Here is a 53,918-nt window from a genome sequence, read left to right on the forward strand (position 1 = left end):
CGCCAAACCTAGTAAAATCCAAAACCTCTCTTGAACGATACAAAACACCTGACGCGGGATGGAGCAGCCAGGTAGCTCGTCAGGCTCATAACCTGAAGGTCGCAGGTTCAAATCCTGCTCCCGCAACCATCGTTTCCGACCAAGCCCTCGCAAACAGCGGGGGCTTTTTCGATTCAAGGCCCCCCAAAGCCATGATCCCGGCCAGTTCGCCAACAAGTTCAAGCTGATGGCCCCCGGGGCATCAGCATCCGGAGCCATCCGTACCTGCGAAATCAGAGTCCGTAGATCGGTTGTCTCACCCTGAGGGCTGTCAGTACGGCATCGGGGACAGGTTCCAAACTCGGGCAAAACCTGTATGTACGAGTATTTTCAAGCCTGTACTGCGTGAGCTGACAGCTTTCGCCTCCGAGGCGGCCGCCGCTTGATGCACCGAAAAAACACAGCGCGGCAGTAACTTCGTCGCGGTGGGCGTCAACATACCACGCGGCTGCATTCTATCCCTGAGCGCGCGCCTGATGTATCGGTATAGATCGGACCGTTTGAAACAAGGAAGAAAGCCACGACATGAAACTGCTTCGCTTTGGGGCGCCTGGCGCCGAGAAACCGGGTCTTCTGCACACGGATGGCAGCATCCGGGATCTTTCTGGTTTGATCGACGACCTGTCCGGCAGGCACCTCTATCCCGACAGTCTGAAACGGTTGGCAGACGTGGACATCGATGCGTTGCCCGCGGTTGAAGGTAACCCGCGCCTTGGGCCGCCGATTGCCGGAACCGGAAAATTCATCTGCATCGGGCTCAATTACGCTGACCACGCGGCCGAAAGCGGGCTTGCGGTGCCGTCGGAGCCGGTGGTCTTCATGAAGGCGACCTCGGCCATCTGCGGCGCGAATGATCCCATCATCATCCCCCGAGGTTCTCAAAAGACCGACTGGGAGGTGGAACTGGCGGTGGTGATCGGCAAACCGGCCAAATATGTCAGCGAGGCCGAGGCTATGGATCATGTCGCTGGCTACGCGGTGGCCAATGATGTCTCGGAACGCGCCTTCCAGATCGAACGGGAAGGCCAGTGGACCAAGGGCAAGAGCTGCGACAATTTTGGCCAGATCGGGCCTTGGCTGGTGACACGGGACGAGGTTGCCGATCCGCAGAACCTGCCCATGTGGCTGAAGGTGAATGGCGAGACCATGCAGGATGGCTCCACGTCGACGATGGTCTACGGAGTTGCCTACCTGGTTCACTACCTGAGCCAATTCATGACCCTGCACCCCGGTGACGTGATCTCAACCGGGACCCCGCCGGGTGTTGGCATGGGCATGAAGCCTCCGCGCTATCTGAAGGCGGGCGATGTCGTGGAACTGGGCATTGAAGGGCTGGGCCAGCAGCGTCAGGACGTGATCGCCGACTAGGGCGCTGTTCAGATCGGCCCGTCGCGCGGCCCACGTGTTGTCAGTCACGTTGCGGCGACGTGAGCGGAACGGTCTCAATGCCGGGCGGTTCGGCCCTTCGGGCCGTCTTATGGCATAGGTATCGGGCCGCTGTGCCCTAGCGGCACTGGTCTGGATGTGCCGCGGCAAAAGCCGGGTGCTGGGCGCAGACTGCTTCGGCGGCGCAAATACGGGGCAGGTCGGCGAAATCGACCTCCCAGCGCCGGGCGTTGTAGAGTTGCGGCATGAGACAGATGTCGGCGAGGCCCGGTGTGTCGCCCGTGCAGTAGGGCGTTTGTTCGAAACCAGCGAGCAAACGTTCAAACGCCGCCAGGCCGGGGCGGATGAAGTGCTGCATCCAGGCTTTCGGCATGTCTTCGGCGTTGCAGCTGAGGCCGGTTGCGTGTTTGGCAACTTGCAGGTTGCAGACCGGGTGGACGTCCACGGCCACGGAATGCGCGAGCGCGCGCGCTCGCGCACGGTTTCCGGGATCAGCGGGCAAGAGCCCGAGTTGGCGGGTCTCGTCCAGATAGTCCAGTATGGCGAGTGATTGCGTGAGACGCAGCCCGTCGATGTCCAGTACGGGCACCAGACCTTGTGGATTGCGTTCCAGGTGCGCCGTGGTCCTGTGTTCGCCCTTCACCAGATCGATCGGTACGCTCTCAAACGCGATCCCTGCCAGGTTAAGAGCGATCCGCACTCGGTAGCTGGCGGAGGACCGCCAGTAGTCAAACAAAACTGTCTTGCCCATTCGTATCTCCCCGTTGCGATGCAAGCTTGCGGTCGCAGCCCTATTGCGGGTGGCGTGCCGCGGCCTTCAGCGCCTGTTTCAGAATGCTGCGGTCGCCGATGTGATTGGCCAGCACCAGCACCAACCGTGCGTTCAGCGCATCGCTTTCGGCCTTGCTCAGCCCTTCGTGCGCCGCCAGGAGATCGGCGTAGAAATCATCTGCGTCATCGATATTGGGCGTGAGGATCAGGTGATCTGTGTCTTCCATCGCGATTACTCCTTGCCAGTGGCGCGTCGAATGGCCTGGCGGATGAGGTTGTCGTCATAGCTGGGGCGACGGGCCGCGACGTGTTGGTCGGGCCGGATCAGGTATACGGCGCTGGCGTGTTCTCCCAGATAGCGATCTTTCAGCGCGCTGTGGGTGTTGGCCTGCGTGGACAGCGCCAACCTGCGCACGCTGATGCCTGCTTCCTGGATCAGGTCGGGGGCGTCGGCGTTGATGGTCAGCAGGATGAACTCTCCGCCCAGGTGGTCCAACAGAAAACCGTCGTCCAGCGGCGCATCGGGGCAGGGGGCGCCGGGGCGGCTGCGGGTGGGGCCATCCAGCGCGTCCGCTGAATTCAACGGGGACCCGTCGTGGATGCAGGGCACCGACAGGCGCCCCGAGTTCACCAACGGTCGGGCAAAGGGATGATGTTCCGACAGATCCAGCACGGCGTCGCGCAAGATGCGGCTCATTTCGGACTTCGGCGTGATGAAATCGGTCGACCGCGAGGAATTCAGGATGTTCTCGTCCGCGCCCTGGATGCGCTCGGCGTCGTAGCTGTCCAGCAGGCTTTCGGGCGCCTTGCCGTCCAGCACCAGCGCCAGTTTCCAGCACAGGTTGTCGCTGTCCTGCAGGCCGGAGTTGGCACCTCGGGCGCCGAAGGGTGAAACCTGATGCGCGGAATCGCCGGCAAAGATCACCCTGCCATGGCGGAACTTCTCCATCCGGCGGCATTGGAACGTGTAGATCGATACCCACTCCAGCTGGAATTCGACCTCTTCGCCCAGCATTGCCTTTAGCCGCGGGATGACGTTTTCGGGGCGTTTCTCGCGTTCCTTGTCGATGTCCCAGCCCAGCTGCAGGTCAATCCGCCAGACCCCGTCCGGCTGCTTGTGCAACAGCGCCGACTGGCCCCGGTTGAAGGGCGGATCGAACCAGAACCAGCGCTCGGTCGGAAAATCCGCCTCCATCACCACGTCGGCAATCAGGAAATTATCCTCGAAAACCCGGCCGACAAAATCCAGTCCCAGCATGCGCCGGGTTGGGGAGCTCGCGCCGTCGCAGGCAATCAGCCAATCGGCCTCCAGGCCGTAAGGCCCATCGGGGGTGTCGATCTCGAGCGCCACGTGATCTGGCTGCGCGTCAATCGCGGTCACCTTGTTGCGGCCCCGGATCTCGATTTGCGCGCCTTGTTGTTGCAGCTCGCGGATCCGCTCCACCAGCTGCGCTTCCAGATAGTATTGCTGCAGGTTGATGAAAGCGGGGCGCTTGTGTCCGTCTTCGGGCAGCAGGTTGAACTCATAGACCTGGCGCTCGTCGAAGAACACCTTGCCGACGTTCCACTGCACGCCCTTGTCGACCATCGGCTGGCCACAGCCCAGCCGGTCGAGGATCTCCAGCGGGCGCTTGGCAAAGCAGATCGCGCGCGAGCCGGTGCTGACCCTGTCGTTGTCATCCAGCACCACCACGGCGACGCCTTGTTGCGCCAGATCCACGGCGGCCGCCAGCCCCACGGGGCCGGCCCCGATCATCACAACCTTGTGGCGGACGGGGCGGGCCGCGCCCTGATCCGCGTGGCGCGAATAGGGGTACATGGGCTCCTCAAAGATCTTGTTCATCCGCTTTCCTCCCGGGTTGAGGCCGCCTTTAGACACAGCATCCCCGCGTTCCGGCAGGCGGCTGCCGGAAGGATGCTCCAACCTCTCATGCCTGTGCACGGGGCGGCAGGATCTTGGTCACTGCGCCCCGGCCGTGATGTCTGCGCGCCTAGCCTTGCAGGGCCTCCCACATTTCCAGATCGCGCTGCGCGGTCCAGATGCGGGGCGTGTCGATGCCGCGGGCCTCGTCAAAGGCGCGGGCGACGTTGAAGGGCAGGCAGTGTTCGTAGATCGCGTAGTCGGCGAACTTGGGATCGCATTCGGCACGCACCGCGTCCCAGGCCTCTTTCAGGGTGCCATTGCGGGCGGCAACTTTGGCTGCCGGGCGGTAGGTGCTTTCGACGAAGTCGCGGGTGTTCTCGATGGCGGCGTTGACCATCTCCTGACCGACCAGTGCATCGCCCCGGCCCGGTGCGATGGCGTCCAGCTCATAGGCCTTGATGTTGTCGAGCGTCCGGCCCCAGTCGCTGAAATGCCCGTCGCCGCAGTAGCAGGCCGAGTGGTATTCCACGATGTCGCCGGTGAACATCACGTTCTGGTCCGGCACATGGATCACCGCATCACCGGCGGTATGGGCGCGGCCCAGATGCTTGATGTCGACCCGGCGGTTGCCGAGGTAGACGGTCATGCCTTCGGAGAAGGTGGTAGTGGGCCAGGTCAGGCCGGGGATGCTTTCATGGCCTTCGAACAGCCGCGGGAAGCGCTGGAATTCGCTGTCCCAGTCCTCCTGCCCGCGTTCCACCACCATGGCGCGCGCCTTGTCCGACATGATGATGTTCTGCGCGCCAAAGGCCGAGGCGCCGAGCACGCGCACGGCGTGATAGTGGGTCAGCACCACGTGGGTGATCGGTTTGTCGGTGACAGAGCGCACGCACTCGATGACCTTGTTGGCCAGCCGCGGGGTGGCTTGCGCTTCGACGATCATCACGGAGTCGTCCCCGATGATGACGCCGGAGTTCGGGTCACCTTCGGCGGTGAAGGCATAAAGCCCGTCGCCGATCTCATCAAAGGTGATCTTCTTCTCGGTCAGGTCCCCTTGGGACGCAAATGCTTTTGCCATTTCGGTCTTCCTTATCTTGCGAAGGGGTCTTCAAGCGCGGGCAGGACGGTTCCCGTGCAATCTCCGAACCCGATCGTATAGCCATCGCCCCTGGCCGCGCCTTTCAGCGTCAGCGTATCGCCGTCCTCGATGAAGGAGCGTTCCTCGCCGCTGTCCAGCGTCAGGGGCTCCTTGCCGCCCCAGCTGAGTTCCAGCAGGGAGCCGCGGCTTTCCTTGGTGGCACCGGAGATGGTACCGGAACCAAGAAGATCGCCGGCGTTCATCGGGCAGCCCGAGGTGGTGTGATGCGCCAGTTGCTGCGCGGCGGAGTAGTACATTTCCCGGTAGTTGGTCCGGGCGATGGTGGACGCCGCCTTGCCTGCGGGGGCCATGGTGACCTCGAGATCGATGTCATAAAGCATCGGCCCATAGTCCTTCAGATGGTCCAGCAGTTCGACCTCGCGCTCGGGCGTGTCGCAGCGGAACGGCTCCAGCGCCGGTTTGGTGACAATCCAGGGGGAGATCGAGGTCGCGGTTGCCTTGGCCTGGAACGGCCCCAGCGGCTGGTATTCCCAGGCCTGGATGTCGCGCGCCGACCAGTCGTTCAGCAGCACGTAGCCGAAGATGTGATCGTCTGCCTCCTGCACGGTGATCGGGCCATCGGAGGGGGTGCCGACAATTGCGCCCATCTCCAGCTCGATGTCGAAGCGCGCACAGGGCGCCCACCGCGGCTTGTCGTCATTCGGCCCTTTCAGCTGGCCCCAGGGGCGGCGTATGTTGGTGCCCGAGACAACGACCGAAGAGGCCCGCCCGTTATAGCCGATCGGGATGTGCAGCCAGTTCGGCGGCAGCGCATTTTCCGGGCCACGGAACATGGTGCCGACGTTGAAGGCGTGGTTCTTGCCCGCATAGAAATCGGTGTATTCGCTCACTGCAAAGGGCATGTGCAGCTCGGCGTCGGCTTGCGCCACCAGATGCGGCTTGACCTTGTCCTTCTCCGGCGACCCTTCGGCCAGCAAGGCGGTCAACCGCTCGCGCAGCGCCGCCCAGACTGCCGGGCCTTGCTCCATCAGGTCATTCCAATAGGGCACATCGAACAGCGGCGTGTCGACCAGCTGCACCAGTCCGGCCTCTTCGGCGGACTGCATGTCGAGGATCAGGTCGCCGATCGCCACGCCGCAGCGCGGATCATCGCCGTCGATGGAAAAGACGCCATAGGGCAGGTTGTTCAGCGGGAACGGGTGGGCCGCATCATTGGCCGAGGCCACCCAGGATTTCAGCAGAGGCATGGTGTCTCCAGTTTCCGGATCCGCGGATCCTTTTCATCTTTCCGGAAATACTCCGGGGGTGAATGGACCCCTTGGGGTCCAGAGGGGGCAGCGCCCCCGCACCAAGATCATTTCAGGCCGGGCGTGCCGTCGAATTTCTTCTCGATGTCGCTCCAGCAGTCGATGTAATCATCCTGCAACGGCGCTTCCTTGGCTGCAAATGCCGTGAGATGCTGCGGGAAGCGGGTCTCAAACATGAAGGACATGGTGTTTTCCAGCTTCTCGGGGCCGAGGTTGGAGTTCGACGCGCCCTCGAAGGCGTTCTTGTCCGGACCATGCGGCAGCATCATGTTGTGCAAGCTCATGCCGCCCGGCACGAACCCTTGGGGTTTGGCATCATACTGGCCATAGATATTGCCCATCAGCTCCGACATGATGTTCTTGTGATACCATGGCGGGCGGAAGGTGTTTTCGGCCACCATCCAGCGATCGCGGAACAGTACGAAATCGATGTTCGCGGTGCCCGGCACGCCCGACGGTGCCGTCAGCACGGTAAAGATCGACGGATCCGGGTGGTCGAACAGAATCGCCCCGACCGGGCAATAGGTGGTCAGGTCGTATTTGTAGGGCGCATAGTTGCCATGCCAGGCGACCACGTCCAGCGGCGAGTGGCCGATCCGGGTCTGGTGGAACTGGCCGCACCACTTGATGGTCACGGTCGAGGGCACCTCGCGGTCCTCGAAGGCCGCCACCGGCGCCTTGAAATCGCGCGGGTTGGCGAGGCAGTTGGCACCGATCGGACCGCGAGCCGGCAGTTCGAACTTCTGGCCGTAGTTCTCGCAGACAAAGCCGCGGCAGGGGCCTTCGAGCACCTCGACCCGGTAGACCAGCCCGCGCGGGATGATTGCGATCTCCTGCGGGGCGAGGTCGATGATCCCCAGTTCGGTCGCAAAGCGCAGGCGACCTTCCTGCGGGACAACCAGCAGCTCGGAATCGGCCGAGTAAAAGTAGCTGTCGACCATCGACTCGGTCACCAGGTAGATGTGGCTCGCCATGCCGATCTGGGTGTTCACATCCCCCGCGGTCGTCATCGTCCGCATGCCGGTGAGCCAGGTCAGACCCTCATCGGAATGCGCTACCGGATCCCAGCGGTATTGGCCCAGGGAGACCACGTCCGGGTCCACGCAGGGGGCCGATTTCCAATAGGGCAGGTCAATCTTCTCGTAGCGGTGCGAATGTTTGACCGAGGGGCGAATCCGGTAGGTCCAGGTGCGTTCCGGCGGATCGGCGGTAAAGGCGGTGCCGCTCAGCTGTTCGCCATAAAGGCCGTAGTTGCATTTCTGCGGGCTGTTCATGCCCTGCGGCAGCGCACCGGGCAGCGCCTCGGTTTCAAAGTCATTGCCAAAGCCGGGCATGTAGCCCGCGTTCGGCCCTTCCAGCGAAGGCGCCTGGGTCATCTGATGGGAATCTGCGGTCCGGGTCATTTGCGCGTTCCTCCTGTCTCTGCTTGCGGGATATTAGTTGATTTTGTAACTAACAAGGGAAGGGAGACCGCAATGAGTGAAAAAGATGATTTCGACCTGCAGGATTTTCTGCCCTTCCTGCTGAATCGCGCCGCGGAAGAGAGCTCGCTGGGGTTTCAGCGCCATTACAAGGATCGTTACGGAATGCTGCGCACCGAATGGCGGGTGCTGTTCCATCTTGGCAACTACGGCCAGATGACGGCCAAGGACATCGGCACGCGGGCCAAGATCCACAAGACCAAGATCAGTCGCGCCGTGTCCAAGCTGGCAGAGAAGCGTTTCGTGACCCGCACCCGCGATGAACAGGACCGCCGCGCAGAGCATCTCGCGCTGACTGCGGCGGGGCAGGCGGCCTATCGTGATTTGCGCAAGGTCGCGGTGGCCTATGACGCGAAGCTGTGCCAGCAGTTCAGCGCGGGCGAGGTTGCAATTTTGCGAAACATGTTGCGCAAATTAGCAGACATCGCCCCATAGACTTTTGGCCCGGCAAGACCCAGATTAGGGGCCGGTACAAAAGGTGAATGTATGATTCAGATCGATGTCAATTCCGGGCCGCTGATCGCCTGGTTGATGGAGCAGGGGCTGCAAGGCACCAGCCAGCACGACCTGCTGGATGGGTATTGCCAGCGCCTGACCGAGGCGGGGGTGCCGTTGATGCGGTTCCAGCTGGCCCAGAGGGCCTATCACCCGGAATTCGGCGGCATCGGCATTCGTTGGCTGCGTGGTGAGAGCATCACCAGCCAGCATTACGAATACCAGGAAAATCCCGGTGATGACTGGCTCAACAGCCCGTTCTTCCAGCTGTTACAGCAGGAGAAGCAGGAACTTCGGGTGTCCCTGGAAGCGGGGCCGCCGTTTGACTTCCCGGTGCTGGAGGAGTTTCACGCCGTTGGCGCGACGGATTATTTCGCGGCAGGGCTGCGCTTTCACCCGCCGGAAGAGGCCCCCGTGGACCCGCGGCGCCCGGGCGAAGGCATCCTGGTGTCCTGGACGACTGACCGTGCTGGCGGCTTCAGCAACCGTGAACTGGATTTGATCCGCACGACGCTGCCGCATCTCGGACTTGCGTTGAAATCCTCGTCCAACAGGCAGATCGCCAAGGATCTCCTGCAGGTCTACCTGGGGCGCGATGCCGGTCAGCGGGTGCTGTCCGGCGAGATCCGGCGCGGGTCGTCGCAGGAGATTGACGCGGTAATCTGCCTGTTTGACCTGAAAGGCTTCACCGAACTGGCTGAACGCCTGCCGGGCACCGACCTGATCGACATGCTGAACGGGTATTTCGGTCTGGCGGTCGAGACGATTCAGGCCCATGGCGGCAATATTCTGAAGTTCATGGGCGACGGGATGTTGACCATGTTCAACCTCGGCAGCATCGAAGAAGACGCCCATGCCGCATTGGCCGCGGCCAATGAGCTTTGCGGCAAGATTCGCGGCTTCAATGCGGAGCGCGAAGCCGAAGGGCTGCCGACGGCCGGCTTCACGCTGGCGCTGCACGCCGGCGACATTCTCTATGGGAACATCGGCGCCAAGAACCGGCTGGATTTCACCGTGATCGGCCAGACCGTGAACCAGACCGCACGGATCGCCGGGATGCACCGGTCCGTCGGGCAGAACATCATCATGTCTGAAGATGTGAAACGGGCGGCGCAGGGCACCAACCACGATCTGGTTTCATTGGGGCGGTACATGCTGCGCGGCGTGGCAGAACCAATCGAGCTCTACACGATCTACCGCGGCGACTGTTCCTGTAACAGTTGACGCCGTTGCGCCCCCTACGGGGCGCAGCAGCCATTGGGTCTTGCGCTTGGGGGCGCGGGGTCAGATGCTGACCTCGACGCCGGGCAGGTTCACTTCCTTCATCATGTCGCGCAGTTCCTGACGCGCCGCGATGTTGGAGATGTTCAGCTGTTTGACGCCGATATCCTTGAGGTCCAGCAGCGTCAGCCCGCGGGGGAACAGCTCTCGGAAGATCACCCGCTCGGAGAAGCCGGGGGCGACGCGGAAGCCGATCCGCTTGGAGAGCATGTTGATGGCGCGCTCCATCTTTTCCTTGTTGACCATACGCTGGGTGCCGACCCGGTTGCGGATCACGATCCAGTCGATCGGTTTCAACCCGGCCTGCGCGCGCAGCTGGCGGGCGTTCCAGACCATCTCGGAGTAGACCGAGGGGCCGGTGATCTTTTCGCCCTTCTGGTCCACATGCGCCAGCAGGTCGAAATCGACAAAGCTGTCATTCAGAGGCGTGATCAGCGTATCTGCCAGAGAGTGCGCAACCTGGCTCAGCCGCGTGTGCGAGCCGGGGCAGTCGATCAGGATGAAATCGTGGCCGTTTTCCAGCGCAGAAACCGCGGCCGACAAGCGGTGATCATAGATGTTCTCGCCGGGCTGCAGGCTGGCGGGGTCGATTTCCGGCAGCTCGTGCATCTCGACCATCGGCAGATTCAGCCCCGCCTTGGCGCAGAAATCCTTGCGGTTTTCCAGGTAACGCCCCATCGAGCGCTGCCGCAGATCAAGGTCCAGCGCCGCAACCCGGTGGCCCAGACGGGCCAGCGTGGTTGCGACATGCATGGAGACGGTGGATTTGCCCGCGCCGCCCTTCTCGTTGCCGACGACAATGATATGCGCCATTTTCCGGTCCCTTTGTTCGTGCTTTGAGCACGTTTTTGCCTATTGGCCCCTGTATAGGCTCTGAAACCGGACAAGAAAAGCCGCGGGCGCAGGCTGGTGAATTTAGTGTTTCACCTGTGTTTGGACGGCCCGCCACTCTTGTGCCGGGGGCGGGCGTCGCCGCCCTTGGCCGCCGCTGCACGGGCCTTGTTCTTCTTGCTGTTGGGCTTGCCGACGGGCGGCTTCGGACCCTTGGCTGCATAGGGCTTGGCTGCGGGTTTGCCAGACGGTTTGCCAGACGGTTTGCCTGCCGGGCTGCCGGGGCGGGTCATCCGCTTGGAGGGATCCGAGGCGCCCTTGGGTTTGGCGGTTACAGCCGGGGCGGGTTTGCGGGGGCGTTCCGCCGGACGCGGTTTGCTGCGTTCGGGCCGTTCTGCGCGATCAGGGCGTTCAAAGCGCTCCGGCCGGTCGTCCCGGCGCGGCTTGTCCTTCCAGTCCTTGCGCGGCGGGCGGCTGTCATCGCTGCCTTCCGACTTCTTGTGGTATGGCTTGGCACCGTCGGATTTGCCGCGGTGCGGTTTTGGGGCGCGGTCGCCTTTGAAGCCGCCCTTGGGGCCGCCGGGACCGCGGCGCGGCGGCGGCGGCAGGTCGGGGGCTTGGTCCAGACGGGTCAGCACCGCGCCGGGCTCCAGCTCGGTCTTGCCGTCGAGCGCCTTCAGAAAGCCCTCGACCGCGTCCTGGCTGATCTCGGCAAAGGTCTCATTCTCTTGGATGCGAATGGCGCCGATGGCGTCGCGGTCGATACCGCCCGCCTTGCACAGCATCGGCAGCACCCGGCGCGGGTCTGCGCCTGTGGCGCGGCCGCCGGACAGAGAGAACCAGACCGAGGGGCCGAAAGGCTTGCGTTCCTTGCGCGGCTCCTGCGCATCGACCGGGCGCAGCTCTTCCGGCGCTGAATGGCGGCTGCGGAACAGTCGCAGGTAGGTCGCCGCGATCTGCTCGGGGGTGAAGGTGTCCAGCAGCGTCTGAACACCGGCCTGTTCGTTCTCGGCCACCGGCTCCTGCCAGACCGGATCGGCCAGCATGCGCTCTTCGTCGCGGGCCAGAATGTCGTCAGCCGAGGGCGCCTCGCAGTGTTCGGCACTCAGCTTGGCCCATTTCAGCAGCCGCAGCGCCTTGCTGCGGGCCTTGGGAGGGGCGATCAGCGCGCTGACGCCCTTGCGGCCCGCGCGGCCGGTCCGGCCGGAGCGGTGCAGCAGGGTTTCGTGGTTCGAGGGCAGCTCGGCATGGACCACCAGTTCCAGCCCCGGCAGGTCAATGCCGCGGGCGGCGACGTCGGTGGCCACGCAGACACGTGCACGCCCGTCGCGCATGGCTTGCAGGGCATGGCTGCGCTCGGTCTGGGACAGCTCGCCCGACAGGGTCACCACGGGCAGGCCGCGGTTGGTCAGCCGTGCGGCCAGACGGTTCACCGCGGCGCGGGTGTTGGCGAACACGATGGAGCTGGGGGCCTCATAGTAGCGCAACACGTTGATGATGGCGTTTTCGGTATCGGCCTGCGCCACGCTCATCAACCGGTATTCGATGTCGCTGTGCTGCTTGGTCTCGCCCGCGGTTTTGATCCGCAACGCGTCCTTCTGGAAGGTCTCAGCCAGATTGGCAATGGCGGGCGGCACGGTGGCCGAGAACAGCAGTGTGCGGCGCTCTTCCGGGGCTTCGCCCAGGATGAATTCCAGATCCTCGCGGAAGCCCAGGTCCAGCATCTCGTCGGCTTCGTCCAGCACCACGCCGCGTACCTGGCTGAGGTCGATGGAGCCGCGCATGATGTGGTCGCGCAGGCGGCCCGGCGTTGCCGCCACGATATGGGCACCGCGCTCCAGCGCGCGACGTTCGTCGCGCATGTCCATGCCGCCAACACAGGAGGCAATGCGCGCGCCTGCGCCGCGGTAAAGCCAGCCCAGTTCGTGTTTGACCTGCATTGCCAGCTCGCGGGTTGGCGCAATCACCAGCGCCAGCGGGGCAGCGGCTTCGCCGAATTCCTCGGCGTCGCCCAGCAGGGTGGGGGCGAGGGCGAGGCCGAAGCCCACCGTCTTGCCCGATCCGGTTTGCGCTGACACCAGGAGATCGCGGTCGGCGACGTCCGGCTGGGTCACCGCCTCCTGCACTTGGGTCAGGGTTTCATATCCGCGTTCTTGCAGGGCGGCTGCCAGGGCGTGTTTCACGAGGAGAGCTGTCTTTCCCGCGAGGCATCATCGGCCCCAGCGTCAGAAGAAAAAAGAAAGAAGGCTGCCCGTCCGGGGCAGCCTTCGGGAGTTCGACAAAATACGTCGGGCGGCTTAGAAGCCCAGACCTTCGTACTTCTTCTTGAACTTGGATACGCGGCCGCCGGCATCCATCAGACGCGAGGAGCCACCGGTCCAGGCCGGGTGCACGGTCGGGTCGATGTCCAGCGCCAGCTGATCACCTTCGGCACCCCAGGTGGAGCGCATCTTGATGATGGTGCCGTCGGTCATTTTGACGTCGATGAAGTGGTAGTCGGGATGGGTGTCTTTTTTCATGATACCACTCCTCAGGCTTTCTTGGGCTTGTAGTTCGCGTCTTCTGCGATACGGGCCGATTTGCCGCGGCGCGAGCGCAGGTAGTACAGCTTGGCGCGGCGGACACGGCCACGGCGCACAACTTCGATCGAGTCGATGTTGGTCGAGAACAGCGGGAACACACGCTCCACGCCTTCGCCAAACGAAATCTTGCGGACGGTGAACGAACCGGCAATGCCCGAGCCGTTCTTGCGGCTGATGCAGACGCCTTCGTACATCTGCACACGGGTGCGCGAGCCTTCGGTCACCTTGTAGCCGACACGGATGGTGTCACCGGCTTTGAAATCGGGGATCTCTTTCCCCAGGGCGGCGATCTGTTCCGCCTCCAGCTGTGCGATCAGGTCCATCGCAACTCTCCTAAATCTGCCTGTGGTTTGCTCCACAGAGGTTTCGCGTCATGAGAGCTCCTGGTCTTCACCGGGTCCGCCGAGGCGCCCGCCAGAGATCACGTCGTCTGTTCCTTCGTGTCGGCGCGGGATCCCATGGTGAAACCGAAGAAAGTTTCCAAGTCATGATCCAACGCACGACGGTCCGGGTCCGCAAAAGCGAATCCAGACCTGCGCTGTATACGGCTGAAAGACTGCTAAAACAAGTGCCGAGCCGCCTATCCGGCAAGAGTTTCACCGGGGCTCCCGCCGGGCCGGGTCGCAACCGACCTGCCGAGGAGCGTCGCCTGTGTCGGCGTGTCAGGCGGTTTGGTCGTCCAGTTTCGCGTCCGGCGCGTTTTTCTTAACGGATTCAATGCCGTTGTCGCGACCTGATGCACTGGTGTAGCTCTGCGAGCTGCCGATGACCTGGCCGTTGCTGGCCTTGAGGTTGAACATGAACTTGCCCGCGGCGGTTTCCTTGCGCTCGTAACGCGCGTCGTCGACGGCGTTCTTGCGGACCGATGCAATGCCGTTTTCCGCGCTGGCTTTCTGTTTGTAGCCTTCGCTGCCCAGAATGTTTTCGCCATTGCCTGCCTTCAGACGAAAGCGATACTCACCGGCCTTGTCCCGGTACAGTTCGAATTTTCCTGCCACCCTGATCTCTCCTATAGTTCAATGAATATGACCGAGGATAAACACGGCTTGCGCAATCCGGCAATGATTTGATGCGCTTGGGGCAGGTTCGCGGCAGGGGAGCGGTCTACGAGGTGCGGTTTTTCCGGGCCTGGTGGGCGTCCCAAAGGTCAGGGCGCCGCTGGCGGGTGATCTCCTCGCTCATCTGGTGGCGCCATTCGGCGATCTTGCCGTGGTGGCCGGACATCAGAACCTCGGGGATCTCGTGGCCCTTCCATTCGGCGGGGCGGGTGTATTGCGGATGCTCCAGAAGGCCGGAAGAAAAGCTCTCCTCCTCGGTCGAGGCGTGGTTGCCCAGCACGCCGGGGATCAGCCGCACGGTGGCGTCGATCAGCGCCTGGGCTGCCAGCTCGCCGCCAGTCATGACAAAATCCCCCAGCGAGACTTCCTGGATGCCGTAGTGCTCCAGCACCCGTTCATCGACGCCTTCGAACCGGCCGCACAGCAGGGTGATGCCGTCGCAGCGGGCGAAATCCTGCATCATCCGCTGGTCCATCCGCCGACCGCGGGGCGACAAGTAGATCAGCGGCCACTTGCCGCCGGTGCCTGCCATCGTGTGCTCGATCGCCGCGCCAAGAACGTCGGGGCGCAGAACCATGCCGGCGCCGCCGCCCGCGGGGGTGTCATCGACATTGCGGTGCTTTCCGACGCCGAACTGGCGCAGATCGGTGGTTTCCAGTTGCCACAGCCCCTGCTGCAGCGCCTTGCCGGTCAGGCTTTCGCTCAACACGCCGGGGAAGGCATCGGGAAACAGGGTGATGATCTTGGCCTTCCAAACGCCCGCCAAATCCGGCGTCGGCGTCATCAACTCGCGCGGTTTCAGGGTCGGGCGGATGGCCTTGCGGCCGTGGGATTTGTTTGCAGCACTCATGGATTGAGTGTTTAGTCCAGTGACGGTGGGGCGCAATACCAAGCTTTGGGGTTTTGATGAATTCACGGGCGCATTCCCAAGAACAGGCGCAGTTCGACGCGATGGTCGAGGTGCAGGAGCGCACCCAGGCACTGTGGCCGCGCATCGCGGCCAACGTCGGCCTGCCCACCGAGGCCGCCCGGTTTCACCGGTTGCGGGTCAATAGCGGCCGGGCCGACCTGCGCTGCGTGTTGCACATTCAGGCTGCAAATGGCCGAGACTATGTCCTGCGTGCAGATTATTCCCCTCGCGGCTTTCAGACGTTCCGGCGCATCCTGGACCGCCATCAGGCTGCGACGGAGGGGCTGAGGGAGACGCGGGGCGTGTCGGTTCCCGAGGTTCTATGGCGGGATCCGCGAGACAAGGTTGCACTGATGGAGTTCGCTCCCGGCGCAACGGCGTTCCAAGCGCTTGATATGAGCAGCCTTGGGCTTGAAAACCGGGGCGTCGTCCTCCGGCGGATTGGCCATGCCGTGGCGGCGCTGCATAATTGTTCCCGCACGGAGGCGAAGCGGTTTTGGCCGAAGCCGTATCTGCGACAAGTCGGCGAGAGTGCCCAGAAGGTGCGCGCGGGGGAGCTGCCAATCCGAAAGCCCAAGCGGTTTGTTGGTCTATGTGCCTATCTGCACCGGGTCGGCAGGCGCGCAAGGGGGCAGGCCTATCAGGGCGCGGTGGAACATGGCGATCTGCACATGCGCAACATCCTGATTGCCGAAGACCAGATCAGTCTAATTGATTTCGCCAATCACCGTGGCACCGTCCCCCAACGTGATCTGGCAAATCTGTTCCTGGCCAACGGGCTGCACCATTTGGCGGAGGCTGGCTGCCCGGAGGGATACGGATATATTGCCCAGGCCGACTGGGACGCCTTCGAAACCGGCTATGGCGCGCCCGTGTCGAATGATCCCGTCTTCCAGTTCTTCTTCGCCATGAAGCTTTGGGCCGCGTGGGAGAAATTGGCCGTATCAGAGCGGGCTGTCAGCCCGAAGGGGGAGCGGCAACTGATGTTGCTGGTCAAGGTGCTCGATCACCTGCTGGCAACCGAGCAAGACTGAGCGGTAGGCCGAGGCGCGATCAGAACAACCCGTCAGGCGGGTCTGCGACGATACGTTTCTGCGCGAGATCCACTGTCGGCACGGCGGCCAGCGTAAAGGGCAGCAGAACGGAAGACTTCAACCCCGGGCCATGCACCTCCAGAAGATCCGTGGCGCCGTGGTTCTGTACTGAGCGCACCGTGCCCAGGAGGGTGCCGCCGGTGTCGTAGACCTCCAGCCCGATCAGGTCAGCGTGATAATATTCATCGTCGGGCAAGGTCGGCAGCTGGTCACGCCGCGCAAAAAGGCGCAGCCCTTTCAGCGCGTCGGCGTCCTCCTTGGTTTCGACCCCGACGATCCTGGCCGCAAAACCGTTCTTTACGGCGCGCGTGATCTTCAGGCTGAAACTCTGGCTGCCGTCTTCGCTGCACAGGGGCGAATAGTCTTCGATTTCTTCGGGGATGGCGCAGAAGCTTTTGAGACGCACCTCGCCGCGCACCCCAAAGGCGCCTGCCAGCGCGCCGACGCAGATAAGATCGCTCATCGTTTTATTCCTTTGCACAGAACCCTGCACGCAGCCATTGACCGCCAGTCTGTTTGCAGAGTTCGCTTTGGTTGTTGCGTTCGAAGAAGATGCCAGCCGTAAAAGCCACCGCAACGAAAAACACAAGCCGTATCAATCGTCCCATCGCGGCGTCAACGCGTTTCCAGCGGCAGATCTGCCATCCGGCTTTCCCAGCCGCTTTCCTGCAGTTCCGGGGTGTCCGAAAGCCGCTCCGGGTAACCGATGCAGAAATAGCCGATCAGCTTCCAGCTCTCTGGCGCTGCCAGGTCACGGTTGAGTTTCTCGGGATCCAGCACCGAAACCCAGCCAAGCCCCAGCCCCTCCGCGCGCAGGGCGAGCCAGAACAGGGTGATGGCGGTGACCACGGAATAGCGGCGCATTTCCGGCATGGTGGCGGCGCCAAGGCCGTGGCCCTGGGCGGTCTCGTCATCGCAATAGAACGCGAGCTGCACGGGCGCATCGCGCATGCCCGAGAGTTTCAATCCGGCATAGCGCTCGGCACGCTCGCCCGAATAGCCTTGCAGAGCCTCTGCATTGGCCTTCTCGAAATTCGCCAGCGCCGTGGCGCGGGCTTCGGCGCTCTCAACGCGCAGAATGCGCCAGGGTTCGCTCAGCCCCACCGAGGGGGCCAGGGGAATGGCAGAGAGGCAGCGCATCAGCACTGCCTCGTCCACCGGATCGCTGCGGAACCGGCGCACATCGCGCCGGAGCCGCATCAGCAGATCAAGCTGGCTGCGGAACTCCTCGGGAAAGGCATCCCGCAGCTCCACGGATTTATTCCGCGTCGGCAGCGGCTTCGGCAGCTTCAGCAGCCTTGGCAGCTTTTTCTTCGGCGCGTTCCTGGGCTTTCTTGCCCGGGGTGCCTTTCTTGGGGTTGTTGCGCTCGGCCTTCTCGCGGACGCCTGCTGCTTCCAGCATACGTGCGATACGGTCGGTCGGCTGGGCGCCCTGGTCCAGCCAGTACTGCACGCGCTCCATGTCCATTTTCACGCGCTCTTCCGAATCTTTCGGCAGCAGCGGGTTGTAGGTGCCCAGCTTCTCGATGAAGCGGCCGTCGCGCGGCATGCGGCTGTCGGCAGCCACGATGCGGTAGAAGGGACGCTTTTTCGAGCCGCCGCGGGCCAGACGAATTTTCATTGCCATGGGTACATCTCCTTTGATGGCGTTGTCCGGGGTATGCCCCGGTTGTCCTGTTGTTTGTTGTTATTCTTGGTGTTTTTTGTGGTGTCGGATGACTTCATCAATGATGAAGTTCAAAAATGCCTTGGCGAATTCAGGATCCAGATCGGCCTGTCTTGCCAAGTCTTCGAGCCGTGCGATCTGCGCGGCTTCGCGGGCAGGATCGGACGGGGGAAGGTCGTGTTCAGCCTTGAGGCGGCCCACTGCCTGGGTGTGCTTGAAGCGCTCGCCCAGCGTATAGACGAGGATCGCATCCAGACGGTCGATGCTTTCGCGGTGGCCCTTCAGCAACTGCGCTGCGCGGGCGACGGGATCTTGGGTGTCGGTCGTCATCAAAAGGCTCTCCGCATCGGGTTTGCAGGAACATCAGGCCGCGCAGGGGCGGTGGGTCGGCGGTGCATCTCAGTCAATGGCCCAGCCCTCCGGTTTGAAGAGCGGGTCGGCATAATGGGCAATTTCCATGTCTATGCCATGTGCCATCTGGCTGTCCTTCAGCGTGTCCGGCGCCGGGTGACGATAGACCGCATCGTTTCCGTCGATGGTTGCGGCCTCGTGGTCCTTGCGGGCACCAAGCCGCTCCGCCAGCCGGATCGAGTCGAGATTCTTCGGGTCGATATAGCTGACCGCAGTCTCCCAGCCCAGATTTGAATAAAAATATCCGCGTGCGGCATGGGCCGCCTCGAGCGCGTAGCCCTTGCCTGCGGCACCGGGCCAGATGATCCAGGCAATTTCGCGCTCCGGCCAGCCTGCGGGCTGCCAGCCACCGGCCATGCCATAGGTTTCTTCGGTGGCCTTGTCGTGGATCATCCACATGCCGAACCCGCGCACCTGCCAATGACCGATCTCCGCGGCATACAGCATCCAGGCTTCGTAGGGGTTCAGCGGTCCGCCCATGAAACGCGAGCGGTAGGAGCTGAAGGTCGCCTTGAAGTCGGGATAGTCCTTTGCCTCGGGGCCGCGCAGCAGCAAGCGCCGGGTCTCGATCACCGGGATGTCACAGGGCATCAGCGCGCCTCCCCTGACAGGAAGGCGCGGCGGAGCCGACATATGATCCCGCGCTGCTGCATCAGTGAAGCAGACCCCGTGCCGCGGGCGCCTTGGCGTGGCGCGCGCGCGGCGAAACATGGCGCCAGGCCCGGATGTTCGGTGCGGGTTGCAGGCGGAACGAAACAGGGTTTTCCGGACGCGCCCCGACCCGGCGGGCCAGCGCCACCGAGGCGTGGTTTTCCTCCGGCACGTAAGACACGATGCTGTCCCAGCCGGCTTCGGTGAAAAGCCAGTGCAAGACGCATTCAGCCGCTTCGCTGGCATAGCCCTTGCCGCGGCCGGGTTCCATCAGGTGCCAGGACAATTCCGGCTCCGGCCAGCCCTTGGGGAACCAGGGGCCAACCAGACCGACAGTCTGGCCAGTGTTGCGTTCGATGACTGCAAACAGCCCGTAGCCGTGCAGATGCCAGTGACCGATGATGGTCGCGATCGACCACCACAGGGAATCCGGATCCGACGCGGCATCGATGAACTTTGGTGCATCGGCATCCAGGAAGGCCGCGTTGGCATCAAAATCCGGATCGGCCGGAGACATGAGCATCAGCCGTTTGGACAACAGTCGTGGGAACGGTTTGTGCAATCCAATCATTCCATACCCCTCTGACCGGGCGGAAGGCCGCCCGGCATGATTTTCACCCATCCGGTGAGGGAGTATTTTCGAGACTGCGTAATTTTCGGTTAAATGTGGCGCTGACACGGCCTGCGAGGTCGTATTTTTGGCGCAAATTTGAACAAAGCCTTTGCGGCTATTTGCCCCCCGCCGACCCCTGGCGCGCCGAAATTCCGGGCCACAAGCGCCCGACTGCCCCTGCCGATTGCCATCCCCGATCCCCGCGCGGATCAGCGCGCGCGCCGCCGCGACACCCGACGGCTGCAAAGCGCGCTGGGAGTGTGCGAGGGAGGCAATTGGGAGGCAGGAAACGGTCATGCGAGCTTATTTCTTCTTGCCAAACCCGCTGAGGCCGCCGGGCAGGCCCAAGCCGCCGCCCAGTCCGGGCAGCCCGCCGGGGAGGCCTTTGCCGCCGCCCATGACCTTGGCTGCGGCTTCCAGTGCCTTGGGGTCCATCTGGCTGGGGTCCATGCCGTCCATATCCGGCATGCCGCCCTTGCCGAACATGCCTTTCATGGCCTGTTTCAGCATCTTGCCTTTGCCCATCTTGCCCATCTTCTTCATCACATCGGCCATCTGCCGGTGCATCTTCAGAAGCTTGTTGAGATCCGAAACCTGCACGCCGGAGCCGGCTGCGATGCGTTTCTTGCGGCTGGCCTGCAGGATGGCGGGATTGGCGCGTTCCTTCTTGGTCATCGACTGAATCATGGCGATCTGGCGCTTCAGCACCTTGTCGTCCATGCCCGCGTCCTGCACCTGCTTGGCCATTTTGCCCATGCCGGGCATCATCGCCATCATGCCTTCCATGCCGCCCATCTGGAGCATCTGTTCAAGCTGCATCTTCAGGTCGTTCATGTTGAACTGACCCTTCATCATGCGCTTCATCATCTTCTCGGCCTGTTCGGCCTCGATGGTTTCCTGGGCCTTCTCGACCAGCGCTACGATGTCGCCCATGCCGAGGATGCGGCCGGCGATCCGGTCCGCCTCGAAGGTTTCGAGCGCGTCCATCTTCTCGCCCAGGCCGACGAAGCGGATCGGCTTGCCAGTGACGGCGCGCATCGACAGCGCGGCACCGCCGCGGCCGTCGCCGTCCATCCGGGTGAGCACCACGCCGGAGATGCCGATCTTGGCGTCGAATTCCTCGGCCACCTCAACGGCGACCTGGCCGGTCAGGCCATCGACCACCAAGAGGGTCTCGCGCGGGGAGACCACGTTGCGGACGTCCTCGACCTCCTGCATCAGGGTCTCGTCGATGTGCAGGCGGCCCGCGGTATCCAGCATGTAGACGTCATAGCCGCCGAGCGTCGCCTGCTGTTTGGCGCGCTTGGCGATGTCGACGGGTTTCTGGCCGGGCACGATCGGCAGGGTGTCTACGCCGATCTGCGCGCCGAGCACCGCCAGCTGGTCCATGGCCGCCGGGCGGTAGACGTCGAGCGAGGCCATCAGGACCTTCTTGCCCTCTTTCTCCTTCAGCCGCTTGGCCAGCTTGCCGGTGGTGGTGGTCTTACCGGAGCCCTGCAGGCCGACCATCAGCACGGGCGCAGGCGGGTTGTCGACCTTGAGCTTACCGGGATCCTCGTCGCCGCGCAGCACGTCGACCAGCGCGTCATGCACGATCTTCACCACCTGCTGGCCCGGGGTCACCGACTTGGTGACCGCCTGGCCGGTGGCCTGGTCCTGTACTTTCTTGATGAAGTCACGGGCAACCGGCAGCGAGACGTCGGCTTCCAGCAGTGCGACGCGGACCTCTCGCAGGGCGGATTTCACGTCCTCTTCGTTGAGGGCACCCTGTTTGGTGAGCCGGTCAAAGACGCCGGAAAGGCGTTCGGATAGATTTTCAAACATGCCTGCGGCCTCCTGATGCCGGTTTAAACTGTGGCGCCCCCGTATGTAGGGGACAAGCGGTCCATGCGCAAATGCCCCCACGGGCGTAACACGCTGGTGGAGGGCGATCCCTGACATGGGCAGGGACCGGAAGACTCAGATCTTCCGGGTGTTGCTGCAGGCGTTACGCCGAAACCGGTGGCGGAGTCAACCTTTGTCAGGGGGCGCGGGCCGCGATGGCGGGCGGCTATGCGTGCGTGGCACCAGTCGTCGGCTGCGGGCTCTGGCCGCTACGCCCTCTGCGCGCTTGACAGGGGCAGGGGCAGCTGGCCAACATCAGACTGCTGCCCTTTTGGTGCCCGGCATCGGCAGGCAGCGCATCGAGGCAGGTCTTTTGGCACAGGCGCAGTTAGCTGGTCCCGGCGGTTTCAGGGGGCCGGTCCCCTTTGACGGGCAGCTGTATCAGCCAAGGGAGGATCTGGGAACATGCGCGTTTTCACTATCTTAGGACCGTCGCAATCCGGCAAGACAACGCTGGCCACGGCACTTGCCGAATTGGACGGAGGCGCGGGGAAGCGACACGAGGTCGAAGGGGTCGCGGCCTTGCATCCTTTTTCATTCATGGGCGAGGACTGGGCCGCCATCGACATCGCGGGCGGCGCCGATAACCTGGCACATGCAGGGCCAGCGCTGGCGGCCAGCGATGCGGCGGTGCTCTGCGTTCCGGCCGATGCCGGGGCTGCGGTCCTCAGCGCGCCGTATTTGCGCAAGCTGGAGGAGGCGGGGATCCCCGCCTTTATTTTTGTCAACCGGATGGATCAGGCAGCGGACCGGGTGGCAGATATCGTTGCTGCACTTCAGGCCTATTGCAGCCACAACATCATCCTGCGGCAGGTGCCAATCCGCGAGGAGGGGCAGGTTGTGGGCGCTGTGGATCTGATCTCGGAGCGAGCCTGGCAATACCGTGAGGGCGAGCCTTCGGCACTGATCGAGCTGCCGGTCACGATGTACGCCCGCGAGCAGGAGGCGCGAGCCGAACTGCTGGAAGCGCTGGCGGATTTCGACGACACCTTGCTGGAGGAGCTGATCGAGGATCAGCAGGTGATGGCCGAGGAAGTCTATGACGTGGCGACCAGGGTGCTGCAGCACAATGACCTGTTCCCGGCGCTGCTGGGGTCGGCCGAGCATCGCAATGGCATCCTGCGGCTGATGAAGTCGCTGCGTCACGAGGCCCCGGACGTGGGCGCGGCGCTGGAACGGTTGTCGCCTTCGGGGAATGTGCTGGCGGTGGGCTGCATGGCGGATCTGGTGAAACACCTCGGCAAGATGGTGCTGGTGCGCGCGATGGGCGCAGAGGTCGGCAATGGCCGCCCGGTCGGCGGTGCGACGCTGGGCAGCCTCAGCAGCATCGGCGGGCAGGGCGGACGGCTGGGGGCAGGCGATGTCGGCCAGGCGGTGAAGTCGGATCATCTGAATCTCGGGTTCGCCTATGCTGCCGAGGGCGCGGCCCCGCTGCCTGCATGGGCGCAGCCGCGACCCTCGACCTTCCGGCGGGTGATTACCCCCATGCATGAGCGCGACGATGCCCGATTGTCGGGGGCGCTGGAGCGGCTGGCCGAAGTCGACCCTGCGCTGCAGGTCTCCCAGGATGAGGCCAGCGGCCACGCGCTGCTGCACCTGCAGGGGCCGTTGCATCTGCGCCGGGTGAAACAGATGCTCCAGCAGGAATTCGGGGTCGAGGTCGAGGAAACGCCGGTGCCGCCGGCCTTGCGCGAAACCATCAACCGCTCGGTTCAGATCCACCACCGCCACCGCAAGCAGTCCGGTGGTGCCGGCCAATTTGCCGATGTGGTGATCGAGGTGAGACCCTTGCCGCGCGGCAGCGGTTTCGTGTTCGAGGAAACGGTGAAGGGCGGCGCGGTGCCCAAGAACTACATCCCGTCGGTCGAGGCGGGTGCGCGCGAAGCCTTGGCACGGGGGCCGAACGGCTACCCGGTGGTTGATGTCTGCGTGACATTGAAGGATGGCAAGCATCATTCCGTGGACAGCTCCGACTATGCTTTCCGAACGGCAGGCAACCACGCGGTCAAGGAGGCCTTGGCCGAGGCGGGGTTGACGCTGCTGCAACCGATCATGCGGGTGCAGATCCATGTGCCCTCGGTCTTCACCGGTGGATTGGTGCCCGTGGTCAGCGGCATGAAAGGCCAGATCCTCGGCTTCGAGGCTGAGGATGGGGCCGTTGGCTGGGATGTGTTCGAAACCTTGCTGCCGATGGCTGCACAAGACGAGCTGTGCAACACATTGGCCAGCGCAACGCGCGGCACCGGCTGGTTCAGCACGGATTTTGACCACTACGAGGAGGCACGGCGGGCCGACTTCGCGGACGCCTAAACCTGGTTCTTCCCCCTGTGATCAGGGGGCATGGCAGGTGGCGCGGTTATGACTTGCATTTCGCAAGTGATTTCTGTGATCTGCGCCGCAACTCGGAAACGGCTTGCGGAGCAACGACATGGACGCCTCATCTGCCTATCAGGACAGCTTGCCTGTTACCTCTGACGCGCTTTTGGCGCAGCTGGACGGATGGGGTATCGGCTACCAGCTGCACACCCACGTGCCGCTGCGCACGGTCGAGGACGCCAAGGCTGTCGAGGATCAGTTCCTGGCACCGGGGGAGCGTGCCCTGCGGCTGAAGAACCTGTATCTGCGTGACCGCAAGAAGCGCAATTACCTGGTTTCCCTGGAACAGGATCGTGCCATTGATCTCAAGGCGCTGGGCGCGGAGCTCGGGGTGGGCGGCTTGTCATTCGGCTCCACCGAAAGACTGCTGGAGAACCTCGGCATCCGCCCCGGCGCTGTCAGCCCGTTGGCCATGATTACCGGCGTGCAGAAGGGGGTCACCTTCTTCCTCGACGCGCAGGCGCAAGACGCCGACGTGATCTGCATGCACCCACTGGTGAACGACCGGACCGTGGTGATGGCGCGGGACGCGCTGCTGGCATTCTGTGAAAAGATCGGTGTCGACGTCAGATACGTCTAGCCCGGCAAGTATGACCGTGTCGCCAGCCCGGCGAAGGCTGGCGACTGTTCATTAACGTGGGCAGGCGTCAGGCTGCCAGTGCCTTGATCTGGTCTTGCGCCTTCGCAAGGGCGCCCTCGGCGTCGATCGACATGGCGTCTGCGGCGACAATCTCAACCTCGGTAATACCGATGAAGCCTAACACGTGCCGCAGGTAGGTGGTTGCGAAGTCGATGTCTGAGCCCGCTTGCGTGCCGCCGGACGCCACGGCGATGATGGCGCGTTTGCCCTCCAGCAGGCCGACCGGGCCAGTTTCGGTGTAGCGGAAAGTTACACCGACACGCGCCACGAGATCGATCCAGGCTTTCAGCGTGGAGGGGACGGAGAAGTTGTAGATCGGGGCACCGATCACGATGGTATCGGCTTGTTTCAATTCCTCGATCAATGTGTCCGACAGCGAAAGCAGCTGCTTTTGCTCCTCACTGCGCTGGTCGGCGGGGGTGAAGTTGGCGCCAACCCAGGCGCCATCCAGCAGGGGCAGCGGCGTGGCAAGGTCGCGGTGGATGACATCGGCCGCGCCAAGGCGGGCCACGATCTGAGCGGAGAGGTCGCGGGTGACCGAACCTTCGGTACGGGCCGAGGAGTCGATATGCAGAACGGTGCGGGTCATTTCAGAGTTCCTGTGCTTGTTGCTGACCAGAAACTGGGGTATTGCATTTGTGAACGCAACGCCGAGAAAGTCACAGCATTTGTGCGTACGTGCGCATAGTGCGCGGATCGGCAAGGAGGCCGCCATGGACAATTGGGATGAGGTTCGCACCGCATATCAGGTGGCGCGCATGGGCACGGTCAGCGGTGCGGCAGAGGTGCTGGGCGTGCACCATGCGACCGTGATCCGCCATATCGACGCCATCGAAGCGCGGTTGGGGGTGAAGCTGTTCCAGCGCCATGCCAGGGGGTACACGCCCACCGAGGCGGGACAGGATCTGTTGCGCGTGGCGCAGGCCACGGATGACCAGTTCAACCAGCTTGTCGGTCGGCTGAAAGGGCAGGGGGACGATGTTTCGGGCGAATTGGTGGTGACGTCCCTGGCGTCTTTTGCGCCGATGATGGTGCCTGCCCTGCAGGAGTTTCAGGAGATGCACCCGGACCTGATCATCCGCTATCTGACCGGTGATCGCCTGTTCCGGCTGGAATACGGCGAGGCCCATGTCGCGGTGCGCGCGGGCAATGCGCCAGATCAGCCTGACAATGTCGTCCAACCTTTCATGAAGCAGCAGATCGGTCTCTATGCCTCGAAAAGCTACGTCGAGAAATACGGGATGCTGAAAGGGATTGAGGATCTGGGCAACCACCGCTTTGTGGGGCATGACGACGAAAACAGCCGTGCACCGTTTTCGCGCTGGCTGCGGACCCATGCACCGGCAGAGGCGATTTCGTTCCGTTGCACCAATGGTTTCACGATGCAGCAGGCCGTGCATGCGGGCGCGGGGATCGGGTTCATGCCCGCCTGGGAAGGGCGGCAGCAGCCTGACCTGGTCGAGATGATGGCCCCGCAGCCGGAGTGGGAAGGAGCCTTGTGGTTGGTGACCCATGTGGATCTGCACCGGACGACCAAGGTGCAGGCGTTTCTGAAGTTCCTCAAGGAGCAGGCGAAGGGGTGGCAGTTGTGAGCGAAGCGCTGCGCGGGCATCTGGCAATGCTGACCTTCTCGGCCCTGGTTGCAGGGTCGTTCTCCCTCGGGGTGATGGTCGCGAATGAAATCGCACCCTCGGCGCTGAATGCTGCGCGCTTTGCCATAGCGGCGGTGGTGATCGGCGCTGCGGCGCTGGCGACAAAGGGGTTGCGTCGGGCGCATTTCCGGGCCCCCTGGCGCTATGTCGTATTGGGCGGGCTGTTCGGTGGCTACTTTGTCCTGATGTTTTACGGGCTGCAAACCGCGGCACCGGTGAGTGCGGCCGCGGTGTTCACCCTCGTGCCGGTGATGAGTGCGGTGTTCGGCTGGCTTCTGTTGCGGCAAGTGACCTCGCGCTGGATGGCGCTGGCGCTGGCCATCGGCGCGGCTGGCGCGGTGTGGGTGATCGTGCGCGGGGATCTGGCGCAGCTGGCGGCCTTCGAGATCGGCGAAGGCGAAATGATCTATTTCTGGGGCTGCGTGCTGCATGCGATCTATACGCCTATGGTACGCAAGCTGAACCGGGGCGAGCCCGCGGTGGTGTTCACCTTTGGCATGCTGATCGCCGGGGCGCTGTTGCTCGTGGCCTTTGGCTGGCGAGACATTCTGGCAACCGATTGGCTGAACCTGCCCGGTATCGTCTGGCTTGGGCTGTTGTACCTGGCGATCTGCGCCAGCTCGGCGACCTTCGTTCTGCTGCAATATGCGGCAATGCGGCTGCCCTCGGCCAAGGTGATGGCCTACACCTACCTGACCCCGACCTGGGTCATTCTGTGGGAGATCGCGCTGGGCCGTGGGGTGCCTTCGGGAATGGTGCTGATCGGGGTGGCGGCATCCATCGCGGCGCTGGTGATGCTGCTGGAAGGGGACGCCAAACCCGGCAAACGCGCCGCCAAGGCCTGAGCGGCGGGCTGCCTGTCAGCCGAGATCCCCCTCACCGAGCTCTCGCTCGAGGAAGCGTTCAAAGGCGTCGAGGTGAATGGGTTCGAACTGTCCGAACCCCTGCATCCAGACCGAGGCCTCGCGCATGGCATCGGGTTGCAGCTTGCACCATTTGACCCGACCGCGCTTCTCCTGCGCGATCAATCCTGCGCGGGTCAGGATCGAAAGATGCTTGGAAATTGCCGCCAGCGACATCTCGAAAGGCTCGGCCACATCGGTCACGGCCATGTCGTCCTCCAGCAGCATCGTGAGGATCGCGCGGCGGGTGGGGTCGGCCAGGGCCGCAAAGACGGTGTCAAGGGTGGCGCTCATACAGATCTTCCTACTGTCGACATCGGGGTTTGACAATCTTTGCCGAAGCGCCATTGTGGCGCTCTCTGGGCATGGGGGGAGGCTACGGCCATGGCATTGAAGTACTGGCTGGTGATTTTCATCCTCGGCATCGGCTGGGGTATGTCCTTCATGTTCAACGCGATCCTTCTGCGTGAACTGGGGCCGTTGTCCGTTTCCATGGGACGGGTGGGCTTTGGTGCGCTGGGGTGCTGGATCTACGTGCTGGCGGCGCACAAGCCGGTGACACGGGACCCGCGACGCTGGCTGTCCCTTCTGGGGTTCGGCGCGCTGAGCTATGCCGGACCATTTGCCTTCTACGCGCTGGGCCAGCAGCATATCGCCAGCGGTGTTGCGGGGATCGTCAATGCGACCACCCCGGCGCTGGCGGTGGTGGTGTCGCATTTCTGGCCCGGCGGTGAGCGGGCGACGTTCACCAAGTCGCTTGGGGTGCTGTGCGGCTTCCTGGGGATCGTGCTGCTCTCGCTGCCGATGTTGGGCGGGGGGCAGAGCTCGGCCCTGTGGGCGGTGTTGATCACGCTGTGCGCGCCGTTGTGCTACGCGTTCTCGGTGAACATTGCGCGGGGCTTTCGGGACATGCAGCCCGTGGTCCTGGTGGCGATTGCACTGACCGGGGCCACCGTCGTGATCGCGCCGCTGGCGCTCTGGTCGGAAGGTACACCGCAGATCACCCGTCCCGAGACCTGGGCCTCGCTTCTGGTGCTGGGCTTCGTGCTGACCTCTGCGGCCTTTATCGCCTTCTACTGGGTATTGCCCAAGGTGGGGCCCACGAACATCACCCTGCCAACCCTTATTGCCCCGGTGTCGGCGCTGTTCCTCGGGACAACCGTCCTGGGAGAGACGCTTCTTGCGGAGCATCTGTGGGGCATGGTTGCGATCCTTCTCGGGCTGTTGCTGATCGACGGTCGGATCGTGCGCTGGCGGTTGCCGTTCCGGCCCTCGGCCTAAGATCAACCTTTTGGTTGAATATGCTGCGGCGTGGCATTTGCGGCGTTCGGCGCATGCGGCCGAGCGCCGCGTCGCATGGGGCTTGGCAAAAAATTGCGCAAAAACAATACCCTGTATGATTTTTGAATCTTCAATCCTTGTAATTGACTCCTCGGCCCCTTGGCCTTAGCAACCCAGTCAGAATTCGCGTGAGGATGGCGCCCGTGACAGATGACGACCAAAAGCAGCGCTTGGCGCAGCTGGAGGAGAAACTGGCGGCGGCGCGTAAGGCCCAGGAGCCCAAGCCGCGCGTGGATGAACATTATTCGATGGCCAATCTGGCCTGGCGGATGGTGATTGAACTGGTGGCCGGTCTCGGGATCGGTTTTGGCATCGGTTACGGGTTGGACCAGCTGTTTGGCACCCTGCCCGTATTCATGGTGCTGTTTGTATTTCTGGGGCTTGCGGCCGGGGTGAAGACAATGCTCCGCAGCGCGCAGGAGATCCAAGAGAAGAAACTGGCCGATGAGGCCGACAAGAATGCGCAGGACCGGGACTGATCCAACGGGATCGGCAGCCGGCGACAGGAGAAGCGGACTGATGGGCAAAATTTTCTTTTACGCAGCGCTCGCGCTGGTGCTGATCTCGGGCCTGGTTTTCGCGCCCGCGGAATCGAAACTGGCGATCCATCCGATGGATCAGTTCCAGATCAAGCCGCTGTTCGGTGGTGACCACGTGGCCTGGTACACCCCGACCAACGTGACCCTGTGGATGGCGCTGGCCGTGGCCGCGGTGTTCGCTCTGCTGGTTCTGGGCTCGTCCCGCCGTGCCATCGTGCCGTCGCGTGCGCAGTCGGTGGCCGAACTGGCCTATGGCTTCATCTACAAGATGGTGGAAGACGTGACCGGCAAGGACGGCGTCAAGTTCTTCCCCTACATCATGACCCTGTTCATGTTCATCGTGATGGCCAACTTCCTGGGCCTGATCCCGATGTCCTTCACCACCACCTCGCATTTCACCGTGACCGCGGTGCTGGCGCTGCTGGTGTTCATCACCGTGACCGTGACCGGCTTCGTGCTGAACGGCCCCAAGTTCCTCGGCCTGTTCTGGGTCAGCTCGGCACCGCTGGCGCTGCGCCCGATCCTGGCGATCATCGAGGTGATTTCCTACTTCGTGCGTCCGGTCAGCCACTGCATTCGTCTGGCAGGCAACGTGATGGCAGGCCACGCCGTTCTGAAGGTGTTCGCAGGTTTCGCCGGTGCCCTGGGTGCCGGGGCGTTCCTGCCGATCTTCGCCATCAGCGCGGTCTACGCACTCGAAGTTCTCGTGGCCTTCATCCAGGCTTACGTGTTCACCATTCTGACCTGCGTCTACCTGAAAGACGCGCTGCACCCGTCCCACTAAGGGCGGCTGCAAGGTCCGAACCTCTACAGTCAACTTCCAATCGTAAGGAGATATCACAATGGAAGGCGATCTCGCATACATCGGCGCAGGCCTGGCAGGCATGGGTACCGGCATCGCGGCACTGGGTGTTGGTAACGTTGCTGCCAACTTCCTGGCAGGCGCACTGCGCAACCCCTCCGCGGCTGCTTCCCAGACCGCAACTCTGTTCATCGGCATCGCATTCGCAGAAGCACTGGGCATCTTCTCGTTCCTGGTTGCTCTGCTGCTGATGTTCGCTGTCTAAGAACCTTAGGAACCTTTTTCCTTACGGCCGGGCGGTGCGGAACCCCGCACCGCCCGGTGTAACGGCAAGTTCCCAAGGAGGACGACATGGCATCTAACACGCAGGATGTAGCACACGGCGCTGCCGACGCGGCGCATGGCGGCGCATCGGGCATGCCTCAGCTGACGCCGGATCTGGCCGTTCACTTCAACCAGATCTTTTGGTTGGTGGCCGCTCTGGTCGCTATCTACCTGATCCTGTCGCGCGTCGCGCTGCCCCGCATCGGTGCGGTGCTGGCCGAACGCCAGGGCACGATCACCAATGACATCGCCGCGGCCGAAGAGCTGAAGGCCAAGGCAAGCGAGGCTGAAGCAGCCTACAATCAGGCCCTGGCTGACGCGCGCGCCGAGGCACAGCGCATTGCCGCCGAAACCCGCGCCGAAATCCAGGCTGACCTGGATGAGGCCATCGCCAAGGCCGACGCTCAGATCGCTGCCAAGGCGGCGGAATCGGAGAAGGCCATCGCTGAAATCAAGGCCGGTGCGCTGGAAAGCGTGAAGGTCGTTGCAACTGATACCGCGGAGGCGCTGGTGACCGCGCTGGGTGGTACCGCAGATGCAGACGCAATCGCAGCCGCGGTTGCCGAACGGACGAAGGGATAAGGACATGCGCTACACTCTCGCTCTTGCCCTGACCTTTGGTGCCGCCAGCCCGGCGCTGGCCGCGTCCGGTCCGTTCTTTTCGCTGGGCAACACCGACTTTGTCGTCCTGCTGGCGTTCCTGCTGTTTGTCGGCATCCTGCTGGCAGCCAAGGTTCCCAGCATGTTGGGCAAGCAACTGGACAACCGTGCCGAAGGCATCCAGAAGGAACTGGACGAGGCACGCGCCCTGCGCGAAGAGGCCCAGACAATTCTGGCGTCCTACGAGCGCAAGCAGCAGGAAGTCCAGGCTCAGGCGGAACAGATCGTGACCGCAGCTCGCGAAGAAGCCGCCCGTGCGGCCGAGCAGGCGAAGGCAGATCTGGAAGTTTCGATCGCGCGCCGTCTGGCCTCCGCAGAGGAGCAGATCGCTTCGGCAGAAGCTTCGGCCGTGAAAGAAGTGCGTGACCAGGCGATCACCATCGCCGTCGCGGCTGCGGATGAGGTGATCTCGAAGCAGATGACTGCCGCCGAAGCCAACAAGCTGATCGACGCCGCAATTGCTGACGTGGACGCCAAGCTGCACTAAGCTTGCACAACGCTTGAAACCAAAAGAACCCGGCCCATGTGGCCGGGTTTTTGCTTTTCCCGCTCAGGATTTGGCGGTTTCGTGCTCCAGCCGCTGGCGCGCGATCTCGGCGTTGCGTTCCGCGCGTTGGTGGTCGGTCAGCGCCTGTTTCACGTAATCCAGATGCGTTTCCACCGCGGCGCGTGCCGCCTGCGGGTCGCGGGCCTGCAGGGCCGCGTTGATGGCACGGTGCTGCTCCAGCAGGGCGTCATAGGTCGTGTGTTGCTGGAACATGATCCGCCGGTTGTAGAACACACCTTCGCGCAAAAGATCGAACATGGAGCGCATCATGTGCAGCATGATGACGTTATGGCTGGCGTCCATGATGGCGGAGTGGAATTGCGCATCCAGCCGCGCGGCCTCTTCGGAAATTGCCGGGTTCCCGGCGGCCTCCATCTTGTCAAAGATCGCCTGAATGACCCGCAGGTCGTCATCGGACCCGAAGCGTGCCGCCCGTTCCGCCGCCAGGCCTTCAAGGTCGCGCCGAAACGAGAGGTAGTCGAACACCGCTTCATCGTGGCTGGCAAACAATTGGACCAACGCCGGTGAAAAGGCAGAGCCGAGAACATCGGCCACAAACACCCCAGCACCGGCGCGCGAGGTCAGCAGGCCGCGCGCCTGCAACTCCCCCAGCGCGTCGCGCAGGGACGGGCGGGAAACGCCCAGCCGTTCAGCCAGTTCCCGTTCGGCTGGAAGACGTTCACCCGGGGACAGGATGCCGCGCAGGATCAACAATTCGATCTGGCGCACCACTGAGGCTGACAGTTTTTCGGGCTGGACTTTCTGAAACGGCATTTCGGGTCTCTGACATATTGGTCAACTCATATGACCACGCTGCGGCAGTATTCGCAAGGTAGGCCGACCGCGATGCACTTCACAGGGGTAGGCTTGGTGGGCCGTGTGACAGGTTCTCCGCCTGAGATCACCCTACCGCGGTTCAACGTCTTCGACGGGTCGGATATTGCGGATGCGAGACAAATGGAACAGTTGGTGCCCGCGTCAGGCGAATGCCCGCTGGGGGTATGCCGCGTGAGGCGTCCGGGTGGCAAGAGACCGCCGGAAAACCGGGGTTATCCACAAGATATGGTGGGGTTTGCGGGGAATCTGCCCCGATTTGGGGGTGCGGACCGTTGACTCACAGGATAAGACCCGATGAAGTTTCTCGATACGGAATCATGAAGGGGCAGCTTTGCGGTTTTCCAAACTCAGGCTGAATGGCTTCAAAAGCTTTGTGGATCCCACCGAACTGGTTATCGCGGATGGGTTGACCGGGGTCGTGGGGCCGAACGGGTGCGGCAAATCCAACCTGCTGGAAGCGCTGCGCTGGGTGATGGGCGAGACCCGCGCCAAGGCGATGCGCGGCGGCGGTATGGAAGACGTGATCTTTGCCGGCACGTCCTCTCGTCCCGCCCGGAACTTTGCCGAGGTCAGCCTTCAGATCGACAACTCCGAACGGTTGGCGCCTTCGGGCTTCAATGACAGCGATATCCTCGAGATCGTGCGCCGGATTACCCGGGACGTGGGCAGCGCCTACAAGTCGAACGGCAAGGACGTGCGGGCGCGCGATGTGCAGATGCTGTTTGCCGACGCCTCCACCGGGGCGCATTCGCCTGCACTGGTGCGGCAGGGGCAGATCGCCGAATTGATCAACGCCAAACCCAAGGCCCGCCGCCGCATCCTGGAGGAAGCTGCCGGGATTTCCGGCCTCTACCAGCGTCGCCACGAGGCGGAGCTGAAACTGAAGAACACCGAGGCCAATCTGCTGCGTGTCGATGACGTCATCGAACAGCTTGCAGGTCAGTTGAGCCAGCTGGCGCGTCAGGCGCGTCAGGCGCAGCGCTACCGGGAAATCGGCGAGAATTTGCGGCTGAGCGAGGGCATGTTGCTGTATCGTCGCTGGCGCGAGGCGGACGAGGCCCGGCTGGCGGCAGAGGACGAGCTGCGTGTGCGCGTCGAACAGGCGTCCAAGGCTGAGGCGCTGGTGCGCGCCGCGGCGGCCCAGCGTGCGACGTTCGAGGAAAAGCTTCCTCCGCTGCGCGAAGAAGAAGCGATCGCCGCTGCCGTTCTGCAGCGCTTGGTGGTTCAGCGGGATTCGCTGGGCGACCAGGAAGCGCAGGCTCGGCAGACCATAGAGCGGCTGAGCAACCGGATCGTGCAGCTTGGCAACGATATCGAGCGTGAGACCGGGCTGAACAAGGACGCCGGAGAAACCATCGAGCGGCTGGAATGGGAACAGCGTGAGCTGTCCAAGGCAGGCGACGGCCATGACGCCAAGCTGGCCGAAGCCGCCGACCTTGCGCGGGATGCCGCGTCCGTTCTGCAAGCGCGCGAGGATCATCTTGCGCAGGTGACCGAGGATGTCGCCCGTCTTGCCGCCCGTCATCAATCGGCCCGCCGCGCTGTTGAGGATTGCCAGCGTGCGCTGGCCCGTTCGGAAGGCGAGGCGGCCCAGGCCCGCGAGGCGCAGGCAGAAGCGCGCGAAGCACTGGACCTGGCGGCAGAGCGTTTTGACACCGCCTTGACCGCCGAGGAAGAGGCGCGCGAGGCCGCCGAAATGGCCGAAGAGGCCCTGGCGGCCGCGGATGAGGCCCGTACCGAAACCCAGGGACGCGAGGCAGAAGCCCGCGCGCAACGCTCGGAAGCCGAAGGTCAGCTGGGCGCGCTTCGGGCCGAGGTCACCACGTTGGCCAAGCTGGTCGAGCGTGACACCGCCGAGGGTGGCCAGGTGCTGGATGAGCTGACGGTCGCGCCGGGCTATGAAAAGGCTCTGGGGGCTGCGCTGGCGGACGACCTGCGCGCGCCCCTCGCCGGGGCAGATGGTCCGACCGGCTGGCTGACCCTCCCTGACTACGACCAAGATGCCCCGCTGCCCGAGGGGGTCCAGCCTTTGGCGATGTTCGTTTCCGGACCGGCGGCCTTGTCGCGGCGCGTGGCGCAGATTGGTCTGGTGGACGGCGATGCCGCAGCAGGCTTGCAGGCACAGCTGAAACCTGGCCAGCGTCTGGTCACCGTGGAAGGCGACCTGTGGCGTTGGGATGGGTACCGCGCCTGGGCAGAAGACGCGCCCAGTGCCGCGGCTTTGCGGCTGGAGCAACTGAACAAGCTGGAAGCGCTGAAACAGGAAATGGAACGTGTCAGCGCCACTGCGGATGGCGCGCGCGCGGCCCATGAAAACCTGTTGCAACAGCTGGAACAGGTGACGCGTGCCGATCAGGACGCCCGCCAGGCGCGTCGCGCCGCGGATCAGCGCATGGCCGATGCCGCCCGCGCGCTCAGCCGGGCCGAGGCCGATCGCAATCTGGCCGCAGGCAAACTCGAGACGCTTGGCATCGCTTTGGCGCGCCATGAAGAAGACGCGTTGAACGCGGGCCTTCAGTTGAAAGAGGCCGAAAAGGCACTTCGCGATCTGGGCGATCTCGAGCAGGCAAGAGCCGCCGTTGAGGACATCAAGCAATCGGTGGAGGCCGCGCGCATCACCATGCTGACGCATCGCTCCAGCCATGACGAACTGCGTCGCGAGGGCGAGGCCCGAACCAAGCGCGCACAGGAAGTCACCAAGGAATTGTCTGGTTGGCGTCACCGGCTTGAGAGTGCCGAGGCCCGGATCCAGGAGCTGGTCGAACGGCGCGAGGCGTCGCAGGAAGAGCTTGAGGAAGCCAATGCCGTTCCGGCCGAGATCGCCGAGAAACGTGAAGAGTTGAACGAGGCGATTGCCGAAGCCGAGGCGCGCAAATCCGCGGCCACCGAGGCGCTGATTGCGGCCGAGGCGGAGCTGCGTGAGGCGGTTCACAAGGAACGGGAGTGCGAGCGCTTGGCCTCGGAGGCGCGTGAGGCGCGGGCGCGCTCTGAGGCGCGTAGCGACGCGGCCCTTGCCGCGGTCACCCAGGCCGCGGGCCGCATCATCGAGGCCCAGCAGATCACGCCACAGGCCCTGCTGGAGAAGCTGGGTGTTTCGCCGGATGAGATGCCGCCGTCGGAACAGTTGGAAAGTGACGTCGACCGGTACAAACGACAGCGTGACGCTTTGGGTGCCGTCAACCTGCGGGCCGAAGAAGACGCGCGCAGCGTGCAGGAAGAACACGACACGCTGGTCGCCGAAAAGCTGGATCTGGAAGGCGCCGTCAAGACCCTGCGTGACGGCATTGCCAGCCTCAACCGCGAGGGCCGTGAGCGTCTGCTGACCGCCTTTGAGCAGGTGAACAACGGCTTTGCCATGCTGTTTACCCACCTCTTTGGGGGTGGTGAGGCCAACCTGGTGATGGTGGAAAGCGATGACCCGCTGGATGCGGGGCTGGAGATCATGTGTCAGCCGCCGGGCAAGAAGCTGTCGACGCTGTCGTTGCTGTCTGGCGGGGAACAGACGCTTACGGCGATGGCGCTGATCTTTGCGGTGTTCCTCTCCAACCCGGCTCCGATCTGTGTGCTGGACGAGGTCGACGCGCCGCTGGATGACGCCAACGTGACCCGTTTCTGTGACCTTCTGGACGAAATGTGCCGTCAGACCGATACGCGGTTCCTGATCATCACCCACCATGCCGTGACCATGGCGCGGATGGACCGGCTGTTCGGTGTGACCATGCAGGAAAAAGGCGTGAGCCAGCTGGTCTCGGTTGATCTGAAAAAGGCCGAGGCAATGGTCGCCTGAGCAGGCGGCCATTGCGAGGTCTGTATTTTATCACGCAAGAATTTGTTGGAGTTGGAAATGAATATGCTCAAATCGATTGCCGCCGGTGTGGTGCTGATGATGCCCGTGGCCGCGGCCGCCGAGAATATCGTCGCAAAGACCGGCGAGAGTGTTGCCGCGTTCTTCCGGGATGAGGGCGCCACCGTCGAGGTCACCACCGACAGCGTCGGGGATCCGAACCTGAAGGTTGAATACTACGGCAACGATTTTTCGGTCTACTATTACGGTTGCGACAACAACATCAATTGTGATGCTGTTCAGTTTTTCTCGGGCTATCAGACCGACGGCAGCGTCCGGCTCGCCAAGATCAACCAGTGGAACAGCGAAAACCGCTTTGTTCGCGGTTATGTCTCGGAAGAAGGGGCGGCGCGTATCGAAATGGATGTGCTGCTCGCGGAAGACGGTATGAGCCCGGACGACTTTGCGCTGGCGGTCAGCATCTGGACGCGTGCCATGCAGGATTTCGAGGAATTCATCGGCTGGTAAGCCCGAGCACCCGCCGTGCCGCTGCGCGCCTCGTCTCCAGAGGGTGACGGATGCCGCGGCGTTGGCAAAGAACCCGAAGGAGGCATGATCAGGATCATGCCTCCTTTTTCATGTCGTTTCGTCGGCTGAGGCGGATCACCGAATGCGGTGACGGGGTTTGCAACCGGTGAAGAGAAAAGACCTCAGAGCCGTTGCAGCAAATCGGCTGTCGGCCAGGCGTCGGCGGGCAGGCCCAGGCGCTGCTGTTCCTTTTGCACGGCGGCGCGTGTTCGCGCGCCCAGGATGCCATCCACGGCGCCAACGTCATGACCCCGTGCCTGCAGCTTTTCCTGCAGCTGCTTCATCTGTGCGTCATTCAGACCTTCGTCGGGCTGCCCTGCATGATAAATCGCCGCGCCCTCGAGACGGTTGGCAAAATAGGCGGCGGTCAGCACGTAGGTGAAACTCTGGTTCCATTCGAAATAGACGTCGAAATTCGGATAGGCGAGGAAGGCCGGACCCTTGTGTCCCTGCGGCAGCAGCAACGAGGCGGGCAGGTCCGGATCGGCGAGCGCGCCTTGCCGGGCGGTAACGCCCAGAGCGCGCCATTCGGCCACGCTGCGCTTGCGGCCCGTGCCGCTGTCTGACAGGTCCAGATCCGCGGGGATCGTCACCTCTTGCAGCCAGGGCTGGTTCGGCTGCCAGCCCAGATGCGACAACATCCGTGCCCCGGACATCAGCGCGTCGGCGGGCGATGTCTTCAGGCTGACCTTGCCATCCCCATCGGCATCGACGCCGTGTTCGAGAATGTCGCTCGGCAGCATCTGGACCATACCGATCTCGCCCGCCCAGGCACCGGTGGTTCGCTTGGGGTCAAAGTCCCCCTTCTGGTACAGTTCCAGTGCGGCAAAGACCTGGGGACGGAACAATTCGGGACGGCGGCAGTCATGGGCCAGGGTGACCAACGCATCGCGGGTGTTGAAGTCGCCCTGGTAGCCACCATAGTCGGTCTCAAAAGCCCAGAACGCCAGCAGCACGCCACGATTGATACCGTAGGTGCGTTCGATGCGCTGGAAGGTGCTGTCATGGGCCTGCGACATCTGCAGCCCGCGCCGGAGGCGGTCCTGCGAGATCAGTCGCCGAGAAAATTCGATGAAGGGCTTCTGAAACACCCCTTGGGCCCGGTCGGCCCGCAACACACGTTCGTCCTGCCGGGTGCCTGCAAAGAAAGCGTTCACCGTGCTGGTGTCATACCCGGCTTGGACAGCCTCGTCTTTTAATTGGGACACGAACTGTTGAAAACCGCCGCCGCATTGCGCGGCTGCCAGAGAGGGCAAGAGGCAGGCCGCCAGGGCTAGAGGCAGTAGGCGCATGGTTTCGACGCTCCTTGTTCTTCTTCGCGTGAACCCGGTCTTGTTTGCTAGAAAACCAGCGCAAAGGCAACCGTCAGCCCCAGTGCCAGGGCCCAGCTGTACCACAACAGGTGGACCGAACGGGTGATGGTTTCAGCGCTGGCGCTGCGGGCGCCGGCCGCGTGAACCCAGGGAAAGTCGCGCATTTCCCCGTCATATGACCGCGGCCCGGCCAAGGCGCAGTTCAGGGCCCGCGCCATCGCCGCCTCGGGCCAGCCGGCATTGGGGGAGCGGTGCTGCCGGGCGTCGGCTGCGATCGCGCGCCACTGCCGCAATTGGCCGCCAGCGAGGGCGATCAGCAGCGCGGTGATGCGCGCGGGCAGCAAGTTCAGCAGATCATCGAGCCGCGCCGCCGCCCAGCCGAAGTCGCGATAACGCAGGTTGCGATAGCCGACCATGCTGTCTGCAGTGTTGACCATCTTGTAGATGATCAGCCCCGGCAAACCCGCCAGCAGGAACCAGAATGCGGGCGCGATCACCCCATCCGAGAGATTCTCGGCACCGCTTTCGATGGCAGAGCGCGCCACTTGCGGTGCGGTCATCGTGCCGGTGTCGCGGCTGACGATCATCGCCACGGCCCGACGCCCATCGGCGAGGCTGCTGCGCAGCCCCTGCGCTACCGCATTCACATGCGCACAGAGTGAGCGTTGCGCGATCAGGATGGCGGCGATCAGACACTCCACCACTGGCCCGAACAGCGACAACACTGCACCGCTCGCCAGACCGCAGAGTACCAACGCCGAAACGGCGAGCACGCCCTTGGCACGGCGGTTTGACCCTTGGTTGAGCTTTCGGTCCAGGTGGCCGACCAGTTTGCCCATCAGAACGGCGGGGTGCGGCAGGCGTTTCCATAGCCAGTCTGGCTCGCCGAAGATGGCGTCGAGCAGCAGCGCGCCGGCAAGGATGGCGGCGCTATTCACAGCGCGGCTGCCAGCCGGTCCCATCCCTCTTCGGGGGGCAGGCCAAGGCGCAAGTAGGTGTCGGAATAGGGAAAGATCCGGCTCCAGATGTGCGCTCGGGCCAGTCGCCGCTGCCAGGCAGCCGCATCATCCACCTGATACAGGCGGAACAGGTCGGTGCCTCCGGCCAAGACGGCGCCACGGTCCGTCGCCAGCCTGTCCAGCCGCGCCGCATCCCGGGCAAGCCTTTGGCGGGTGGCCTCTGCCCAGGCCGTATCGCGAAGGGCCGCCGCGCCGGTGCGCAAGGCTGGACCGGACACCGCCCAGGGGCCCTGCCACGTCGACAGGCGCGCGATCAGGGCAGGGTCGCCAATGGCAAAGCCCAGGCGCAATCCCGCCAGCCCCCAGAATTTGCCAAAGCTTTTCAGGACAATGGTGCCCGGGCGCGCGGCCAGGTGGATCAGGCTGTGCTCAGGGCAGATGTCGCAGAAACTCTCATCGATGATGGTCAGGGGGGCGGTCAGCGCTTCGGCTTGCCACAGACGGCCATCTGGGTTGTTTGGATGCACCACCACGCGCGCCTCTGTGGGACCACTCGGGCGGACCTCCCAACCGTGTGCCTCGAATGCCGCGGCATGTTCGTTGTAGGTGGGGGTGGTGATCTCGACCCAGCGAGGGTCAGCCACGGCGGGTAGGGTGGCGATCAGGGCCGACGCGCCCGGAGCCGCCAGAACCGCGGCACCGTCGGGAACCTGCCAGAAACTGCGCGCGGCGCTATCCAGATCCGCCAGCGCATCCGCATCAGGTAGCGCGGCCCAGTCGGCAGCCGAGAAGGAAGGCAAAGGGTAGGGGACTGGGTTGATCCCCGTCGACAGGTCGATCCACTCCTCGCGGCTGCCGCCGAACTCGGCGATGGCCGCGCTGAGGTTGCCACCGTGGTCGCGCTGGAGCGCAGGCTGGTCTGTTGGGATCTGGGACATCGCGACCGTTTTTCTGAGATGCGAATCTGCGTGCGTTTGTCCCGGTATGAAACACGACCCGCCGGAAAGCAACGCTGTCCCTCCCCCCCCTGCCGGTGCCGACCGGCCTGTCGCAGCGCTCGACTCAGCCGCGGCGGTGCGGTTCGGTCCAGTCGATGTCCGGGCCGACGGGCACAATACGATGCGGATTGATCGTATCGTGGCTGTAATAGTAGTGGCGGGTGATATGCGGCATGTTCACCGTCTGCGCAACGCCCGGCCATTGATACAGTTCGCGGGTATAGGCCCAGAGGTTGGGATAGTCCTTCAGCATCCGGCGATTGCATTTGAAATGCCCGTGATAGACGGGGTCGAACCGCAGCAAGGTCGTGAACAGGCGCCAATCGGCCTCGGTCAGCTGGTCGCCCAGCAGATAGCGGTGTTGCGACAACAGATCCTCGAGCCAGTCCAGACTGTCGAACAGCGGCCCGACTGCGGCGTCATAGGCCTCTTGCGATGTTGCAAACCCGCATTTGTAGACACCATTGTTGATGGTAGAGTAGATACGGCTGTTTACCGCCTCGATCGGCTCGCGCAGGGCTTCCGGCCAGAAGTCTTCCTGGTTGCCGGTGATGCCGTCGAAGGCGGAGTTGAACATGCGGATGATTTCTGCGCTTTCGTTCGACACGATGGTGTTGCGGGCCTTGTCCCACAGCACAGGAACCGTCACGCGGCCGGAATATTGCGGGTCGGCACGGGTATAGATCTGGTGCAGATGCGTGAAACCAAAAAGGTCGTCTCCGGTGGCACCGTGATCGTCCGTTGCAAAGGTCCAGCCTTCGCCGAGCATGTCGGGATGCACCGCGGATACGGAAATGTGCTCCTCCAGGCCCTTCAGCTTGCGGAAAATCAGCGTGCGATGCGCCCACGGGCAGGCGAAGGAGACATAGAGGTGATAGCGCCCGCTTTCGGCAGCAAAGCCGCTGTCGCCGGAGGGACCGGCACTGCCATCAGCGGTGATCCAGTTGCGGAATTGCGATTCGCTGCGTTTGAACGCGCCGCCCGTGGATTTCGTGTCATACCACTGGTCGTGCCATTCGCCGTCGATCAAAAGCCCCATGTCGCGCTCCTTCATTCCTGTACCCCTGCAACATAGGGGCGCACGTGCAGGCTGAATATCCTGTGCCGCGCACGCGCGCTCTGCATCACCGCACAGCGGCAACAACTCGGGGGTGGCGTCAAATTTCCACAAATGTTCACTTGATTTTATTTCTTTGAGACGCACCGTTGCAAAGAGGGATGTGAAGATCCGCCCGCAAATGGAAGGTTGCCAGAGATGAACACCTATGTACCCAAGGCCGTGCAGGAAGCACTGGACTCCGCCCGCCTGCGCGGTTTGCGCAAGAAAAGCCGCCTGCGGGTCATGGCGGGTGAGGATCTAGTCCCGGTGCTGCGGCTGTGGAAGACCGGCTTCTCGGTGGATGCCGAAACCGCGCCCCAGCTGCGCGGACTGGTCGACATCTACGAGGGCGCGCGCCACCTGTCGCAGTGCCTGATCATCGCTGGCGAAGAGGAGGGCGGCGAGATGCGCTATGAGTTCAAGCGTTCAACGCCCGCATCCGACACTGCGCCTCTCGATTTCTACAAGTCACCCGATGCGCCTGCGGGGCTGATCCCGCTGGACCAGTCGCTGGGCAAGATCTGATCCGCAGCGTGTCGGCGGGGGCGTTCAGGGGCGGATTTCCACTTCGGTTCCGATCGCCGCCAGCCGCCACAGTATCTCCATCTGCTCGTTGCTGACCGCGATGCAGCCCGCCGTCCAGTCGCCGGGCAGGGTGATCAGGCTGCCCACTGCGTTTGGCTGTCCATGGATGAAGATGTCGCCGCCGGGGCTGACACCGGCGGCGCGGGCGCGGGCACGGTCCTCAGCCCTGGGATAATCTATGCCAAGTGACAGGTGATAGGCGCTGGCCGGGTTGCGCCGGTCGATGCGGAAAATGCCCTCGGGCGTTTTACCGTCGCCTTCGTGCTGTTTGTCGCCGATGGGCTGAAAGCCAAGCGCGATGGGGAACTCCAGCACGGTTTCGCCGCCGCGGCTGGCGGTCAGCCGACGGGCGGATTTTTCGATCAGGATGCGATCGATCTCCTCAACCGCCGCCACCGGCGGCGGCAGCGGGCGCGGCGCCAGCGCCTGCCAGGCGACCCAGGCCAGGGTCGCCAGAAGCGCCAGCGCCAGCAGCCGCTGCATGGCTACTGCAGATCCGAGAAGGCCTGCGCCAGACGCTGGCAGGCGTCCTCCACCCGGGCGCGCTGGGTGCCGAGGTTGAAGCGCAGGAAGTTTTCGCCGCCGGTGCCGAAGGTGGTGCCGTGGTTGACCGCGATCCGGGCCTGCTGCTCGACCCGGTTGGTGAATTCCGCCCGCGACATCCCGGTGCCGGAAAAATCGACCCAGGCGAGATAGGTCGCCTGCAACGGCATGGATCGCAGCCCGGGAATGGCGGCGATGGCTTCGTCGAACACCCGGCGGTTGCCCTCGAGATAGGCCAGCAGCCCGTCGACCCATTCGGCGCCCTCGGGGGAATAGGCGGCGGCGGTTGTGAACTGGCCGATGGAGTTGGGCGCCAGTGACAGCGCCTGCATGCGCTTGGCGAAACGGCCGCGCAGCTCCGGGTCGGGGATGATGACCTGCCCGGTGTGAAGCCCGGCGATGTTGAAGGTCTTGGACGGGGCCGTCAGCATCAGCAGCCGGTCGGTGATGTCCGGCACCGCCACCTGCATCGGCACATGGGTATGGCCGGAGTACACCAGATCATGGTGGATTTCGTCCGACAGCAGCAGCAGGTCGTGGCGCTTGGCAAAATCGGCCACCGCCTGCAGCTCCTCGCGGGTCCAGACCCGGCCGCCCGGATTGTGCGGTGAGCACAGGATCACCATCTTTTCCTTGCCGGTCATCTGCGCGTCATAGGCGTCAAAATCCATCTCGTAGAGGCCGTCGTTGTTGACCAGCGGGCATTCCACCAGCTCGCGCCCGGCGGCGCGGATCACCTTGGCAAAGGCATGATAGACCGGGCTGAACACCACGATGCCGTCCCCCGGCTGGGTGAAGGTGTCAAGGCACATGCCGACGCCGTTGACCAGCCCGGTGGTGGTAAAGATCGCATCTGCCTCGACCGCCCAGTCGTGGCGTGTGCGCATCCACCAGCGGATTGCGTCCTTGTAGGGGGTATCTGCGTTCACATAGCCAAAGATGCCGTGGTCCACCATCTCCTGAACCTTGGCAAGCACCGGCGGCGGCGCGCGGAAGTCGGTGTCGGCGACCCACATGGCTAGCCCGTCGCTGGCGGGCACGCCATAGACCGGCTCCATCATGTCCCATTTCGAGCAATGGGTGCCGTGGCGGTCGATGAGGTCATCAAAGCTCATGTGAAAATACTCCCGTTTCTTTTGCAGCGAGGCTAGCGGCTATCGCGCTGCGCGCAAGGGGCGTTGCGATGCTGCAGGCGATCGCTTACATGAAGCTCATGAAACGACCGATCCTGATCCACCCCGATCCCCGCCTGAAAAAGGTCTGCGTGCCTGTGCCCGATCTCAGCGACGATCTGCGCGCGCTGGCGGATGACATGCTGGAAACCATGTACGCCGCGCCCGGCATCGGGCTGGCGGCGCCGCAAATTGGCATCCTGCAACGGCTGATCGTGCTGGATTGCGTCAAGGAAGAGGATGGCGACCCGCGTCCCCTGGTGATGTTCAACCCCCAGATCCTGTCGTCGTCGGATGAAACCAACGTCTACGAGGAAGGCTGCCTGTCGATCCCGGACCAGTATGCCGAGGTGACCCGTCCCAAGGTGGTCGAGGTCGAATGGATGGACCGCGACGGCAATGCGCAGCGCGAGACCTTTGACGGGCTCTGGGCCACCTGCGTGCAGCATGAGATCGACCACCTGAACGGCAAGCTGTTCATCGATTATCTGAAGCCGCTGAAGCGCCAGATGATCACCCGCAAGATGCAGAAGCTGAAGCGCGAACGCGCCCGCGCCTGAAGGATGAGCCACAGATGACCGTTCGCACCTGCCTGCCCTGGCCTGACAAGCGCCTGCGCACCCGCGCCGAGGAGGTGAAAGAGATCACCGACGAGATCCGCGCCATCTGGGACGACATGATCGACACGATGGAGGCCATGCCCGGCGTCGGTCTGGCGGCGCCGCAGATCGGCGTGATGCTGCGGCTGGCGGTGGTCGACGGCTCCTCCGAGCGCGGCCGCGCGGTGCGGCTGGCCAACCCGGAAGTGCTGCATGCTTCGGTCGAGCTGCGCGAGCATGAAGAAGCCAGCCCCAACCTGCCGGGCGTGTCGGCCAAGATCAAACGGCCCCGCGCGGTCACCGTGCAGTTCCTGAACGCTCAAGGCGAGATCGAGCAGCGCGATTTTGTCGGCATCGAGGCCACCTCGGTGCAGCACCAGATCGATCATCTGAACGGCAAGCTGTATTTCGACCGGCTGAGCAAGGTGAAGCGCGACATGCTGATCCGCAAGGCAAAGAAACTGAACGGCTGATATTCTGAGCCGCCCGGCAGCCCGGGCCGCGCCGACCCGCCCCCTGGGGCGGCGCAGCTCTTTGTGCTCAACAGCGGGACATTGACGGAAGCAGGAGCACGATATGCGCATTATCTTCATGGGAACACCCGAGTTTTCGGTACCGGTGCTGGATGCGCTGGTGGGTGCAGGACATGATATAGCCGCCGTTTACTGCCAGCCGCCGCGTCCGGCGGGTCGCGGCAAGAAGGACCGGCCTACGCCCGTGCACGCCCGCGCTGCCGAGCTGGGGCTGGAGGTGCGCCATCCGGTGTCGCTCAAGGGCGCGCAGGAGCAGGCCGACTTCGCAGCGCTGCAGGCCGATGTGGCAGTCGTGGTGGCCTATGGTCTGATCCTGCCGCAGGCAGTGCTGGATGCGCCTGCAAAGGGTTGTCTGAACATCCATGCAAGCCTGCTGCCGCGCTGGCGCGGGGCCGCGCCGATCCACCGGGCGATCATGGCAGGCGACGCGGAAACCGGCATCTGCATCATGCAGATGGAGGCGGGGCTGGACACCGGCCCGGTGCTGCTGCGCGAGACCACGGCAATCAAGGGCCAGGAAACCACCGCCCAGCTGCACGACCGGCTGTCGCAGATGGGCGCTGCTCTGATTGTTGAGGCGCTGGAGCGCCTGCCCGAGCTGACACCTGAGATGCAGCCCGAGGTCGGCGTCACCTACGCTGCCAAGATCGACAAGGGCGAGGCGCAGATCGACTGGTCCCGTCCGGCGGCGGAGGTCGACCGAAAGATCCGCGGACTGTCGCCCTTTCCCGGTGCCTGGTGCGAGATTGGCGGCCAGCGGGTGAAACTGCTGGCATCACGTCTGGCGCAGGGGCAGGGCACCCCGGGTGAGGTACTGGATGATGCGTTGACCGTGGCCTGCGGCGAGGGCGCGGTGCAGCTGCTGCGCTTGCAACGGGCAGGCAAAAGCGCGCAGGATCCAGATGTGTTTCTGCGCGGCTTTCCCGTTCCAAAGGGGAGCCGCCTCTAGGGTCGACCGCGAGAGGGGCAATGCCGATACTTGGTCTGTTGATTATCGGGGCGTTGGTCGGCTTTGCGGCCCACCGCATGATGTATCTGCAAACAAGCACGGTGACGGCGATCTGCCTTGGCATGGTTGGCGCGGTGCTGGGGGGACTGCTTCTCCGGCTGGTCCTTGCGGTGCTCGGTGTGCTGGCGGGTGTTTTCGGGGCTTTCCTCGGCGCGTTGGCCGTTATCTGGCTGTGGCAGCGATATCAGATGAGGTAGCTTGTCCTCCACCTGCGGCGGCCTCCGCCCGGGCGGCGGCGCTTCAGGCGGTTGCGCAGGCAGGGAAAAGGGAAGGACGGGAACGTTGGAGATGCCAGCAGGCCTTCGCCAGACAGATGCGCCGAAAGTGGTGGTCGTGACCACGATGAAGGACGAGGGCGCCTATATCCTGGATTGGATCAGTCACTACAAGGCGCTTGGGGTCGAGGATTTCCTGGTTTTCACCAATGACTGCTCGGACCCGACCGATCACATCTTGCGCTGTCTGCACCGCCTGGAAGTGGTCGATCACCGCTTCAACCGGGTGATGCGCCGGGGGCCGCACAAGAGCGCGCTGATGTGGGCGGAGTATGAACCGAAAGTTGCAGCCGCCGACTGGGTGCTGGTCATCGATGTGGACGAGTATCTGCAGATCAACAACGGTGCCGACAGTCTGCCGGAGCTGCTGGCCGCACGGCAAGCTGCCGGAGCCGACGCCGTGTCATTTGTCTGGCGGGTATTCGGGAACGCCGGTGTGCAAGAGGCCAATCACGGCCCGGTGCCGCAGGCGTTTGTCCGCGCTGAACCGGCCCACGGCGGTGCCGAGGACTATCGGGCGTTCAAGACCGCGTTTCGCAACAATGGCAAATTTGAGCGCATGGGAGTGCACCGCCCGTTTCTCGCCGTCCCTGCGGGGCAGGTGAATTGGCAACTGGCCGATGGCGCCCGCCTGACAGAGGAAGGCGTTGCGGAGGGACTCTATGCCGGTGGCGAATACGGCTATGGGGCCGCCCAGCTCAACCACTATGCACTCCGTTCCCGCGAGGGATTTTTGCTCAAGAGGGCGCGCGGTCGCGCCAATCATGTCTCGGCAACGATCGAGCACGACTACTGGCACAGGTTTGATCGTAACGAAGTGGAAGATCGTCGTTTGGCCGACGGTTTCGCTCCGGCCCTGGCCATCAAGGCGGAGCTGCTACGGGATGCGAAGTTGCGCGAGTATCACGATGCGGCACAGGTCTGGCATCGCCGCCGAGGGCGCAAGGCGCGGCTCAGCGCTGAGGGGCAAGCCTTTCTTCAGCGGTTGGAGACGGGGCAGAACTCCGATTGAGCCGACCGCTGTTTGGGGGCGTTTGTCGATGTCAGCTGCGCGGGGGGCGGCTTTTGTAGACGGGCAAGTGCCAGCCGAACAGGATTGATCCCGCCCGCAGGCTCCAGCAGACGGCGGCGCAGATCAGTAGCGCGTGGCGCAGCTCCAGCCCCAGCCAGATCCCCAGAACCGCCGAGGACGCCCCGGCCATGGCGCAGGTGATGTATAGTTCGCCCTGTTTCAGGACCAGGGGAACCTCGTTGCAGACCACATCGCGCATCAGCCCGCCAAGAGATCCGGTGGCCATGCCCATCAGCACCACGATCACCGGCTCCTTGCCGAGCGCAATCGCGGCCCCGGTGCCGGCGGGAACGGCGACGGCCAGAGCGAAACTGTCCAGCCAGATCACCCAGCGCATGCGGCTTTCCACCAGATGCGCGGTGAAAAACACCGCCACCGCCGCCGCCGTTGCCAGCAGGATGTAGTTGGGATCGCCTACCCAGAAGACCGGATCGCGATTGAGGAGCAAATCGCGCACGGTGCCACCACCCACCGCAGTGAGGCAGGCCACGAAGGCAAAGCCAACGATATCCAGCTGTGCCCGGCTGGCCACCAGGGCGCCGGTCAGAGCAAAAACCAGCACCGAGGCGTAATCCAGCAGGGTCAGAAAGCTCATGCGGGCTTCTTTTTCTTGAACGGAGCCATGCCGGCGCGGGCCAGCTCATCGGCGCGTTCGTTTTCGGGGTGGCCAGCGTGGCCCTTCACCCATTCCCATGTCACCTTGTGGCGGCGCTGGGCCTCATCGAGTCGCTGCCACAGCTCGACGTTCTTCACCGGCTTCTTGGCCGAGGTCTTCCAGCCGTTTCTCTTCCAGCCGTGGATCCAGCCCGTGACACCGTTTTTCACATAGGCGGAGTCCGTCACCACCGTGATCGTGGACGGCCGTGCAAGGCTTTCCAGCGCGTTGATGGCTGCCAGCAGTTCCATTCTGTTGTTGGTGGTCTCCGGCTCGCCGCCGCTGAGTTCCTTTTCCTTGACGATCGTGTCACCATCCATGGCGCGCAGCAGCACGCCCCAGCCGCCGGGGCCGGGATTGCCGGAGCAGGCGCCATCGGTGTAGGCAAAGAGCTCAGCCATGGGCGGTCACCACGATCTGCAAGGTGGCAGTGCTGGCAAAGACTGCGCCTGTAAAGCGGCAAGGGCTACCCTGCTGAAATCCTGCCTGTTCGATCAATTGCACCAGTCTTACCTCGAATTCTTTGGTCTCATTGCGCGCCGGAGGGCGGGCTTAACTTTGGGTGCCGAGCGGGGCAAGTGCAAATCCGCCCGGCGAATTCTGCGTGAAGCGGCGCTGCCATGATTTGCCCGCCTTGCGGTTCAGGCGGGCATCCGCAGCACGCGTGGCACCTTGAACTCGACAGTTTCCACCGCGGTTTCGACCACTTCGACCGTCACATCGTAACGGGCACGGAAGGCGTCGATGACCTCGTTCACCAGCAGTTCCGGTGCCGAGGCGCCAGCGGTGATGGCGATGGAGCGGATCCCGTCCAGAGCGCGCCAGTCAATGTTTTCGGCGCGCTGCACCAGTTGGGCGTAGGCGCAGCCGTTCTTGGCGCCGACCTCGACCAGGCGGCGCGAGTTGGAGGAGTTCGGCGCGCCCACCACCAGCAGCGCATCGGATTTCGGCGCCACCGATTTCACCGCTTGCTGACGGTTGGTGGTGGCATAGCAGATGTCTTCCTTGTGCGGGCCGATGATATTCGGAAACCGGGCTTCCAGCGCGGCAACGATATCCTTGGTGTCATCGACCGACAGGGTCGTTTGGGTGACATAGGCCAGCTGATCGGGATCGCGTACCTCAACGGTGGCCACGTCCTCGACCGTTTCGACCAGAAGCACCTCACCTTCGGGCAGCTGGCCCATGGTACCGATGGTTTCTGGGTGGCCCTTGTGGCCGATCATGATCATCTGCAGGCCCGCCTCAGCATGGCGCTGGGCTTCGATATGAACCTTGGAGACCAGCGGGCAGGTGGCGTCCACATAGACCATCTTGCGCGCTTCGGCCGCGGCCGGCACCGATTTTGGCACCCCATGAGCGGAAAAGATCACCGGGCGGTCATCGGGGCATTCGTCCAGTTCCTCGACAAAGATGGCGCCTTTGTCGCGCAAGGAATCCACCACGTATTTGTTGTGCACGATCTCGTGGCGCACGTAGACGGGCGCGCCCCATTTCTCGATCGCCATTTCGACAATCTTGATGGCACGGTCGACACCGGCGCAGAAACCGCGCGGCGCAGCGAGGTAAAGGGTCAGGGGTGGCTTGGTCATGGGCGTCTCCTTGCCGCCCAGAGGTAAGCGCTTCCGCGGGCAAGGTCCAGTGGTCGACCGACGACCGGTCGCGGAAAGGAAGGGGGCGACGATCTGGCGTCGCTCCCGATCGTGATCCCATAACAAATGCCCCCGCGTCGCCGCCTCCCCATCTGGCGGCGAAACAGGGCGTTTTGCGTGTCGGGCAATCAGCCGTGGACTGCGCTGGCCGGGCGAGGCTCGCTTTGTTCCCGCGGCGGGCGGCCGATCACGTCGCGCAGTTCTTCCAGCTCGATGAAATTGTCGGCTTGGCGGCGCAGGTCGTCAGAGATCATCGGCGGTTGGCTGCGGATCGTCGAGACCACGGAAACCCGCACGCCCTGCCGCTGCAGGCTCGCGATCAACGGGCGGAAGTCCCCGTCGCCGGAGAACAGCACGATGTGATCCACCCGCGGAGCCAGCTCCATCGCGTCAACGGTGAGCTCAATGTCCATGTTGCCCTTGACCTTGCGCCGTCCGAGGCTGTCGGTGTATTCCTTGGCCGGCTTGGTGACCATGGTAAAACCGTTGTAGTGCAGCCAATCCACCAGCGGGCGGATCGGGGAATACTCGTCGTTTTCGAGCAAGGCGGTGTAATAAAAGGCCCGCAGCAGTTTTCCGCGGCGCATGAATTCCTGCCGCAACAGCTTATAGTCGATATCGAATCCGAGCGCCTTGGCCGCGGCGTACAGATTCGAACCGTCTATGAACAGCGCAAGCCGTTCGTCCTTGTAAAACATAAAAAATTCCTTCCAGTGTGACCGTTTCGGGCGCGTGTGAGTGGGTGAGTGAAATTGCCGAAACAGGTAGACTTAATGTAAGTTATTTGTCATGTCCCGCAAGTATAGGGGCATTCTGAAATAGGGTCAAAAGTGGCGGAGAATCGTAACAAATCGCTCCTTGCTTTGGGCGGCAATCTGCCGAACGACGGAGAGGCACCGCAGATCACCCTGTCACGGGCGGTCAGCATGTTGAACGGCGAGGGTATTCGGGTGCGGAGTGTCTCCCGTTTCTTCCGCACGCCGTGCTTTCCCGCCGGGGCTGGTCCCGATTATGTGAACGCGGCGCTTGTCGTCGAAAGTTCCATGGACCCTGAGGCGTTGTTGCAGAGATTGCACGAGGTCGAGGCGCAGTTTGCCCGTGTGCGCGAGCAGCGCTGGGGGATGCGCACGCTGGATCTTGATCTGATTGACTGCGGCGGCGTGGTGCTGCCGGACGCGGACGGATTCGCCCGCTGGCAAGGGTTGCCCCTGGAGCAGCAGATGCAGGAGGCGCCGGGGCAGTTGATCCTGCCGCATCCGCGCATTCAGGATCGTGCCTTCGTGCTGGTGCCTCTCGCGGATATCGCGCCGCAGTGGTGCCACCCGGTGCTGGGCAAGACCGTGATGCAGTTGCTGGCGGAGCTGCCCCAGCATGCGTTGGCCGAAGTGCAACCGCTCTAGCAACCCACTGCGGCGTTTTCCGCCCTTGTCAAGAGAAAGCTTTGGGCGTAAATGTCTGCCCTCTGGACCCGGATTGAGATGGAGAGTCGCTGATGGCCCGCGTGACGGTTGAAGATTGCGTCGACAAGGTACCCAACCGCTTTGAGCTGGTGATGCTGGCAGCGCATCGCGCTCGCGAGATTTCGGCAGGTGCCCCAATCACCGTTGAACGCGACAACGACAAGAACCCGGTCGTGTCCCTGCGCGAGATCGCGGAAGAGACCCAGAGTGCAGACGAACTGCGCGAGCGCCTGATCGAGAGCAACCAGACCCAGATCGAGGTCGATGAGCCGGAAGATGATTCCATGGCGCTGCTGATGGGTGCCGACAATGACAAACCCGCCGACGATGACATGTCGGAAGAGAAACTGCTGCGTGCGCTGATGGAGGCCCAGGGCCAGGGCTGAAGCACGCGCTCGCATACTTGAGGCTGCGGACCAGACATGATTTCTTCCGACGACCTGCTTGAACTGGTCCGCAACTATAACCCGAAGACCAATGTGGATCGGATCGCCGAAGCCTACAAGTTCGGCGAGGAGATGCATGCCGGGCAGTACCGCCACTCGGGCGAGCCCTATTTCACGCATCCCGTCGCGGTCGCCGCGATCCTGACCGAGCAGCGGTTGGATGATGCCACCATCATCACCGCGCTTCTGCACGACACCATCGAGGACACCAAGGCTTCCTACGAGGAGGTCGCGCGCCGTTTCGGTGACGAGGTGGCGATGCTGGTCGATGGCGTCACCAAGCTGACCAACCTGCAACTCAGCAGCCGTGAAACCAAGCAGGCGGAGAACTTCCGCAAGCTGTTCATGGCAATGTCCAAGGATCTGCGGGTGATCCTGGTCAAGCTCGCCGACCGCCTGCACAACATGCGCACCATCAAGGCGATGCGGCCCGAGAAGCAGGCCCAGAAGGCGCGCGAAACGATGGATATCTACGCGCCGCTCGCGGGCCGGATGGGCATGCAGTGGATGCGCGAGGAACTGGAAGATCTGGCGTTCCGGGTGCTGAATCCCGAAGGCCGCCAGTCGATCATCCGCCGCTTCGTCACCCTGCAGCGCGAAACCGGCGATGTGATTCACCGGATCACCGGCGACATGCGGCTGGAGCTGGAGAAGGCCGGGATCGAGGCCGAGGTGTTTGGCCGCGCCAAGAAACCCTATTCGATCTGGCGCAAGATGCAGGCCAAGGATCAGGGGTTTTCCCGGCTGTCGGATATTTACGGCTTCCGGGTGATTACCACCTCCGAGGAAGATGCCTATCGCGCGCTGGGGGCCATCCACCAGCGCTGGCGGGCCGTGCCGGGGCGCTTCAAGGACTATATCAGCCAGCCCAAGTCGAACGGCTACCGCTCTATCCATACGACGGTGTCGGGCCGCGATGGCAAGCGGGTCGAGGTGCAGATCCGCACCCGCCAGATGCACGACGTGGCGGAGACGGGTGTTGCGGCGCATTGGTCCTACCGCGACGGCGTGCGCTCGGAGAACCCCTTTGCTGTCGATCCGGCCAAATGGATCGCCTCGCTGACCGAACAGTTCGACGCCGAGGATGACCACGACGAATTCCTCGAGGCGGTTAAGCTCGAGATGTATTCCGACCAGGTGTTCTGCTTTACGCCCAAGGGGGACGTGATCAAGCTGCCCAAGGGGGCGACGCCGATCGACTTCGCCTATGCGATCCACACGCGCATCGGCCATGCCTGTGTCGGTGCCAAGGTGGACGGCATCCGGGTGCCGCTGTGGACCCGGCTGCGCAACGGCCAGTCGGTCGACGTGATCACCGCCGAAGGTCAGATGCCGCAGGCCAGCTGGTTGGAAATCGCCACCACCGGCAAGGCCCGCACCGCCATCCGCAGGGCCCTGCGCGAGGCTGACAGAGCGCGCTTCGTGAAACTGGGCCATGAGCTGGCACGGTCGGCCTTTGAACATGTCGGCAAGAAAGCCACCGACAAGGCGCTGGAGACCGCGGCCCGCGCGCTGCGTGTCGGCAGTGTCGACGAATTGCTGGCCCGCCTGGGGGCAGCCGTCATCACGGCCCATGATGTGGTGCAGTCGGTGTACCCCGAGCTGACCACCGGCGACGGCGACGAGATCTCGCCGCGCCGCGCGGTGATCGGGCTGGAGCCGGGACAGAGCTTCGAGCGCGCCACCTGTTGCCAGCCTTTGCCGGGCGAACGCATCATCGGCATCACCTACCGTGGCCGTGGCGTGGTGGTGCATGCTGCTGACTGCGACCGGCTGAGCGAATTTGAAGACCAGCCCGAGCGCTGGATGGACGTGCATTGGCACAGCGGTACGCACCCTGCCGTCTACGGGGTGACGCTGGAGCTGACCATCGGCAATGACGCGGGCGTGCTGGGGCGCATTTGCACATTGATCGGCGAGAAAAAGGCCAATATCTCGGATCTGGAATTTGTTGACAGGAAACCAGACTTTTACCGGCTTATGGTCAATGTGGAACTGCGGGATGTGGAACAGTTGCACTCGCTGATGCTGACGCTCGAGGCGGAAAGCGATGTTGCCGCGGTGGCGCGGTTCCGGGACAAGCCGGAAGAGCGCCAGATCCCGTGACCAGCCGCTGACCCTCTGAGCCGGAAACCGGGAAGGACGCGCAACTTTGGTATTCAGGCGCCGGGACAGACGTTCGCCCCTGCGGGCGCTGGCGGATTTTCTCTGGCCGCGCGGCGGCTGGGGCCGGGCGTTCCTGTATGTCAAACACAGGGTGCGGCGTCTGCCCGATTCCCCCGAGCGCATCGCCCGCGGTATCTGGGCGGGTGTCTTTACCACGTTCACCCCCTTTTACGGCATACACTTCGTGATCGCGGCGCTGATCGCGCGGATGTGCAACGGCAACATCCTTGCAGCGCTCAGCGGCACGTTTTTCGGCAATCCGCTGACCTATGTGCCGATCGGGGTCGCCTCGCTTCAGACCGGCCATTGGTTGCTGGGGACCGAGTTCGATGAAGACGTCGACAAGTCTCTGGTGGGCAAATTCCTCGCGGCTGGCGGTGACTTGAAGGACAACCTTTTTGCGCTGTTCATGGACCAGCCCGCCGACTGGAAGGGGCTGCATCTCTTCTACAACGAGGTGTTTTATCCCTACATGATCGGCGGCATCATCCCCGGCATCATTTGCGCCACGGTCTGCTACTATCTCAGCCTGCCGGTGATCCGGGTCTACCAGCAGCGCCGCAGAGCCAAGATCAAGGCCAAGTTCGACGCCATCAAGCAGCGCGCGGAGTTGCCCGCCAAGCGCTGAAGCGCGCGCCGGATTGTACCATTATCGCCTGCGCCCTTGCTCTTGCCGGTGGGGCGTCTAGTCTCTGCGCAAATGTTGTGACTTAGACGGATGAGAGATTTCTCATGACACAGAACCAATTGCGCCTGGGCGTGAACATCGACCATGTCGCCACCGTGCGTAACGCCCGTGGTGGCGCCTATCCGGATCCGATCCGCGCGGCGAAACTGGCCGAAGAGGCGGGCGCCGACGGGATCACCGCGCACCTGCGCGAAGACCGCCGCCACATCACGGATGCTGACATCGATGGGCTGATGGAGGCGCTGAGCGTTCCTCTGAATTTCGAGATGGCGGCCACCG

Annotated in this window: 60 protein-coding genes and 1 tRNA gene (1 of these 61 running past the window's edge); 29 read left to right on the forward strand and 32 right to left on the reverse strand. The window is 63.4% G+C overall.

The genetic code is table 11. The features are described from left to right. Positions 1–52: 52 nt before the first annotated feature. Both AB9K35_RS04510 and AB9K35_RS04515 read left to right on the forward strand, forming a co-directional pair. Positions 53–129 (forward strand) — tRNA-Met (locus AB9K35_RS04510). A 435-nt stretch (positions 130–564) separates the two neighbouring features. Beyond that, positions 565–1,407, forward strand: a complete 843-nt coding sequence (locus AB9K35_RS04515; protein ID WP_369924704.1) for a fumarylacetoacetate hydrolase family protein — start codon at positions 565–567, stop codon at positions 1,405–1,407. A gap of 136 nt (positions 1,408–1,543) precedes the next feature. Here AB9K35_RS04515 and maiA read toward each other — a convergent pair whose 3' ends face one another. The 6 genes from maiA to hmgA all read right to left on the reverse strand — a co-directional run bounded on the left by maiA (position 1,544) and on the right by hmgA (position 7,869). Continuing rightward, on the reverse strand, positions 1,544–2,176 hold the full coding sequence (gene maiA / locus AB9K35_RS04520) for a maleylacetoacetate isomerase (RefSeq protein ID WP_369924705.1): 633 nt from the start codon (positions 2,174–2,176) through the stop codon (positions 1,544–1,546). Positions 2,177–2,216: 40 nt separating this feature from the next. After that, entirely contained in the window at positions 2,217–2,423 is a 207-nt protein-coding gene (locus tag AB9K35_RS04525) for a DUF2783 domain-containing protein (RefSeq protein WP_369924706.1), read from the reverse strand. Positions 2,424–2,428: 5 nt separating this feature from the next. Further along, complete coding sequence (locus AB9K35_RS04530; protein ID WP_369924707.1) at positions 2,429–4,039, reverse strand: FAD-dependent oxidoreductase; 1,611 nt, start codon at positions 4,037–4,039, stop codon at positions 2,429–2,431. Positions 4,040–4,187: 148 nt separating this feature from the next. Beyond that, complete coding sequence (locus AB9K35_RS04535) at positions 4,188–5,138, reverse strand: MBL fold metallo-hydrolase (protein ID WP_369924708.1); 951 nt, start codon at positions 5,136–5,138, stop codon at positions 4,188–4,190. Positions 5,139–5,149: 11 nt separating this feature from the next. Continuing rightward, the gene (gene fahA, locus AB9K35_RS04540) at positions 5,150–6,406 is read right to left on the reverse strand and encodes a fumarylacetoacetase (RefSeq protein WP_369924709.1); all 1,257 of its coding nucleotides are present in this window, start codon (positions 6,404–6,406) and stop codon (positions 5,150–5,152) included. Between the two features lie 107 nt (positions 6,407–6,513). Then, complete coding sequence (gene hmgA / locus AB9K35_RS04545; RefSeq protein ID WP_369924710.1) at positions 6,514–7,869, reverse strand: homogentisate 1,2-dioxygenase; 1,356 nt, start codon at positions 7,867–7,869, stop codon at positions 6,514–6,516. Positions 7,870–7,941: 72 nt separating this feature from the next. Between hmgA and AB9K35_RS04550 the strand changes: the two genes are divergently transcribed. Then, positions 7,942–8,382, forward strand: a complete 441-nt coding sequence (locus AB9K35_RS04550) for a MarR family winged helix-turn-helix transcriptional regulator (protein ID WP_369924711.1) — start codon at positions 7,942–7,944, stop codon at positions 8,380–8,382. Between the two features lie 51 nt (positions 8,383–8,433). Next, positions 8,434–9,666 (forward strand): adenylate/guanylate cyclase domain-containing protein, encoded by a 1,233-nt coding sequence (locus AB9K35_RS04555; protein WP_222456217.1) that lies wholly within the window; start codon positions 8,434–8,436, stop codon positions 9,664–9,666. 60 nt (positions 9,667–9,726) lie between these two features. On the opposite strand, the gene AB9K35_RS04560 is transcribed toward AB9K35_RS04555, so the two are convergent. From AB9K35_RS04560 to trmD, 6 genes are all read right to left on the reverse strand, one after another. Continuing rightward, positions 9,727–10,536: a division plane positioning ATPase MipZ gene (locus AB9K35_RS04560; RefSeq protein WP_222456216.1), complete on the reverse strand. Its 810-nt coding sequence runs from the start codon at positions 10,534–10,536 to the stop codon at positions 9,727–9,729. 110 nt (positions 10,537–10,646) lie between these two features. Further along, complete coding sequence (locus AB9K35_RS04565) at positions 10,647–12,737, reverse strand: DEAD/DEAH box helicase (protein WP_369924712.1); 2,091 nt, start codon at positions 12,735–12,737, stop codon at positions 10,647–10,649. A gap of 114 nt (positions 12,738–12,851) precedes the next feature. Further along, entirely contained in the window at positions 12,852–13,073 is a 222-nt protein-coding gene (gene rpmE, locus AB9K35_RS04570) for a 50S ribosomal protein L31 (protein ID WP_222456214.1), read from the reverse strand. 11 nt (positions 13,074–13,084) lie between these two features. After that, a complete protein-coding gene (gene rplS, locus AB9K35_RS04575; RefSeq protein WP_222456213.1) occupies positions 13,085–13,459 on the reverse strand; it encodes a 50S ribosomal protein L19 in 375 nt (124 codons plus the stop codon). A gap of 339 nt (positions 13,460–13,798) precedes the next feature. Beyond that, positions 13,799–14,134: a YegP family protein gene (locus AB9K35_RS04580; RefSeq protein WP_222456212.1), complete on the reverse strand. Its 336-nt coding sequence runs from the start codon at positions 14,132–14,134 to the stop codon at positions 13,799–13,801. Between the two features lie 106 nt (positions 14,135–14,240). Then, the gene (gene trmD, locus AB9K35_RS04585) at positions 14,241–15,044 is read right to left on the reverse strand and encodes a tRNA (guanosine(37)-N1)-methyltransferase TrmD (RefSeq protein WP_369924713.1); all 804 of its coding nucleotides are present in this window, start codon (positions 15,042–15,044) and stop codon (positions 14,241–14,243) included. A gap of 56 nt (positions 15,045–15,100) precedes the next feature. Between trmD and AB9K35_RS04590 the strand changes: the two genes are divergently transcribed. Next, a complete protein-coding gene (locus AB9K35_RS04590; protein WP_369924714.1) occupies positions 15,101–16,138 on the forward strand; it encodes a phosphotransferase in 1,038 nt (345 codons plus the stop codon). Between the two features lie 19 nt (positions 16,139–16,157). Here the strand turns inward: AB9K35_RS04590 and rimM are convergent, their stop codons facing one another. From rimM to ffh, 7 genes are all read right to left on the reverse strand, one after another. Then, on the reverse strand, positions 16,158–16,661 hold the full coding sequence (rimM, locus tag AB9K35_RS04595) for a ribosome maturation factor RimM (RefSeq protein ID WP_222456210.1): 504 nt from the start codon (positions 16,659–16,661) through the stop codon (positions 16,158–16,160). 152 nt (positions 16,662–16,813) lie between these two features. Then, positions 16,814–17,452, reverse strand: coding sequence for a 5,6-dimethylbenzimidazole synthase (gene bluB / locus AB9K35_RS04600; protein ID WP_369924715.1), 639 nt, complete (start codon positions 17,450–17,452; stop codon positions 16,814–16,816). 4 nt (positions 17,453–17,456) lie between these two features. Continuing rightward, positions 17,457–17,825: a 30S ribosomal protein S16 gene (rpsP, locus tag AB9K35_RS04605; RefSeq protein ID WP_222456208.1), complete on the reverse strand. Its 369-nt coding sequence runs from the start codon at positions 17,823–17,825 to the stop codon at positions 17,457–17,459. Positions 17,826–17,885: 60 nt separating this feature from the next. Further along, entirely contained in the window at positions 17,886–18,194 is a 309-nt protein-coding gene (locus AB9K35_RS04610; RefSeq protein WP_222456207.1) for a chorismate mutase, read from the reverse strand. 69 nt (positions 18,195–18,263) lie between these two features. Next, positions 18,264–18,866 carry a GNAT family N-acetyltransferase gene (locus tag AB9K35_RS04615; protein WP_222456206.1) on the reverse strand — a complete coding sequence of 201 codons (603 nt, stop codon included), beginning with the start codon at positions 18,864–18,866 and terminating at the stop codon, positions 18,264–18,266. 61 nt (positions 18,867–18,927) lie between these two features. After that, a complete protein-coding gene (locus AB9K35_RS04620) occupies positions 18,928–19,497 on the reverse strand; it encodes a GNAT family N-acetyltransferase (protein WP_222456205.1) in 570 nt (189 codons plus the stop codon). A 345-nt stretch (positions 19,498–19,842) separates the two neighbouring features. Then, complete coding sequence (gene ffh / locus AB9K35_RS04625) at positions 19,843–21,363, reverse strand: signal recognition particle protein (RefSeq protein WP_369924716.1); 1,521 nt, start codon at positions 21,361–21,363, stop codon at positions 19,843–19,845. Between the two features lie 465 nt (positions 21,364–21,828). Between ffh and AB9K35_RS04630 the strand changes: the two genes are divergently transcribed. Both AB9K35_RS04630 and AB9K35_RS04635 read left to right on the forward strand, forming a co-directional pair. After that, positions 21,829–23,733 carry an elongation factor G gene (locus tag AB9K35_RS04630; protein WP_369924717.1) on the forward strand — a complete coding sequence of 635 codons (1,905 nt, stop codon included), beginning with the start codon at positions 21,829–21,831 and terminating at the stop codon, positions 23,731–23,733. 118 nt (positions 23,734–23,851) lie between these two features. Further along, complete coding sequence (locus AB9K35_RS04635; protein ID WP_369924718.1) at positions 23,852–24,379, forward strand: prolyl-tRNA synthetase associated domain-containing protein; 528 nt, start codon at positions 23,852–23,854, stop codon at positions 24,377–24,379. A gap of 67 nt (positions 24,380–24,446) precedes the next feature. Here AB9K35_RS04635 and AB9K35_RS04640 read toward each other — a convergent pair whose 3' ends face one another. Beyond that, complete coding sequence (locus AB9K35_RS04640) at positions 24,447–25,028, reverse strand: FMN-dependent NADH-azoreductase (RefSeq protein WP_369924719.1); 582 nt, start codon at positions 25,026–25,028, stop codon at positions 24,447–24,449. 124 nt (positions 25,029–25,152) lie between these two features. On the opposite strand from AB9K35_RS04640, the gene AB9K35_RS04645 reads away from it, so the two are divergent. Both AB9K35_RS04645 and AB9K35_RS04650 read left to right on the forward strand, forming a co-directional pair. After that, a complete protein-coding gene (locus tag AB9K35_RS04645) occupies positions 25,153–26,031 on the forward strand; it encodes a LysR family transcriptional regulator (protein WP_369924720.1) in 879 nt (292 codons plus the stop codon). Beyond that, positions 26,028–26,936 carry a DMT family transporter gene (locus tag AB9K35_RS04650; protein WP_369924760.1) on the forward strand — a complete coding sequence of 303 codons (909 nt, stop codon included), beginning with the start codon at positions 26,028–26,030 and terminating at the stop codon, positions 26,934–26,936. The genes AB9K35_RS04645 and AB9K35_RS04650 overlap by 4 nt, the downstream gene beginning before the upstream one ends. Positions 26,937–26,951: 15 nt before the next feature. Here AB9K35_RS04650 and AB9K35_RS04655 read toward each other — a convergent pair whose 3' ends face one another. After that, on the reverse strand, positions 26,952–27,287 hold the full coding sequence (locus tag AB9K35_RS04655) for an ArsR/SmtB family transcription factor (protein ID WP_369924721.1): 336 nt from the start codon (positions 27,285–27,287) through the stop codon (positions 26,952–26,954). A gap of 90 nt (positions 27,288–27,377) precedes the next feature. On the opposite strand from AB9K35_RS04655, the gene AB9K35_RS04660 reads away from it, so the two are divergent. From AB9K35_RS04660 to AB9K35_RS04685, 6 genes are all read left to right on the forward strand, one after another. Beyond that, positions 27,378–28,274, forward strand: coding sequence for a DMT family transporter (locus AB9K35_RS04660; protein WP_369924722.1), 897 nt, complete (start codon positions 27,378–27,380; stop codon positions 28,272–28,274). Between the two features lie 194 nt (positions 28,275–28,468). Then, positions 28,469–28,813 (forward strand): AtpZ/AtpI family protein, encoded by a 345-nt coding sequence (locus AB9K35_RS04665; protein WP_369924723.1) that lies wholly within the window; start codon positions 28,469–28,471, stop codon positions 28,811–28,813. A gap of 40 nt (positions 28,814–28,853) precedes the next feature. Further along, complete coding sequence (locus AB9K35_RS04670; protein WP_222456195.1) at positions 28,854–29,657, forward strand: F0F1 ATP synthase subunit A; 804 nt, start codon at positions 28,854–28,856, stop codon at positions 29,655–29,657. Between the two features lie 58 nt (positions 29,658–29,715). Further along, complete coding sequence (locus tag AB9K35_RS04675; protein ID WP_005636439.1) at positions 29,716–29,940, forward strand: F0F1 ATP synthase subunit C; 225 nt, start codon at positions 29,716–29,718, stop codon at positions 29,938–29,940. A gap of 86 nt (positions 29,941–30,026) precedes the next feature. Beyond that, the gene (locus AB9K35_RS04680) at positions 30,027–30,581 is read left to right on the forward strand and encodes a F0F1 ATP synthase subunit B' (protein WP_222456194.1); all 555 of its coding nucleotides are present in this window, start codon (positions 30,027–30,029) and stop codon (positions 30,579–30,581) included. A 4-nt stretch (positions 30,582–30,585) separates the two neighbouring features. Next, entirely contained in the window at positions 30,586–31,146 is a 561-nt protein-coding gene (locus AB9K35_RS04685; protein WP_222456193.1) for a F0F1 ATP synthase subunit B, read from the forward strand. A gap of 63 nt (positions 31,147–31,209) precedes the next feature. Here the strand turns inward: AB9K35_RS04685 and AB9K35_RS04690 are convergent, their stop codons facing one another. Then, positions 31,210–31,980: a FadR/GntR family transcriptional regulator gene (locus AB9K35_RS04690; RefSeq protein WP_369924724.1), complete on the reverse strand. Its 771-nt coding sequence runs from the start codon at positions 31,978–31,980 to the stop codon at positions 31,210–31,212. A gap of 394 nt (positions 31,981–32,374) precedes the next feature. On the opposite strand from AB9K35_RS04690, the gene AB9K35_RS04695 reads away from it, so the two are divergent. Beyond that, positions 32,375–35,830: a chromosome segregation SMC family protein gene (locus AB9K35_RS04695; protein ID WP_369924725.1), complete on the forward strand. Its 3,456-nt coding sequence runs from the start codon at positions 32,375–32,377 to the stop codon at positions 35,828–35,830. A 57-nt stretch (positions 35,831–35,887) separates the two neighbouring features. Next, the gene (locus AB9K35_RS04700; protein WP_222456190.1) at positions 35,888–36,355 is read left to right on the forward strand and encodes a YbjN domain-containing protein; all 468 of its coding nucleotides are present in this window, start codon (positions 35,888–35,890) and stop codon (positions 36,353–36,355) included. Between the two features lie 182 nt (positions 36,356–36,537). Here the strand turns inward: AB9K35_RS04700 and AB9K35_RS04705 are convergent, their stop codons facing one another. The 4 genes from AB9K35_RS04705 to AB9K35_RS04720 all read right to left on the reverse strand — a co-directional run bounded on the left by AB9K35_RS04705 (position 36,538) and on the right by AB9K35_RS04720 (position 40,724). Further along, the gene (locus tag AB9K35_RS04705) at positions 36,538–37,707 is read right to left on the reverse strand and encodes a lytic murein transglycosylase (RefSeq protein ID WP_369924726.1); all 1,170 of its coding nucleotides are present in this window, start codon (positions 37,705–37,707) and stop codon (positions 36,538–36,540) included. A 47-nt stretch (positions 37,708–37,754) separates the two neighbouring features. Then, complete coding sequence (gene cbiB / locus AB9K35_RS04710) at positions 37,755–38,666, reverse strand: adenosylcobinamide-phosphate synthase CbiB (protein WP_369924727.1); 912 nt, start codon at positions 38,664–38,666, stop codon at positions 37,755–37,757. Continuing rightward, positions 38,663–39,625, reverse strand: coding sequence for a threonine-phosphate decarboxylase CobD (gene cobD / locus AB9K35_RS04715; protein ID WP_369924728.1), 963 nt, complete (start codon positions 39,623–39,625; stop codon positions 38,663–38,665). Before cobD ends, cbiB begins: the two co-directional genes overlap by 4 nt. A gap of 124 nt (positions 39,626–39,749) precedes the next feature. Further along, positions 39,750–40,724 carry a glutathione S-transferase family protein gene (locus AB9K35_RS04720; protein ID WP_369924761.1) on the reverse strand — a complete coding sequence of 325 codons (975 nt, stop codon included), beginning with the start codon at positions 40,722–40,724 and terminating at the stop codon, positions 39,750–39,752. Positions 40,725–40,940: 216 nt separating this feature from the next. Between AB9K35_RS04720 and AB9K35_RS04725 the strand changes: the two genes are divergently transcribed. After that, the gene (locus tag AB9K35_RS04725) at positions 40,941–41,309 is read left to right on the forward strand and encodes a hypothetical protein (RefSeq protein ID WP_222456186.1); all 369 of its coding nucleotides are present in this window, start codon (positions 40,941–40,943) and stop codon (positions 41,307–41,309) included. Positions 41,310–41,333: 24 nt separating this feature from the next. Here AB9K35_RS04725 and AB9K35_RS04730 read toward each other — a convergent pair whose 3' ends face one another. After that, on the reverse strand, positions 41,334–41,852 hold the full coding sequence (locus AB9K35_RS04730; RefSeq protein WP_369924729.1) for a murein L,D-transpeptidase family protein: 519 nt from the start codon (positions 41,850–41,852) through the stop codon (positions 41,334–41,336). Positions 41,853–41,854: 2 nt separating this feature from the next. After that, positions 41,855–43,027, reverse strand: a complete 1,173-nt coding sequence (locus AB9K35_RS04735) for a MalY/PatB family protein (protein ID WP_369924730.1) — start codon at positions 43,025–43,027, stop codon at positions 41,855–41,857. Positions 43,028–43,125: 98 nt separating this feature from the next. Between AB9K35_RS04735 and def (AB9K35_RS04740) the strand changes: the two genes are divergently transcribed. From def (AB9K35_RS04740) to AB9K35_RS04760, 5 genes are all read left to right on the forward strand, one after another. Then, entirely contained in the window at positions 43,126–43,644 is a 519-nt protein-coding gene (def, locus tag AB9K35_RS04740) for a peptide deformylase (protein WP_369924762.1), read from the forward strand. Positions 43,645–43,658: 14 nt separating this feature from the next. Next, complete coding sequence (def, locus tag AB9K35_RS04745) at positions 43,659–44,156, forward strand: peptide deformylase (RefSeq protein ID WP_369924731.1); 498 nt, start codon at positions 43,659–43,661, stop codon at positions 44,154–44,156. Positions 44,157–44,259: 103 nt separating this feature from the next. Next, positions 44,260–45,165: a methionyl-tRNA formyltransferase gene (fmt, locus tag AB9K35_RS04750; protein WP_369924732.1), complete on the forward strand. Its 906-nt coding sequence runs from the start codon at positions 44,260–44,262 to the stop codon at positions 45,163–45,165. A gap of 20 nt (positions 45,166–45,185) precedes the next feature. Next, a complete protein-coding gene (locus AB9K35_RS04755) occupies positions 45,186–45,422 on the forward strand; it encodes a GlsB/YeaQ/YmgE family stress response membrane protein (RefSeq protein ID WP_369924733.1) in 237 nt (78 codons plus the stop codon). Between the two features lie 91 nt (positions 45,423–45,513). Then, on the forward strand, positions 45,514–46,512 hold the full coding sequence (locus AB9K35_RS04760) for a glycosyltransferase family 2 protein (protein WP_369924734.1): 999 nt from the start codon (positions 45,514–45,516) through the stop codon (positions 46,510–46,512). 31 nt (positions 46,513–46,543) lie between these two features. Here AB9K35_RS04760 and AB9K35_RS04765 read toward each other — a convergent pair whose 3' ends face one another. Both AB9K35_RS04765 and rnhA read right to left on the reverse strand, forming a co-directional pair. After that, positions 46,544–47,167: a trimeric intracellular cation channel family protein gene (locus AB9K35_RS04765; protein ID WP_369924735.1), complete on the reverse strand. Its 624-nt coding sequence runs from the start codon at positions 47,165–47,167 to the stop codon at positions 46,544–46,546. Beyond that, entirely contained in the window at positions 47,164–47,628 is a 465-nt protein-coding gene (rnhA, locus tag AB9K35_RS04770) for a ribonuclease HI (protein WP_369924736.1), read from the reverse strand. Before rnhA ends, AB9K35_RS04765 begins: the two co-directional genes overlap by 4 nt. Here rnhA and AB9K35_RS04775 point away from each other — a divergent pair. Further along, positions 47,627–47,851, forward strand: a complete 225-nt coding sequence (locus AB9K35_RS04775) for a hypothetical protein (RefSeq protein ID WP_369924737.1) — start codon at positions 47,627–47,629, stop codon at positions 47,849–47,851. The genes rnhA and AB9K35_RS04775 overlap by 2 nt on opposite strands. A gap of 17 nt (positions 47,852–47,868) precedes the next feature. Here AB9K35_RS04775 and ispH read toward each other — a convergent pair whose 3' ends face one another. Continuing rightward, positions 47,869–48,819 (reverse strand): 4-hydroxy-3-methylbut-2-enyl diphosphate reductase, encoded by a 951-nt coding sequence (gene ispH / locus AB9K35_RS04780; protein WP_369924738.1) that lies wholly within the window; start codon positions 48,817–48,819, stop codon positions 47,869–47,871. Positions 48,820–49,007: 188 nt separating this feature from the next. Beyond that, on the reverse strand, positions 49,008–49,577 hold the full coding sequence (locus AB9K35_RS04785) for an NYN domain-containing protein (protein WP_222456176.1): 570 nt from the start codon (positions 49,575–49,577) through the stop codon (positions 49,008–49,010). A gap of 132 nt (positions 49,578–49,709) precedes the next feature. Here AB9K35_RS04785 and folK point away from each other — a divergent pair, with 132 nt between their 5' ends. The 5 genes from folK to AB9K35_RS04810 form a co-directional block, all read left to right on the forward strand. Then, complete coding sequence (gene folK, locus AB9K35_RS04790; RefSeq protein WP_369924739.1) at positions 49,710–50,279, forward strand: 2-amino-4-hydroxy-6-hydroxymethyldihydropteridine diphosphokinase; 570 nt, start codon at positions 49,710–49,712, stop codon at positions 50,277–50,279. 92 nt (positions 50,280–50,371) lie between these two features. Beyond that, entirely contained in the window at positions 50,372–50,725 is a 354-nt protein-coding gene (rpoZ, locus tag AB9K35_RS04795; RefSeq protein ID WP_222456174.1) for a DNA-directed RNA polymerase subunit omega, read from the forward strand. 36 nt (positions 50,726–50,761) lie between these two features. Further along, on the forward strand, positions 50,762–52,891 hold the full coding sequence (locus tag AB9K35_RS04800) for a bifunctional (p)ppGpp synthetase/guanosine-3',5'-bis(diphosphate) 3'-pyrophosphohydrolase (RefSeq protein WP_222456173.1): 2,130 nt from the start codon (positions 50,762–50,764) through the stop codon (positions 52,889–52,891). A 46-nt stretch (positions 52,892–52,937) separates the two neighbouring features. Further along, positions 52,938–53,579, forward strand: a complete 642-nt coding sequence (locus tag AB9K35_RS04805; RefSeq protein WP_369924740.1) for a DUF2062 domain-containing protein — start codon at positions 52,938–52,940, stop codon at positions 53,577–53,579. A gap of 104 nt (positions 53,580–53,683) precedes the next feature. Beyond that, positions 53,684–53,918: the 5' end (the start) of a pyridoxine 5'-phosphate synthase gene (locus AB9K35_RS04810; RefSeq protein ID WP_369924741.1), read on the forward strand. The gene runs 512 nt beyond the window's last position; only the first 235 of its 747 coding nucleotides appear in the window; it begins with the start codon at positions 53,684–53,686; its stop codon lies off the right edge, out of view.

Origin of the sequence: Leisingera sp. XS_AS12 (genome assembly GCF_041224635.1) — a bacterium.
GTDB lineage: Bacteria > Pseudomonadota > Alphaproteobacteria > Rhodobacterales > Rhodobacteraceae > Leisingera.

Excerpts from the sequence above, each read along its gene's own strand:
- AB9K35_RS04765 (WP_369924735.1), bottom strand. The coding sequence starts at position 47,167 with ATGAGCTTTCTGACCCTGCTGGATTACGCCTCGGTGCTGGTTTTTGCT.
- AB9K35_RS04530 (WP_369924707.1), bottom strand. The coding sequence starts at position 4,039 with ATGAACAAGATCTTTGAGGAGCCCATGTACCCCTATTCGCGCCACGCG.
- AB9K35_RS04675 (WP_005636439.1), top strand. The coding sequence starts at position 29,716 with ATGGAAGGCGATCTCGCATACATCGGCGCAGGCCTGGCAGGCATGGGT.
- rpoZ (WP_222456174.1), top strand. The coding sequence starts at position 50,372 with ATGGCCCGCGTGACGGTTGAAGATTGCGTCGACAAGGTACCCAACCGC.
- rpsP (WP_222456208.1), bottom strand. The coding sequence starts at position 17,825 with ATGGCAATGAAAATTCGTCTGGCCCGCGGCGGCTCGAAAAAGCGTCCC.
- fmt (WP_369924732.1), top strand. The coding sequence starts at position 44,260 with ATGCGCATTATCTTCATGGGAACACCCGAGTTTTCGGTACCGGTGCTG.
- rnhA (WP_369924736.1), bottom strand. The coding sequence starts at position 47,628 with ATGGCTGAGCTCTTTGCCTACACCGATGGCGCCTGCTCCGGCAATCCC.
- AB9K35_RS04785 (WP_222456176.1), bottom strand. The coding sequence starts at position 49,577 with ATGTTTTACAAGGACGAACGGCTTGCGCTGTTCATAGACGGTTCGAAT.
- AB9K35_RS04535 (WP_369924708.1), bottom strand. The coding sequence starts at position 5,138 with ATGGCAAAAGCATTTGCGTCCCAAGGGGACCTGACCGAGAAGAAGATC.
- AB9K35_RS04640 (WP_369924719.1), bottom strand. The coding sequence starts at position 25,028 with ATGACCCGCACCGTTCTGCATATCGACTCCTCGGCCCGTACCGAAGGT.
- AB9K35_RS04550 (WP_369924711.1), top strand. The coding sequence starts at position 7,942 with ATGAGTGAAAAAGATGATTTCGACCTGCAGGATTTTCTGCCCTTCCTG.
- AB9K35_RS04655 (WP_369924721.1), bottom strand. The coding sequence starts at position 27,287 with ATGAGCGCCACCCTTGACACCGTCTTTGCGGCCCTGGCCGACCCCACC.
- fahA (WP_369924709.1), bottom strand. The coding sequence starts at position 6,406 with ATGCCTCTGCTGAAATCCTGGGTGGCCTCGGCCAATGATGCGGCCCAC.
- AB9K35_RS04555 (WP_222456217.1), top strand. The coding sequence starts at position 8,434 with ATGATTCAGATCGATGTCAATTCCGGGCCGCTGATCGCCTGGTTGATG.
- AB9K35_RS04615 (WP_222456206.1), bottom strand. The coding sequence starts at position 18,866 with ATGCCCTGTGACATCCCGGTGATCGAGACCCGGCGCTTGCTGCTGCGC.
- AB9K35_RS04525 (WP_369924706.1), bottom strand. The coding sequence starts at position 2,423 with ATGGAAGACACAGATCACCTGATCCTCACGCCCAATATCGATGACGCA.
- maiA (WP_369924705.1), bottom strand. The coding sequence starts at position 2,176 with ATGGGCAAGACAGTTTTGTTTGACTACTGGCGGTCCTCCGCCAGCTAC.
- ispH (WP_369924738.1), bottom strand. The coding sequence starts at position 48,819 with ATGACCAAGCCACCCCTGACCCTTTACCTCGCTGCGCCGCGCGGTTTC.
- AB9K35_RS04725 (WP_222456186.1), top strand. The coding sequence starts at position 40,941 with ATGAACACCTATGTACCCAAGGCCGTGCAGGAAGCACTGGACTCCGCC.
- AB9K35_RS04680 (WP_222456194.1), top strand. The coding sequence starts at position 30,027 with ATGGCATCTAACACGCAGGATGTAGCACACGGCGCTGCCGACGCGGCG.
- rplS (WP_222456213.1), bottom strand. The coding sequence starts at position 13,459 with ATGGACCTGATCGCACAGCTGGAGGCGGAACAGATCGCCGCCCTGGGG.
- AB9K35_RS04660 (WP_369924722.1), top strand. The coding sequence starts at position 27,378 with ATGGCATTGAAGTACTGGCTGGTGATTTTCATCCTCGGCATCGGCTGG.
- AB9K35_RS04800 (WP_222456173.1), top strand. The coding sequence starts at position 50,762 with ATGATTTCTTCCGACGACCTGCTTGAACTGGTCCGCAACTATAACCCG.
- AB9K35_RS04635 (WP_369924718.1), top strand. The coding sequence starts at position 23,852 with ATGGACGCCTCATCTGCCTATCAGGACAGCTTGCCTGTTACCTCTGAC.
- AB9K35_RS04735 (WP_369924730.1), bottom strand. The coding sequence starts at position 43,027 with ATGAGCTTTGATGACCTCATCGACCGCCACGGCACCCATTGCTCGAAA.
- hmgA (WP_369924710.1), bottom strand. The coding sequence starts at position 7,869 with ATGACCCGGACCGCAGATTCCCATCAGATGACCCAGGCGCCTTCGCTG.
- rpmE (WP_222456214.1), bottom strand. The coding sequence starts at position 13,073 with ATGAAAAAAGACACCCATCCCGACTACCACTTCATCGACGTCAAAATG.
- def (WP_369924731.1), top strand. The coding sequence starts at position 43,659 with ATGACCGTTCGCACCTGCCTGCCCTGGCCTGACAAGCGCCTGCGCACC.
- AB9K35_RS04665 (WP_369924723.1), top strand. The coding sequence starts at position 28,469 with ATGGCGCCCGTGACAGATGACGACCAAAAGCAGCGCTTGGCGCAGCTG.
- AB9K35_RS04610 (WP_222456207.1), bottom strand. The coding sequence starts at position 18,194 with ATGACGACCGACACCCAAGATCCCGTCGCCCGCGCAGCGCAGTTGCTG.
- AB9K35_RS04730 (WP_369924729.1), bottom strand. The coding sequence starts at position 41,852 with ATGCAGCGGCTGCTGGCGCTGGCGCTTCTGGCGACCCTGGCCTGGGTC.
- AB9K35_RS04700 (WP_222456190.1), top strand. The coding sequence starts at position 35,888 with ATGAATATGCTCAAATCGATTGCCGCCGGTGTGGTGCTGATGATGCCC.
- AB9K35_RS04755 (WP_369924733.1), top strand. The coding sequence starts at position 45,186 with ATGCCGATACTTGGTCTGTTGATTATCGGGGCGTTGGTCGGCTTTGCG.
- AB9K35_RS04670 (WP_222456195.1), top strand. The coding sequence starts at position 28,854 with ATGGGCAAAATTTTCTTTTACGCAGCGCTCGCGCTGGTGCTGATCTCG.
- ffh (WP_369924716.1), bottom strand. The coding sequence starts at position 21,363 with ATGTTTGAAAATCTATCCGAACGCCTTTCCGGCGTCTTTGACCGGCTC.
- AB9K35_RS04645 (WP_369924720.1), top strand. The coding sequence starts at position 25,153 with ATGGACAATTGGGATGAGGTTCGCACCGCATATCAGGTGGCGCGCATG.
- AB9K35_RS04720 (WP_369924761.1), bottom strand. The coding sequence starts at position 40,724 with ATGGGGCTTTTGATCGACGGCGAATGGCACGACCAGTGGTATGACACG.
- AB9K35_RS04775 (WP_369924737.1), top strand. The coding sequence starts at position 47,627 with ATGGGCGGTCACCACGATCTGCAAGGTGGCAGTGCTGGCAAAGACTGC.
- AB9K35_RS04705 (WP_369924726.1), bottom strand. The coding sequence starts at position 37,707 with ATGCGCCTACTGCCTCTAGCCCTGGCGGCCTGCCTCTTGCCCTCTCTG.
- cobD (WP_369924728.1), bottom strand. The coding sequence starts at position 39,625 with ATGTCCCAGATCCCAACAGACCAGCCTGCGCTCCAGCGCGACCACGGT.
- AB9K35_RS04620 (WP_222456205.1), bottom strand. The coding sequence starts at position 19,497 with ATGATTGGATTGCACAAACCGTTCCCACGACTGTTGTCCAAACGGCTG.
- AB9K35_RS04685 (WP_222456193.1), top strand. The coding sequence starts at position 30,586 with ATGCGCTACACTCTCGCTCTTGCCCTGACCTTTGGTGCCGCCAGCCCG.
- AB9K35_RS04590 (WP_369924714.1), top strand. The coding sequence starts at position 15,101 with ATGAATTCACGGGCGCATTCCCAAGAACAGGCGCAGTTCGACGCGATG.
- trmD (WP_369924713.1), bottom strand. The coding sequence starts at position 15,044 with ATGAGTGCTGCAAACAAATCCCACGGCCGCAAGGCCATCCGCCCGACC.
- AB9K35_RS04760 (WP_369924734.1), top strand. The coding sequence starts at position 45,514 with ATGCCAGCAGGCCTTCGCCAGACAGATGCGCCGAAAGTGGTGGTCGTG.
- def (WP_369924762.1), top strand. The coding sequence starts at position 43,126 with ATGAAACGACCGATCCTGATCCACCCCGATCCCCGCCTGAAAAAGGTC.
- AB9K35_RS04560 (WP_222456216.1), bottom strand. The coding sequence starts at position 10,536 with ATGGCGCATATCATTGTCGTCGGCAACGAGAAGGGCGGCGCGGGCAAA.
- AB9K35_RS04690 (WP_369924724.1), bottom strand. The coding sequence starts at position 31,980 with ATGCCGTTTCAGAAAGTCCAGCCCGAAAAACTGTCAGCCTCAGTGGTG.
- rimM (WP_222456210.1), bottom strand. The coding sequence starts at position 16,661 with ATGAGCGATCTTATCTGCGTCGGCGCGCTGGCAGGCGCCTTTGGGGTG.
- AB9K35_RS04515 (WP_369924704.1), top strand. The coding sequence starts at position 565 with ATGAAACTGCTTCGCTTTGGGGCGCCTGGCGCCGAGAAACCGGGTCTT.
- AB9K35_RS04630 (WP_369924717.1), top strand. The coding sequence starts at position 21,829 with ATGCGCGTTTTCACTATCTTAGGACCGTCGCAATCCGGCAAGACAACG.